This window comes from Nonomuraea montanisoli (genome assembly GCF_013363975.1).
GTDB classification, from domain to species: domain Bacteria; phylum Actinomycetota; class Actinomycetes; order Streptosporangiales; family Streptosporangiaceae; genus Nonomuraea; species Nonomuraea montanisoli.
In genome coordinates this window covers 389,057-443,533 of sequence record NZ_JABWGN010000006.1, presented here as the reverse complement: position 1 = coordinate 443,533, position 54,477 = coordinate 389,057, and the positions used below count along the sequence as shown (strand labels likewise).

The 54,477-nt window shown below is 72.2% G+C and carries 59 protein-coding genes and 1 pseudogene (2 of these 60 only partly in view); 33 read left to right on the top strand and 27 right to left on the bottom strand.

The features are described 5' to 3' along the window. Positions 1 to 315 carry the 5' portion of a hypothetical protein gene (locus tag HTZ77_RS17715; protein ID WP_205302755.1) on the bottom strand. The gene continues 45 nt to the left of window position 1, outside the view, so only the first 315 of its 360 coding nucleotides appear in the window; the start codon lies at positions 313 to 315; the stop codon falls past the left edge of the window. 399 nt (positions 316 to 714) lie between these two features. Here HTZ77_RS17715 and HTZ77_RS17710 point away from each other — a divergent pair, with 399 nt between their 5' ends. After that, positions 715 to 1,560, top strand: a complete 846-nt coding sequence (locus HTZ77_RS17710; RefSeq protein WP_175590688.1) for a hypothetical protein — start codon at positions 715 to 717, stop codon at positions 1,558 to 1,560. 89 nt (positions 1,561 to 1,649) lie between these two features. Next, on the top strand, positions 1,650 to 4,832 hold the full coding sequence (locus HTZ77_RS17705; protein ID WP_328808637.1) for a BTAD domain-containing putative transcriptional regulator: 3,183 nt from the start codon (positions 1,650 to 1,652) through the stop codon (positions 4,830 to 4,832). A 75-nt stretch (positions 4,833 to 4,907) separates the two neighbouring features. On the opposite strand, the gene HTZ77_RS17700 is transcribed toward HTZ77_RS17705, so the two are convergent. After that, positions 4,908 to 5,765 carry a helix-turn-helix transcriptional regulator gene (locus HTZ77_RS17700; RefSeq protein ID WP_175590686.1) on the bottom strand — a complete coding sequence of 286 codons (858 nt, stop codon included), beginning with the start codon at positions 5,763 to 5,765 and terminating at the stop codon, positions 4,908 to 4,910. A 168-nt stretch (positions 5,766 to 5,933) separates the two neighbouring features. On the opposite strand from HTZ77_RS17700, the gene HTZ77_RS17695 reads away from it, so the two are divergent. The 3 genes from HTZ77_RS17695 (at position 5,934) to HTZ77_RS48240 (ending at position 9,973) form a co-directional block, all read left to right on the top strand. Further along, positions 5,934 to 6,989, top strand: coding sequence for an aldo/keto reductase (locus tag HTZ77_RS17695; protein WP_328808636.1), 1,056 nt, complete (start codon positions 5,934 to 5,936; stop codon positions 6,987 to 6,989). A gap of 20 nt (positions 6,990 to 7,009) precedes the next feature. Continuing rightward, on the top strand, positions 7,010 to 7,306 hold the full coding sequence (locus HTZ77_RS17690; RefSeq protein ID WP_175590685.1) for a putative quinol monooxygenase: 297 nt from the start codon (positions 7,010 to 7,012) through the stop codon (positions 7,304 to 7,306). Between the two features lie 75 nt (positions 7,307 to 7,381). Continuing rightward, the gene (locus HTZ77_RS48240) at positions 7,382 to 9,973 is read left to right on the top strand and encodes an AAA family ATPase (protein WP_175590684.1); all 2,592 of its coding nucleotides are present in this window, start codon (positions 7,382 to 7,384) and stop codon (positions 9,971 to 9,973) included. A gap of 31 nt (positions 9,974 to 10,004) precedes the next feature. Here HTZ77_RS48240 and HTZ77_RS17680 read toward each other — a convergent pair whose 3' ends face one another. Then, positions 10,005 to 10,613: a M15 family metallopeptidase gene (locus HTZ77_RS17680; RefSeq protein ID WP_175590683.1), complete on the bottom strand. Its 609-nt coding sequence runs from the start codon at positions 10,611 to 10,613 to the stop codon at positions 10,005 to 10,007. An 87-nt stretch (positions 10,614 to 10,700) separates the two neighbouring features. On the opposite strand from HTZ77_RS17680, the gene HTZ77_RS17675 reads away from it, so the two are divergent. From HTZ77_RS17675 to HTZ77_RS17660, 4 genes are all read left to right on the top strand, one after another. Then, positions 10,701 to 11,390 (top strand): response regulator transcription factor, encoded by a 690-nt coding sequence (locus HTZ77_RS17675; RefSeq protein ID WP_175590682.1) that lies wholly within the window; start codon positions 10,701 to 10,703, stop codon positions 11,388 to 11,390. Continuing rightward, positions 11,383 to 12,465 (top strand): sensor histidine kinase, encoded by a 1,083-nt coding sequence (locus tag HTZ77_RS17670; RefSeq protein ID WP_175590681.1) that lies wholly within the window; start codon positions 11,383 to 11,385, stop codon positions 12,463 to 12,465. Before HTZ77_RS17675 ends, HTZ77_RS17670 begins: the two co-directional genes overlap by 8 nt. Before the next feature lie 117 nt (positions 12,466 to 12,582). Further along, positions 12,583 to 12,834 carry a DUF4242 domain-containing protein gene (locus HTZ77_RS17665; RefSeq protein ID WP_175590680.1) on the top strand — a complete coding sequence of 84 codons (252 nt, stop codon included), beginning with the start codon at positions 12,583 to 12,585 and terminating at the stop codon, positions 12,832 to 12,834. 61 nt (positions 12,835 to 12,895) lie between these two features. Next, entirely contained in the window at positions 12,896 to 13,540 is a 645-nt protein-coding gene (locus HTZ77_RS17660) for an RICIN domain-containing protein (RefSeq protein WP_175590679.1), read from the top strand. Positions 13,541 to 13,628: 88 nt separating this feature from the next. Here the strand turns inward: HTZ77_RS17660 and HTZ77_RS17655 are convergent, their stop codons facing one another. The 6 genes from HTZ77_RS17655 to HTZ77_RS17630 form a co-directional block, all read right to left on the bottom strand. Continuing rightward, positions 13,629 to 14,132 (bottom strand): GNAT family N-acetyltransferase, encoded by a 504-nt coding sequence (locus HTZ77_RS17655; RefSeq protein WP_328808635.1) that lies wholly within the window; start codon positions 14,130 to 14,132, stop codon positions 13,629 to 13,631. A gap of 5 nt (positions 14,133 to 14,137) precedes the next feature. After that, positions 14,138 to 14,872, bottom strand: coding sequence for a phytanoyl-CoA dioxygenase family protein (locus HTZ77_RS17650; protein ID WP_175590678.1), 735 nt, complete (start codon positions 14,870 to 14,872; stop codon positions 14,138 to 14,140). A 154-nt stretch (positions 14,873 to 15,026) separates the two neighbouring features. Further along, positions 15,027 to 16,388, bottom strand: coding sequence for a hypothetical protein (locus HTZ77_RS17645; protein ID WP_205302754.1), 1,362 nt, complete (start codon positions 16,386 to 16,388; stop codon positions 15,027 to 15,029). Between the two features lie 177 nt (positions 16,389 to 16,565). Further along, positions 16,566 to 17,543: a radical SAM protein gene (locus tag HTZ77_RS17640; RefSeq protein ID WP_205302753.1), complete on the bottom strand. Its 978-nt coding sequence runs from the start codon at positions 17,541 to 17,543 to the stop codon at positions 16,566 to 16,568. Positions 17,544 to 17,555: 12 nt separating this feature from the next. Next, on the bottom strand, positions 17,556 to 18,926 hold the full coding sequence (locus HTZ77_RS47500; RefSeq protein ID WP_175590677.1) for an FAD-binding oxidoreductase: 1,371 nt from the start codon (positions 18,924 to 18,926) through the stop codon (positions 17,556 to 17,558). Positions 18,927 to 18,957: 31 nt separating this feature from the next. Beyond that, positions 18,958 to 19,917 carry an antibiotic biosynthesis monooxygenase gene (locus HTZ77_RS17630; RefSeq protein ID WP_328808634.1) on the bottom strand — a complete coding sequence of 320 codons (960 nt, stop codon included), beginning with the start codon at positions 19,915 to 19,917 and terminating at the stop codon, positions 18,958 to 18,960. 128 nt (positions 19,918 to 20,045) lie between these two features. Here HTZ77_RS17630 and HTZ77_RS17625 point away from each other — a divergent pair, with 128 nt between their 5' ends. The 4 genes from HTZ77_RS17625 (at position 20,046) to HTZ77_RS17610 (ending at position 22,238) form a co-directional block, all read left to right on the top strand. Further along, positions 20,046 to 20,594 (top strand): nucleoside deaminase, encoded by a 549-nt coding sequence (locus HTZ77_RS17625; RefSeq protein WP_235994774.1) that lies wholly within the window; start codon positions 20,046 to 20,048, stop codon positions 20,592 to 20,594. A gap of 117 nt (positions 20,595 to 20,711) precedes the next feature. Next, the gene (locus HTZ77_RS17620) at positions 20,712 to 21,266 is read left to right on the top strand and encodes a GNAT family N-acetyltransferase (RefSeq protein WP_175590675.1); all 555 of its coding nucleotides are present in this window, start codon (positions 20,712 to 20,714) and stop codon (positions 21,264 to 21,266) included. Continuing rightward, positions 21,263 to 21,565 carry a DUF952 domain-containing protein gene (locus HTZ77_RS17615; RefSeq protein ID WP_175590674.1) on the top strand — a complete coding sequence of 101 codons (303 nt, stop codon included), beginning with the start codon at positions 21,263 to 21,265 and terminating at the stop codon, positions 21,563 to 21,565. The genes HTZ77_RS17620 and HTZ77_RS17615 overlap by 4 nt, the downstream gene beginning before the upstream one ends. A 13-nt stretch (positions 21,566 to 21,578) precedes the next feature. Next, complete coding sequence (locus HTZ77_RS17610; protein ID WP_205302752.1) at positions 21,579 to 22,238, top strand: nitroreductase; 660 nt, start codon at positions 21,579 to 21,581, stop codon at positions 22,236 to 22,238. 19 nt (positions 22,239 to 22,257) lie between these two features. Here HTZ77_RS17610 and HTZ77_RS17605 read toward each other — a convergent pair whose 3' ends face one another. Further along, positions 22,258 to 23,520 (bottom strand): MFS transporter, encoded by a 1,263-nt coding sequence (locus HTZ77_RS17605; protein WP_175590672.1) that lies wholly within the window; start codon positions 23,518 to 23,520, stop codon positions 22,258 to 22,260. Between the two features lie 40 nt (positions 23,521 to 23,560). After that, positions 23,561 to 24,346 carry an MBL fold metallo-hydrolase gene (locus tag HTZ77_RS17600; protein WP_175590671.1) on the bottom strand — a complete coding sequence of 262 codons (786 nt, stop codon included), beginning with the start codon at positions 24,344 to 24,346 and terminating at the stop codon, positions 23,561 to 23,563. Between the two features lie 86 nt (positions 24,347 to 24,432). Here HTZ77_RS17600 and HTZ77_RS17595 point away from each other — a divergent pair, with 86 nt between their 5' ends. After that, entirely contained in the window at positions 24,433 to 25,032 is a 600-nt protein-coding gene (locus HTZ77_RS17595; protein ID WP_205302751.1) for a CGNR zinc finger domain-containing protein, read from the top strand. 5 nt (positions 25,033 to 25,037) lie between these two features. On the opposite strand, the gene HTZ77_RS17590 is transcribed toward HTZ77_RS17595, so the two are convergent. Then, positions 25,038 to 26,315 carry an NAD(P)/FAD-dependent oxidoreductase gene (locus HTZ77_RS17590; RefSeq protein WP_175590669.1) on the bottom strand — a complete coding sequence of 426 codons (1,278 nt, stop codon included), beginning with the start codon at positions 26,313 to 26,315 and terminating at the stop codon, positions 25,038 to 25,040. A 156-nt stretch (positions 26,316 to 26,471) separates the two neighbouring features. Here HTZ77_RS17590 and HTZ77_RS17585 point away from each other — a divergent pair, with 156 nt between their 5' ends. Next, positions 26,472 to 27,071 carry a hypothetical protein gene (locus HTZ77_RS17585; protein WP_175590668.1) on the top strand — a complete coding sequence of 200 codons (600 nt, stop codon included), beginning with the start codon at positions 26,472 to 26,474 and terminating at the stop codon, positions 27,069 to 27,071. Between the two features lie 2 nt (positions 27,072 to 27,073). Further along, positions 27,074 to 27,967, top strand: a complete 894-nt coding sequence (locus tag HTZ77_RS17580) for a hypothetical protein (protein ID WP_175590667.1) — start codon at positions 27,074 to 27,076, stop codon at positions 27,965 to 27,967. An 87-nt stretch (positions 27,968 to 28,054) separates the two neighbouring features. Here HTZ77_RS17580 and HTZ77_RS17575 read toward each other — a convergent pair whose 3' ends face one another. After that, positions 28,055 to 29,254, bottom strand: a complete 1,200-nt coding sequence (locus HTZ77_RS17575) for an esterase-like activity of phytase family protein (RefSeq protein WP_235994773.1) — start codon at positions 29,252 to 29,254, stop codon at positions 28,055 to 28,057. An 88-nt stretch (positions 29,255 to 29,342) separates the two neighbouring features. Further along, the gene (locus HTZ77_RS17570) at positions 29,343 to 30,701 is read right to left on the bottom strand and encodes an MFS transporter (protein ID WP_328808633.1); all 1,359 of its coding nucleotides are present in this window, start codon (positions 30,699 to 30,701) and stop codon (positions 29,343 to 29,345) included. 213 nt (positions 30,702 to 30,914) lie between these two features. On the opposite strand from HTZ77_RS17570, the gene HTZ77_RS17565 reads away from it, so the two are divergent. After that, positions 30,915 to 31,520, top strand: a complete 606-nt coding sequence (locus tag HTZ77_RS17565) for a TetR/AcrR family transcriptional regulator (RefSeq protein ID WP_175590665.1) — start codon at positions 30,915 to 30,917, stop codon at positions 31,518 to 31,520. Between the two features lie 82 nt (positions 31,521 to 31,602). Beyond that, complete coding sequence (locus HTZ77_RS17560) at positions 31,603 to 31,977, top strand: nuclear transport factor 2 family protein (protein ID WP_175590664.1); 375 nt, start codon at positions 31,603 to 31,605, stop codon at positions 31,975 to 31,977. Between the two features lie 52 nt (positions 31,978 to 32,029). Here HTZ77_RS17560 and HTZ77_RS17555 read toward each other — a convergent pair whose 3' ends face one another. Beyond that, positions 32,030 to 32,416 carry a hypothetical protein gene (locus tag HTZ77_RS17555; protein WP_175590663.1) on the bottom strand — a complete coding sequence of 129 codons (387 nt, stop codon included), beginning with the start codon at positions 32,414 to 32,416 and terminating at the stop codon, positions 32,030 to 32,032. Positions 32,417 to 32,627: 211 nt separating this feature from the next. On the opposite strand from HTZ77_RS17555, the gene HTZ77_RS17550 reads away from it, so the two are divergent. Together HTZ77_RS17550 and HTZ77_RS17545 are read left to right on the top strand one after the other, a co-directional pair. Continuing rightward, positions 32,628 to 33,134, top strand: a complete 507-nt coding sequence (locus HTZ77_RS17550; RefSeq protein ID WP_205302750.1) for a ribosomal protein L7/L12 — start codon at positions 32,628 to 32,630, stop codon at positions 33,132 to 33,134. A gap of 82 nt (positions 33,135 to 33,216) precedes the next feature. Continuing rightward, positions 33,217 to 33,471, top strand: a complete 255-nt coding sequence (locus HTZ77_RS17545; RefSeq protein ID WP_175590661.1) for a hypothetical protein — start codon at positions 33,217 to 33,219, stop codon at positions 33,469 to 33,471. A 68-nt stretch (positions 33,472 to 33,539) separates the two neighbouring features. Here HTZ77_RS17545 and HTZ77_RS17540 read toward each other — a convergent pair whose 3' ends face one another. Beyond that, on the bottom strand, positions 33,540 to 33,962 hold the full coding sequence (locus tag HTZ77_RS17540; protein WP_328808632.1) for an RNA-binding S4 domain-containing protein: 423 nt from the start codon (positions 33,960 to 33,962) through the stop codon (positions 33,540 to 33,542). Between the two features lie 13 nt (positions 33,963 to 33,975). After that, entirely contained in the window at positions 33,976 to 34,629 is a 654-nt protein-coding gene (locus HTZ77_RS17535; protein ID WP_175590660.1) for a TetR/AcrR family transcriptional regulator, read from the bottom strand. An 88-nt stretch (positions 34,630 to 34,717) separates the two neighbouring features. Here HTZ77_RS17535 and HTZ77_RS17530 point away from each other — a divergent pair, with 88 nt between their 5' ends. Together HTZ77_RS17530 and HTZ77_RS17525 are read left to right on the top strand one after the other, a co-directional pair. After that, positions 34,718 to 35,164 carry a VOC family protein gene (locus HTZ77_RS17530; RefSeq protein ID WP_175590659.1) on the top strand — a complete coding sequence of 149 codons (447 nt, stop codon included), beginning with the start codon at positions 34,718 to 34,720 and terminating at the stop codon, positions 35,162 to 35,164. Continuing rightward, on the top strand, positions 35,161 to 36,171 hold the full coding sequence (locus HTZ77_RS17525) for an aldo/keto reductase (protein WP_175590658.1): 1,011 nt from the start codon (positions 35,161 to 35,163) through the stop codon (positions 36,169 to 36,171). The genes HTZ77_RS17530 and HTZ77_RS17525 overlap by 4 nt, the downstream gene beginning before the upstream one ends. Before the next feature lie 21 nt (positions 36,172 to 36,192). Here the strand turns inward: HTZ77_RS17525 and HTZ77_RS17520 are convergent, their stop codons facing one another. After that, entirely contained in the window at positions 36,193 to 36,732 is a 540-nt protein-coding gene (locus HTZ77_RS17520; protein WP_175590657.1) for an LOG family protein, read from the bottom strand. Positions 36,733 to 37,145: 413 nt separating this feature from the next. Between HTZ77_RS17520 and HTZ77_RS17515 the strand changes: the two genes are divergently transcribed. The 5 genes from HTZ77_RS17515 to HTZ77_RS17495 all read left to right on the top strand — a co-directional run bounded on the left by HTZ77_RS17515 (position 37,146) and on the right by HTZ77_RS17495 (position 42,697). Beyond that, a complete protein-coding gene (locus HTZ77_RS17515; RefSeq protein WP_175590656.1) occupies positions 37,146 to 38,849 on the top strand; it encodes an enoyl-CoA hydratase-related protein in 1,704 nt (567 codons plus the stop codon). A gap of 16 nt (positions 38,850 to 38,865) precedes the next feature. After that, positions 38,866 to 40,395: a helix-turn-helix domain-containing protein gene (locus HTZ77_RS17510; RefSeq protein ID WP_175590655.1), complete on the top strand. Its 1,530-nt coding sequence runs from the start codon at positions 38,866 to 38,868 to the stop codon at positions 40,393 to 40,395. Between the two features lie 105 nt (positions 40,396 to 40,500). Further along, positions 40,501 to 41,547 (top strand): tyrosine-type recombinase/integrase, encoded by a 1,047-nt coding sequence (locus HTZ77_RS17505; protein ID WP_175590654.1) that lies wholly within the window; start codon positions 40,501 to 40,503, stop codon positions 41,545 to 41,547. A 156-nt stretch (positions 41,548 to 41,703) separates the two neighbouring features. After that, positions 41,704 to 41,940, top strand: coding sequence for a DUF6289 family protein (locus HTZ77_RS17500; RefSeq protein WP_175590653.1), 237 nt, complete (start codon positions 41,704 to 41,706; stop codon positions 41,938 to 41,940). Positions 41,941 to 42,205: 265 nt separating this feature from the next. Next, the gene (locus HTZ77_RS17495; RefSeq protein WP_175590652.1) at positions 42,206 to 42,697 is read left to right on the top strand and encodes a hypothetical protein; all 492 of its coding nucleotides are present in this window, start codon (positions 42,206 to 42,208) and stop codon (positions 42,695 to 42,697) included. 58 nt (positions 42,698 to 42,755) lie between these two features. On the opposite strand, the gene HTZ77_RS17490 is transcribed toward HTZ77_RS17495, so the two are convergent. The 3 genes from HTZ77_RS17490 to HTZ77_RS17480 are packed head-to-tail and all read right to left on the bottom strand — an operon-like array spanning position 42,756 to position 45,274. Then, positions 42,756 to 43,595, bottom strand: coding sequence for an alpha/beta fold hydrolase (locus tag HTZ77_RS17490; RefSeq protein WP_175590651.1), 840 nt, complete (start codon positions 43,593 to 43,595; stop codon positions 42,756 to 42,758). Continuing rightward, the gene (locus tag HTZ77_RS17485) at positions 43,592 to 44,599 is read right to left on the bottom strand and encodes a HEAT repeat domain-containing protein (RefSeq protein WP_175590650.1); all 1,008 of its coding nucleotides are present in this window, start codon (positions 44,597 to 44,599) and stop codon (positions 43,592 to 43,594) included. Before HTZ77_RS17485 ends, HTZ77_RS17490 begins: the two co-directional genes overlap by 4 nt. A gap of 6 nt (positions 44,600 to 44,605) precedes the next feature. Then, positions 44,606 to 45,274 (bottom strand): HEAT repeat domain-containing protein, encoded by a 669-nt coding sequence (locus tag HTZ77_RS17480; RefSeq protein ID WP_175590649.1) that lies wholly within the window; start codon positions 45,272 to 45,274, stop codon positions 44,606 to 44,608. Positions 45,275 to 45,580: 306 nt separating this feature from the next. Here HTZ77_RS17480 and HTZ77_RS17475 point away from each other — a divergent pair, with 306 nt between their 5' ends. Next, entirely contained in the window at positions 45,581 to 46,777 is a 1,197-nt protein-coding gene (locus tag HTZ77_RS17475; RefSeq protein ID WP_175590648.1) for a hypothetical protein, read from the top strand. Between the two features lie 285 nt (positions 46,778 to 47,062). On the opposite strand, the gene HTZ77_RS17470 is transcribed toward HTZ77_RS17475, so the two are convergent. Further along, entirely contained in the window at positions 47,063 to 48,031 is a 969-nt protein-coding gene (locus HTZ77_RS17470) for a GlxA family transcriptional regulator (RefSeq protein WP_328808631.1), read from the bottom strand. 96 nt (positions 48,032 to 48,127) lie between these two features. Between HTZ77_RS17470 and HTZ77_RS17465 the strand changes: the two genes are divergently transcribed. Then, positions 48,128 to 48,958, top strand: coding sequence for a dienelactone hydrolase family protein (locus HTZ77_RS17465; protein WP_175590646.1), 831 nt, complete (start codon positions 48,128 to 48,130; stop codon positions 48,956 to 48,958). Positions 48,959 to 48,972: 14 nt separating this feature from the next. Here HTZ77_RS17465 and HTZ77_RS17460 read toward each other — a convergent pair whose 3' ends face one another. Then, positions 48,973 to 49,410, bottom strand: coding sequence for a MerR family transcriptional regulator (locus HTZ77_RS17460; RefSeq protein ID WP_175590645.1), 438 nt, complete (start codon positions 49,408 to 49,410; stop codon positions 48,973 to 48,975). Positions 49,411 to 49,603: 193 nt separating this feature from the next. Here HTZ77_RS17460 and HTZ77_RS17455 point away from each other — a divergent pair. Both HTZ77_RS17455 and HTZ77_RS17450 read left to right on the top strand, forming a co-directional pair. After that, positions 49,604 to 50,677 (top strand): annotated as a pseudogene (locus HTZ77_RS17455) (MFS transporter); the annotation flags it as partial. Positions 50,678 to 50,782: 105 nt separating this feature from the next. Next, on the top strand, positions 50,783 to 51,157 hold the full coding sequence (locus tag HTZ77_RS17450) for a DUF2255 family protein (protein ID WP_175590644.1): 375 nt from the start codon (positions 50,783 to 50,785) through the stop codon (positions 51,155 to 51,157). 33 nt (positions 51,158 to 51,190) lie between these two features. Here the strand turns inward: HTZ77_RS17450 and HTZ77_RS17445 are convergent, their stop codons facing one another. From HTZ77_RS17445 to HTZ77_RS47495, 4 genes are all read right to left on the bottom strand, one after another. Further along, a complete protein-coding gene (locus HTZ77_RS17445) occupies positions 51,191 to 51,571 on the bottom strand; it encodes a YunG family protein (RefSeq protein ID WP_205302748.1) in 381 nt (126 codons plus the stop codon). A gap of 254 nt (positions 51,572 to 51,825) precedes the next feature. Beyond that, positions 51,826 to 52,080, bottom strand: coding sequence for a helix-turn-helix domain-containing protein (locus HTZ77_RS17440; RefSeq protein ID WP_175590642.1), 255 nt, complete (start codon positions 52,078 to 52,080; stop codon positions 51,826 to 51,828). 46 nt (positions 52,081 to 52,126) lie between these two features. Continuing rightward, positions 52,127 to 52,639 (bottom strand): hypothetical protein, encoded by a 513-nt coding sequence (locus HTZ77_RS17435; protein ID WP_175590641.1) that lies wholly within the window; start codon positions 52,637 to 52,639, stop codon positions 52,127 to 52,129. Next, positions 52,630 to 53,493 carry a MerR family transcriptional regulator gene (locus tag HTZ77_RS47495; protein WP_175590640.1) on the bottom strand — a complete coding sequence of 288 codons (864 nt, stop codon included), beginning with the start codon at positions 53,491 to 53,493 and terminating at the stop codon, positions 52,630 to 52,632. Before HTZ77_RS47495 ends, HTZ77_RS17435 begins: the two co-directional genes overlap by 10 nt. Before the next feature lie 103 nt (positions 53,494 to 53,596). Here HTZ77_RS47495 and HTZ77_RS17425 point away from each other — a divergent pair, with 103 nt between their 5' ends. Both HTZ77_RS17425 and HTZ77_RS17420 read left to right on the top strand, forming a co-directional pair. Continuing rightward, positions 53,597 to 54,358, top strand: coding sequence for a MerR family transcriptional regulator (locus HTZ77_RS17425; protein ID WP_175590639.1), 762 nt, complete (start codon positions 53,597 to 53,599; stop codon positions 54,356 to 54,358). A gap of 55 nt (positions 54,359 to 54,413) precedes the next feature. Beyond that, positions 54,414 to 54,477: the 5' end (the start) of a pyridoxamine 5'-phosphate oxidase family protein gene (locus HTZ77_RS17420; protein WP_175590638.1), read on the top strand. It continues 431 nt past the right edge of the window; the window shows 64 of its 495 coding nt (coding positions 1-64); its start codon is at positions 54,414 to 54,416; its stop codon lies off the right edge, out of view.

The following is a 54,477-nucleotide window of genomic DNA, read 5'->3' as shown; positions in this document are numbered from 1 at the left end:
CGGGGAGGGCGGGGCGGTCCGGCGCAGGACGGTGAGGGCGATGAGGACGGCGGCGGCCAGGAGCGCGGCGCCGAGCGTCAGGCCGAGCGCGTAGCCGTCGTTGAGGGCCTCGGGCGTGACGGCCGGGCCGGTGCGCTCGTGCGCGGCGGTGCCGAGGGCGGCCAGCCCGAGCGAGGCGCCGATCTGACGCGAGCTGTTGAGCAGGCCCGACGCGGTGCCGCTCTCGTGGGGCGCGACGCCGCCGGTGGCGACGGAGACGACCGGTCCGAGGCACAGCCCGAAGCCGACGCTCGTGACGATCGAGGGCCCGAGCACGTCGGTGACGAACGCGCCGTCCGGGCTGATCAGGCCGAGCCAGGCCAGCCCGGACGCGGTCAGCAGCCCGCCGGCGACCAGGAGGGTCCGCGGCGCGAGACGGTAGCCGAGCCTGGGTTGTCATGACGGCCATCGTCGTGCGGCGACGGCTCGGGGGCGTCCTGCGAGCGGAGTCTTCTGCCGCTACCTCGCCGGGATCAGTGACCGGCCCGGCTACGACGCCGGGAGTAGGTTCACCACGAAATACTGGTCGCCACATGTTCAGGTCTGTCGAGCGGCCTTCTGCGAGACGTGGAAGACCAGCCGACCGCAGAACTCTGGTCGACGCGCTGTGGCTCGCGCAGGTGGCGCCACTGATCGAGGAACGAACCTCGCGGAGCGCCCGCACGTCTGAAGGTCATGCGCTCACTCGCATTCCTGGCCCTCATCGTGCTGACCGCCTGCGGCAGCGGAGTGGCGGCCGACAAGCCGATCACGTACGCGGCCGACGACGTCTCCGTCCTGGAGAGCCCCGGCCACGGGCCGCAGCTGTGCGCCGCGATGGCCACGTCGCTGCCACCCCAGTGTGGTGGGCCGGACATCGTCGGCTGGGACTGGTCCAAGGTTCAGCACGAGAACGTACAGGGAACGAAGTGGGGTCAGTATCGGGTGGTCGGCACCTGGGACGGCTCCCGGCTGACCCTGACCGAACCACCCGGGGCGGCGGTCCAGGGCACACCGCAGAAGCCCAGCTTCGCCAGCCCGTGCCCCGTCCCGGAGGGCGGCCGGCGGCCGGCCGATCCCGCCAGGACCACCCAGGAAGCGCTCGAGGCGACTGAGCAGCGCCTGGGGAACGAGGCGGCCGTGGGCGGGGTGTGGCTGGACCAGGGCTATCTGAACGCGATCCCCGGCTACGACGGCAGCAAGCGGGAGTGGTCGGAGAAGTATGCCAACGACCCGACCAAGCTGGTGCTGAATGTGAAGTTCACGGGCGACCTGACCGGCAGGGAGGCGTGGATTCGGGAGAGCTGGGGCGGCGCGCTCTGTGTCAGCCAGGCCCGGCGCAGCCTGGAAGCGCTGCGCCGGATCCAGGATTCCATCGGCGACGATCTCGGCCAGCCCATCGTCTCGACCTCCGTCGACATCATGAAGGAGCAGGTGGTCGTGGGCGTCTGGGTGGCCGGCGAGAAGCTCCGGCAACGGCTGGAGGACAAGTACGGCGAGGGCGTCGTGCTCCTGCAGGGAGTGCTGACGCCGGTGCGATAGCGAAGCCGCACCCCTCGCCCCGTGCCGCCCAGATCGCCCCGTGCCGCCCTGGTCGCCGCGCGGCGCGAAAGGCCGCTGAGGCGAGCCGCGTGTCTCGGGGGCGCCGGCGCCACGGCACAATTGCTGATGTGAGAGTCGGATTGCTGGGACCGTTCGAGGTCAGGAACCACGATGGGGCTCTGGTTGAGGTTCCCGGGATTCGGCTACGCGCACTGCTGGCTGCACTCGCCCTCGAGCCAGGCCGCATCGTCACGCGCGCGAGGCTGGTGGACTGGATCTGGGGGCAACAGCCGCCCGCCGACGAGGTGAACGCCCTGCAGGCGCTGGTGTCCAGGCTGCGCCGGGCCCTGCCGGACGGCGTGATCGAGGCGGAGGCCGGCGGGTACCGGCTGGCCGCCGCCTCCGACGACGTGGACGTGTCCCGCTTCGAGCAGCTCGTCGGCCAGGCCCGCAGCGCCGAGCCCGAGGCCAGGGCCGACCTGCTGCGCTCGGCCCTGGCCCTGTGGCGCGGCACGGCCATGGCCGACATCGCCCTGCACGGCAGCGACGCGTTCGACGCCGTCGTCACGCGTCTGGACGACCTCTACGTCGCCGCGCTCGGCGATCGGGTGGATGCCGACATCCGCCTCGGCCGCGGCTCGGAGATGGTCTCCGAGCTGACCGAGCTGGTCGCCGCCCACCCCCTGCGGGAGGGGTTCGTGGCGGCGTTGATGCGGGCGCTGGCCGAGGCGGGGCGCGGCAACGAGGCGTTGACCGTGTACCAGCGGACGCGCGAGCTGCTCGCCGAGGAGCTGGGCGCCGATCCGTCGGCCGAGCTGTCCGCGCTGCACACCGCGCTGCTGCGGGGCGAGCTGGGCGAACGGGCCGAGAACCGCAGGACGAACCTGCGCGCCGCGCTGACGAGTTTCGTCGGCAAGGACGACGACATCGCCGCGGTCGCCGTCCTGGCCGTCGGGCACCGGCTGGTCACCCTGACGGGGCCGGGCGGCTCCGGCAAGACGAGACTGGCCACCGAGACCGCCCGGACCATGCTCACCGAGCTGCCGGACGGGGCGTGGCTGGTCGAGCTCGCCTCGGTGCGGGCGGGCGGCGATCTGGCGCAGGCCGCCCTCACCGCGATCGGCCTGCGTGATCAGGCGCTGCTCGGCGGCTCGCGCGGCGGGGAGCCGATGGACCGGCTCATCGCCGCGCTCCGGGACCGCACGATGCTGCTGATCCTGGACAACTGCGAGCACGTGATCGAGGAGGCGGCGACCTTCGCGGACCGGCTGCTGGGGGAGTGCCGCAGGCTGCGGATCCTGGCCACCAGCAGGGAGCCGCTCGGCATCATCGGCGAGGTGCTGTGGGGAGTCGAGCCCCTCGCGCTGCCCGCCGAGGGGGCCGACCCCTCCCAGGCCGGCTCCTCGCCCGCGGTGCGGCTGCTGCGCGACCGCGCCGAGCTGGTGCGCAAGGACATCGGCTTCGACCCGCACACCCTGGCGGCCATGGCGCGGATCTGCCGGGCGCTCGACGGCATCCCGCTGGCGATCGAACTGGCCGCGGCACGGCTGCGCACCATGTCCGTCGATCAGCTGGCCCGCCGGCTCGACGACCGGTTCCGGCTGCTGACCAGCGGCAGCCGTACGGCGCTCGCCCATCACAAGACGCTGCGCGCGGTCGTGGACTGGAGCTGGGACCTGCTGAGCGAGGCCGAACGCGGCGTGCTGCGGCGGCTGTCGGTGTTCTCCGGCGGGGCGAGCCTGGAAGCGGCCGAACGGGTGTGCGGGGACGAGGCGCCCGCCGGTGAGCACGTCTTCGACGTGCTCACCGCGTTGATCGAGAAGTCGCTGCTGGTGGCCGACGGCGAGGGCGCCCCCCGCTACCGGATGCTCAACACCATCAGGGAGTACGCGGCGCACCGGCTCGCCGAAGCAGGGGAGAGCGAGGCGGCGCGCCGGGCGCACCTCGCCTACTTCACCGAGCTGGCCGAGGAGGCCGAGCCGCACCTGCGCCGGGCCGAGCAGCTCACCTGGCTGGCCACGATCGAGGCCGAGCACGACAACATCGCCGCGGCCCTGCGCGGAGCGATCGCCGAGGGATGGGCCCAGGAGGCGATGCGGCTGGTCGCGGCCGCGGGCTGGTTCTGGTACCTCAGCGGGCACCGGGCCGAGGGCGCCGAGCTGAGCATCGCGGCGTCCTCGCTGGACGGCGAGGTGCCCGATGACGTGCGGGCGATGGCGTACCTCATGGTGACGATCTTCCTGACCTCCGGGATCGGCGGCGATCAGTACCAGGCGCGCGAGTGGATCCAGGAGGCGCATCGGCTGGCCCAGCGCAGCCGGTCCCGCCGCCCGCTGCTCGGGTTCGCCGCGCTGCTGGAGCGGACGCTGCAGGGCCCGACGGACCTCCTGCCCGCCTTCGAGCCGCTCATCGCCGACGACGACCCGTGGGTGCGCGCGCAGGCCAGGCTCACGCGCGGCCGGCTGCGGCTCACGCTCGGCGGCGACGAGACCGACGTGGACCTCGACGCCGAGACCGCCCTCGCCGAGTTCCGCGCGCTGGGCGACCGGATGGGCATCTCCTACGCGTTGACCTTCCTGGCCGACCGGCTCGCCATGCGCGGCGAGTTCGCCCGCGCGTGCGAGCACTACGAAGAGGCCGCCGTGGCGATGACCGAGGTGGGCGCGACCGAGGACGTGGTCAGTGTGCGGGCGCGGCTGGCCCAGCTGTACTGGCTGGCGGGCGACGAGCGATCCAGCGCCTCGGCCATGGCGGAGGCGCAGCGGTGGGCGGGCGGGATCGTCTGGCCCGACTCGCTCGCCGAGCTGGCGCTGCGCAAGGCGGGGCTGGCGCGCTGGCGCGGCGAGCCGGACCAGGCGCACGAGCACCTGGCCACGGTGTGCGCGGTGCTGGACGACTCCCAGCGCATCGGCTCCGTCCGTTCCGAGACCTTGGACCTGTACGGCTACCTCACCGAGGATCTCGAACAGTCGCGCGCGTACCGGACCCAGGCGTTCCACGCGGCCGTGGAGCACGCCTTCCCGCCGGCGATCGCCAGTGCGCTGGTCGGGATCGCGGATCTGGCGCTGCGCCAGGGGCAGGACGAGCAGGCCGTACGCCTGCTGGCGGCCGGCGACACCGTGCGCGGCACGCCCGACCGGTCGCAGCCGGACGTCGCCAGGATCGCCGCGCGGGCGCGCGAAAGCCTCGGCGAGACCGCTTTCGCCGAGGCGACCCGCGACGGGCAGCGGCGGGACTGGCGGGAGCTGGCCGAGATCACCCTCGCTCCGTGAACGACCCGCGCGCCCGGCCGGACGCCGCCACCGGCCGACCCCGCCCCTGAGAGCCGCAACGTCCGGGCGGGCACGTCAGCCGGCGGGCGCGTCCTGCCCGGCCCAGGCCACCAGCAGCCGCAGCGCCGTGTCGCAGGGCGAGCCCTCCTCGGCGCTGTGCATGACCAGGGCCAGCCCGGGGTCGTCCGGCAGGCGCAGGGTCTCGTAGGCCAGCTCCAGCTCACCCACCACAGGATGCCGGTACACATACCGTCCGTGCCGTTTGTCCTTCACCTCGTGCTCCGCCCACAACGCCCGGAACTCCGCGCTGGCGGCCGACAGCTCCTCGACCAGGGCCGCCGTGGACGCATCGGCGGGCCGGCGACCGGAGTCCAGCCGCAGGAAGCCGACGATGTCGCGGGCCCGCTGCGGCCAGTCGGCGTACAGGCGGCGGATGCCCTCGTCCAGGAAGGTCAGCCGGGCCATGTTGCGCTGCGCCGCGGGCAGCGCGCCGAAGTCGGTGATCAGCGCCGCGGCCGGCCGGTTCCAGGCCAGCACGGTGGTGTTGCGGTCGACCAGGTAGGCCGGCACGTCATGGACCGACGACACCAGCCGCGCGATCCCCGCCCGCAGGGGCGGACGCACGGCGGGCTCCGGCGGGCCGGCCGGGGCGGGCCGCGCCAGCCGGTGCAGGTGCGCGCGTTCGGCGTCGTCCAGCCGCAGCGCCCGCGCGACCGCGTCCAGCACCTCCGCCGAGAACTGCAGGCTGCGCCCCTGCTCCAGCCGGATGTAGTGGTCGACGCTGACCCCGGCCAGCTGCGCCAGCTCCTCGCGCCGCAACCCGGGCACGCGGCGCCGCTGCCCGTACGACGACAGGCCGAACTCCTCCGGACGCAGCCGGGCCCGCCGCGAACGCAGGAACTCACCCAGCTCGGCACGCCGATCCACCACCATGCCCCCCAGTATCGCGGCCGGGCGCCGACCGTGCCTGGTCGCGGCGTGCCCAGGCACCGCCTGGCCCTGGCTGGGCCGCGGCCCGCGGCCCCACAGTGGACGGCGCCGGAACGGTTCCGGCACCGCCACGGGCGAGCGACGCCCTGGCCGCTCACCCAAGGAGCACACGTGACCTCTTCCCCTCTGCCCGGCCGGCGGCTCGGGCGCACCGACATGACGATCACCCGAGTGGGGTTCGGGTCGTGGGCGGTGGCGGGCTCGGGCTGGCGCTTCGGCTGGGGCGCCACCGACGACGCCGAGTCGATCGCCGCGATCCACCGCGCGCTGGAGGCGGGCGTCAACTGGATCGACACCGCAGCCGTGTACGGCCTGGGCCATTCCGAGGAACTGGTCGGCAAGGCCGTGGCCGCCCTGCCGCAGGCCGACCGCCCGTACCTGTTCACCAAGGCCGGCCTGGTCTGGGACCCGGGCAACCCGTCGGCCGCGCCTCGGCGGATCATGAAGCCGGCCAGCGTCCGCCGCGAGCTCGAAGACTCGCTGCGGCGGCTGGGGACCGACCACATCGACCTGTACCAGGTGCACTACCCCGACACCGGCGAGTCGCTGGAGTACGCCGGCGACGGATTCGGGACGGCATCGCCCAACGCCACGCCGCTGGAGGAGTACTGGCAGGTCATGGCCGAGCTGAAGGCCGAAGGCAAGGTGCGGGCGATCGGGCTGTCCAACCACACGCCCGACCTGCTCGAGGCGGCCGAGCGGATCGCCCACGTCGACGTGATCCAGCCGCCGTTCTCGGCGATCAACCGCTCCTGCGCCGCCGAGATCGCCTGGGCCCACGCCCACGACACCGGCGTGATCGCCTACTCACCGCTGCAGTCCGGGCTGCTGAGCGGCACCTTCTCCGCCGAGCGCGCCGCGGCCCTGCCCGCCGACGACTGGCGCCGCGCCCACCACGACTTCACCGCCGGCCTGGCCGCCAACCTCACGCTCGCCGAGGCGTTGCGTCCCGTCGCCGAACGCCATGACGCCAGCGTGGCCGAGGTGGCCATCGCCTGGGTCCTGGCCTGGCCCGGCATCACCGGCGCCATCGTGGGCGCCCGCCGGCCCGCCCAGGTCGACGGCTGGGTCGGCGCCGCCTCGGTGGAGCTGAGCGGCGCCGACCTCGACGAGATCGCCGCCGCGATCACCGGCTCCGGCGCCGGTACCGGCCCCGCCCGCCCCTGACACCCGCAGGAGAGCACGCCATGTCCGTCTGGGTCATCGCCGAATTCCTGGCCGCCCCCGGCCGGCACGACCGGCTGCGCACGGCCCTGGAAGCCATGATCGAACCGTCGCTGGAGGAGCCCGGCTGCCTGGCCTACCAGCCCTACGTCGATCCCAACGACGGCGCCCGCATGCTGCTCGTCGGGCAGTGGACGGGCCCGGACGCGCTGGCCGAGCATCTGGCCGGCGCGTACTTCCGGCACGCCGAGCAGGTCCTGCGGGGCGTCCTGGCCCGGCCCGCGAGCGTCCGCGAGCTGGTCGCGGCGCCCACCCCCTGAAAACCGGCTCCCGCCCGGACCGGGCGGGAGCCGAGATCCCTTACCAGCCGCCCGCCGGTGACGGATACTACGGGGGTGCGCTTGCTGGAGCGGGAGTCGTCGTTGGCGTCGCTGGGCGAGTACGCGGCCGAGGCCGCGCGCGGAGAGGGACGGCTGGTCCTGGTCGCGGGCGAGGCGGGGGTCGGCAAGTCGGCGCTGGTCGAGCACTTCCAGCAGGACCTGCCGGCGGCGCGCTGGTCGTGGGGGGCCTGCGACGGGCTGTTCACGCCGCGCCCGCTGGGGCCGCTGTTCGATCTGGCCGAGCAGCTCGGCGGCCCGCTGCTGGAGCTGTGCCGCGCCGGAGCCGGACGCGAGGAGCTGTTCCGGGGACTGCTGCGCGAGGTCGGCGACCCGGCGAGGCTGGACGTGGTCGTGGTGGAGGACGTCCACTGGGCCGACGAGGCCACCCTCGACCTGCTGCGCTTCCTCGGCCGGCGGCTGCGCGGCAGCGCGCTGCTGCTGCTGGCCACCTACCGCGACGACGGCCTTTCGGCCGCCGATCCGCTGCGCGTCACCCTGGGCGATCTGGCCTCGCAGCGCTCGACCAGGCGCATCGGCCTGGCGCCCCTGTCCACGCGCGCGGTGCGGGAGCTGGCCGGCGGCAGCGACGCCGACGCCGGCGCGCTGCACCGGCTGACCGGCGGCAACCCGTTCTACGTGACCGAGGTCCTCCAGGCCGGCATGCACGAGGTTCCCGGGTCGGCCCGGGACGCGGTGCTGGCGCGCGCCGCGCGCCTGAGCGGCGCGGCCCGCCAGGTGCTCGACGTCGCGGCGCTGATGGGCACCCGGGTGGAGTGGAGGCTGCTGGAGGCGGTGACCTCGTGCCCGGCCCCGGCCGTGGACGAGCTGCTGGCGTGCGGGCTGGTGACCGGCGACGGCGAATGGCTGCGTTTCCGCCACGAGATCGCCCGGCTGGCGGTGGAGGGCGCGCTGCCCGCCCGCCGCGGCCGCGCCACCCACGGCCTGGTCCTGGCGGCTCTTGCCGCGCTGGGCTGTGACGACGACGCCCGGATGGCCTTCCACGCCGAGGCGGCGGGGGACGCCGCCGCGGTCCTGCGCCACGCGCCCGCCGCCGCCCGCCGCGCGGCCTGGCTGGCCTCCCACCGCGAGGCCGCGGCGCAGTACCGGCGGGCCCTGCGCTTCGCCGTCGCGGCCGACGCCGCGACCGTGGCCGAGCTGTGCGAAGAGCTGGCCGACGAGGCGGCCCTGCTCGACCAGTGGCAGGACGCGGCCGAGGCGTGCGAGCGCGCGCTGACCCAGTGGCGCCAGGTCGGCGAGCGGCTGCGGGAGGGCACCGCGCTGCGCCGGCTGTCGCGCATCAAGTGGAACCTGTGCCGCGGCGAGGTCGCCGACGCCGAGGCCGCCGTGGCGGTCCTGGAGCCGCTCGGGCCCGGCATCGAGCTGGCCTGGGCGTACGCCACGCTGGCCAACCACCGGATACTGCGCTACGAGCACGACCTGGCCGAGCCCCTGGCGCTGCGCGCGCAGGAGCTGGCCGAGCCGCTCGGCGCCACCGACGTGCTCAGCGACGCCCTCAACACCCGGGCCGGGTGCGCCTGGATACGCGGCGGAGCCTGGGAGGAGCAGATGGAGCGCGCGCTCGAGGTCGCCCTGGCCGGACGGCACCAGGACCAGGCGGGCCGGGCGTACACGAACCTGGTCGCCATGCACGGCGGCCGGCGCGGCTTCGCCGAGGCGGAACGGTGGGCGGCCGAGGGCATCGCCTACTGCGACGAGCACGACCTGCCCACGTACGGCACCTGCGTGCGCGGCGAGCTGGCCAGCGTCATGGAACGCACCGGCCGCTGGCAGGAGTCGCTGGCCATCAGCGCCGCCATCCTGGCCACGGTGGGCCGCTCCCCGTCCAACCGCATGTGCACGGTGCGCAGGATCGGCTCGGTCCTGGCCCGCCGCGGCGAAAGCGGCCTCTGGCAGCACCTCGACGAGGCGGCCGAGCTGGCCGACCGCACCGGCGAGCCGCAGCAGATCGTCCCGGTACGGCTGACCCGCGCCGAGGCGTCCTGGCTGGAGGGCAGGACGGGCCAGGCGCGGCGCGAGGCGGAGCTGGCCCACGACGTGGCCGCCGTCTCCGACGCCTGGGACCGCGGCGCGGTCGCGGTCTGGCTGCTGCGCACCGGCTCCCCGCGCACGCCGCACGGGACGTTCGCGGAGCCGTACCGGCTGGAGCTCGACGGCGACCCGGCCGGGGCGGCGCGGGCCTGGAACGAGCTGGGCTGCCGCTACGACGCCGCGCTGGCCCTGGCCGGCGCGAGCGCGAGCGGGGAGCCGGAGCTGCGCGAAGCCCTGCGCGTCCTGACCGACCTCGGCGCCCTGCCGGCGGCGCGCATCGTCAGGCGGCGGCTGCGCGGGCTCGGCGTCCGCTCGCTGCCGGCCGGGCCGCGCGCGGCCACCCGGGAGCACCCCTCCGGGCTGACCCGGCGCGAGCGGGAGGTGCTCGCCCTGCTGTGCGCGCAGCACACCAACGCCGAGATCGCCGCGAAGCTGTTCATCTCCGTCAAGACGGCCGGTCACCACGTCTCGGCGATCCTGGCCAAGCTGGGCGCGCCCAGCCGTGCCGCGGCCGCCGAGCGGGCCGCCGGCCTCGGCCTGACCGAACCAACCGCCTGACCGGACCAAGCGCCTGAGCGGGGGGCGGTCATCACCGCATCCTCGGGTCGTGGGTGGGGTCGGCGTACATCGGCGGGCAGCCGCGGCGGGCCGCTTCGGGACGCAGTTCGTAGTGCCAGGACTCGTTGCCGTAGATCTGGCACAGCCCGTAGCCGGCGCCGTGCTGGGACAGCCACCCCGTCGCCTCGACGGGGCCGAGGTCGACGGCGTCCCCGGACACGTGGGCGGACTTGTCCGCCGGGGCGACCCACCGCGCGGCCTCCTGCGGCGAGCCGTACTCGAAGACGGCATGGCGAAGCAGCTGTTCCTGGTAGCGCGCGGAACGCCATCCGCTGTTGACGTGGAGCTCGACGCCCTGCGCGGCGGCGTCGGCCGCGGCCCGGCGCAGGGCCCCGAGCAGGTCCGGATCGAGCCTGGCCACAGCCGGGAACTCGTCGTCGAAGACCGTCACGCCGTCGGGGACGACGCCGTCGGCCTCGCCGGGCGCATCCAGGATCTCGCCGAGCACGTCGCCGAGCGAAGTGGCCGACGACGAGACCAACCGAATGCCGGCGGCTGCGACGATCGCAGCGATCACCACGGCGACGACGAGCCGGCGGGCGCGGGGGACCCCTGTTCGCGCTGGTGTGTGAGGGCTCATGCCGCCAGTCAAGGCAGCGCGTTGTTGCCGGCTCCTATGCGCATTCCGATACGCCGGCGATATGGCCGGGCTCGTAGCATGCGGGACATGCGCGTGCTCATCGTCGAGGACGAGCCCTACATGGCCGAAGCCATCCGTGACGGGCTACGCCTGGAAGCGATCGCGGCCGACATCGCCGGTGACGGCGAGACCGCTCTGGAGTTGCTGACCGTCAACCCGTACGACATCGCCGTCCTCGACCGGGACATTCCCGGACCGTCCGGGGACGAGGTCGCGGCACGCATCGTCGCCTCCGGCAGCGGCATGCCGATCCTCATGCTGACCGCCGCCGACCGGCTCGACGACAAGGCGTCGGGGTTCGAGCTCGGGGCCGACGACTACCTCACCAAGCCGTTCGCGCTCAAGGAGCTCGTGCTCCGGCTGCGGGCCCTGGACCGCCGGCGCGGCCACAGCAGGCCGCCGGTGCGCGAACTCGCCGGTCTGCGGGTGGACCCGTTCCGCCGGGAGGTCTACCGGGACGGGCGCTACGTCGCGCTGACCAGGAAGCAGTTCGCCGTGCTCGAGGTCCTGGTCGCCGCCGAGGGCGGTGTCGTCAGCGCCGAGGAGCTGCTGGAGCGGGCGTGGGACGAGAACGCCGACCCCTTCACCAACGCCGTGCGCATCACGGTCTCGGCCCTGCGCAAGCGGCTCGGCCAGCCCTGGGTCATCGCGACGGTGCCCGGCGTCGGGTACCGCATCGACACGGCGTCCGGCGCCGGGGGAGGGGAGCGTGCGTAGGGAGCCCGGCCTGAGCGTCCGCCTGAAGCTCACGCTCAGCTACGCCGGGTTCCTCATGGTCGCCGGCGCGTTGCTGCTCGCCGTCGTGTGGGTGTTCCTGCTGCGTTACGTACCCGACGGCGCGATCATGGCGCTCGGGCGTTTCGTGCCCAACCGGTCCGACCTGCTGCGCGCCTTCGCCCCCGCGGCGGTCGGCGTGCTGGGCTTCCTGCTGCTGTTCGGCCTCCTGGGCGGGTGGGTCCTCGCCGGCCGCATGCTGGCTCCCCTGGCGCGCATCACCGAGGCCACCCGCATGGCGGCCGACGGGTCGCTGTCGCACCGCATCCGGCTGCCGGGCCCCGAGGACGAGTTCCGCCGGCTCGCCGACGTGTTCGACGCCATGCTCGCCCGGCTGGAAGCGCACGTCGCCGAGCAGCAGCGGTTCGCCGCCAACGCCTCCCACGAGCTGCGCACCCCGCTGGCGATCACGCAGACCCTGCTCGACGTGGCCCGCAACGATCCGCGGCGGGAGGCCGACGAGCTCATCGAACGCCTGCACATCGTCAACGCCCGGGCGATCGACCTCGCCGAGGCCCTGCTCCTGCTCAGCCGCGCCGACCGGCGCTCCTTCACCCGGGAGAGCGTCGATCTGTCCCTGGTCGTGGAGGAGGCCACCGAGACGTTGCTCCCGCTGGCGGACAAGCGCGGCGTCACCATCGAGACGTCCGGCGAGGTCGGCCGGACCGTCGGCTCGCACGCGCTGCTGCTGCAGATGACCACGAACCTCGTGCACAACGCGATCGTGCACAACCTCTCCGAGCGCGGCGCCGTGTGGGTCACGACCGCGCTCCATCCCCGCTTCGTCACGCTCACGGTCGACAACACCGGCGCCGTCCTGTCACCGCGGCTGCTCTCGACGATCACCGAGCCCTTCCAGCGCGGCACGCAACGCATCCGCGACGACCACGCCGGCGTCGGTCTCGGCCTGGCGATCGTCAAGAGCATCGCCCACGCGCACGACGGCACCCTCACCATCGCCGCGCGGCCCGCCGGTGGGCTCCGCGTCACCGTGCACCTGCCCGCCGCGCACGCCTGAGCGCGCGGCCCGGAAATCTGGGGAACGCGCGGCGCAACATAGGGAACCGCTCCCGATCCGGCCCCCCGGCCTCCGTCCCTACGGTTGGCGGGACTCACCACGGAACGGGAGGCCGGCATGCCGCTCTACATGGACGTCCACACCATCGCCGAAGGCGTCGCGATGGCCGACGTCGTCCAGGCGCACAAGGCGGACCTGCAGCATCAGGGCCGCCACGACGTCAGCTACCTGCGCTACTGGGTCGACGAGAGCCAGGGCAGGATCTTCTGCCTGGTCGAGGCGCCTTCGGCGGAGGCGGCCACGGCGGTGCACCGCGAGGCTCACGGCCTGGTGGCCGACCAGATCTTCCAGGTGCAGGAAGGCAGCTGACACCCCGCAGCGCCATCACCACGACAGATCGAAACCCTCGACAGGAAGCGAGAAAGCACTCATGAACCAGACCCCTTCCGGCCGGACCCGACGCTCGACCACGCCATGGGCCGGCCGCCGCGCGGCGCCGCTGCTGCTGGCCGCAGCGATCTCCACGGCCGTCTGCCTCGTGCCGGCCGCCGCGAACGCCGCCGACCAGCCTGCCCCGGCGCCGCAGCCGACCGGGAGGCCGGTGGCGCCCCCGCCGGGCCCGGGACCGCTGGCTCTGGGCGGCTTCTTCCAGGTCCAGGAGGCCGAGCAGAGCAAGTGCCTGGACGTCAAGGACGCCTCCAGCGCCGAGAACGCCCTGCTGCAGCGCATCACCTGCAAGGGCAACGACGCCCAGCTGTGGCAGCCGACCCTGCTGTCGGTCGACGGCTCCGGCAACTTCGTCTACCAGTTGTCCAACCGGGGCAGCGGCAAGTGCGTCGAGGTCAGGAACGAGGTCGCCTCGTTCGGCGCGCAGGTGGTGCAGCACACCTGCGACCCGAGCCGTCTGACCGGGGAGCGCTGGCTGCACCAGGGGGAGATCCCGGCCACGGGAGTGGGCTTCGGCCAGCTGAAGTCGGCCCTGGACCCGTCCATGTGCCTGGACACCCTCGGCCAGCTCGCCAAGGTCTTCCCCTGCGCCAGCCCCAACGACGCCCAGCTGTGGCGTTTCCAGTGACCGTGACGTCGCGACGGATGAGCTGAGAGCCTGTCCGCCGTGACGCCGGCACCGCGAGGGCCTCCCCCGCCGGGGGAGGCCCTCGTCGTCACGGCCGCACGGCGCGGCGCAGCACCATCCCCGGCCATTCGCCGACCGTGAACGGCGCCTCCCGCTCGAATCCCCACTCCTCGTACCAGCGCACCAGCCGCCCGTCCCCGCCGGCGTAGCAGTCGACGCGCAGCACCTCGACTCCCCGCTCGCCGGCCTCGGCCAGCGCCCGGTCCAGCAGCGCGGCCCCCACGCCGAGCCCGGGGAAACGCCGGTCCACCACCAGCGCCTGCACATACAGCTCGGCGACCTCCGCCGGCTGCACGTAGGCGGCGGGGGAGCCGACGCTCACGCAGCCGGCCGGCTCGCCGTCCACCTCGGCGATCCGCAGCCCGCCGCCGCCCGCCCACCGCTCGACCTGCTCGGTGCGGCGGGCGTCGCCGGTGAAGGGCCGATCGCCCCACTGGCCCGTGATGCCCTTGCTCACCAGCCACGCCACGGCGCTGTCGAACATCGCCAGCACCGCCGCCACGTCGCCGCTGCCGCCGGTCCGTATCCGCACGCCGCTCACGCCGACCCCCACGCGGCCCGCGCGAGCACAGACCCTGCGGCGGGGGACAGGGGCTCGCGCAGCATCACCGGCGCCTGTGCCATGAACCGCGGCCGCGTGCCCCGGTGCTCCTGCGCCGCGTGCACCGTGAACGGATGCACCACGTACATATCCCCGGGCACTCCGGTCGCCGGCGCCTGCGGCCGGCCGCGGCTGGCCTCCTCCAGCAGCGGTCCGGCCACCATCGGATCCATCGGCTCGCCCTCGCCCAGCACCGCGGGCGTGTCCCGGTGCGAGCCCACCCGGATCCGCGTCGGCGCGTCGTCCGCGCCCACCTCCGACAGCAGCACCAGCAGCAGCAACGTGTGCGGCCGCCCGCTCACGTGCCAGGCGCCGTCGGCTCCCGGCGTGTTGGCGTCGATGTGCCAGCCGCGGTCGTCGGCGGGCGCCACGTCGGGGAAACGCACCGGGATGTTGCCCAGGCATCCGCGCGGCACCCATGCGCCCGGCCCGGCCACCGCGTCCAGCGCCTGCCGCAGCCGCTCACCGTTGATCAGCGTCCCGAACGGGCCCTCGCCCCGCAGGTCGGCCGTCCACACCACGGGCTGGGTCCAGCCCGAGCGGTCCTCGGGCGAGAGCCCGATCCGCTCCCACAGCAGGCCCCGCGCCTGGTCGCCCACCTCGCGCGGCGCCACGCCCTCCACCTTGACGAATCCGTCTTCGATGAAGCGCTCCACATCGATCACACTCATGCGCCGCACGCTAGCAGCGCCGTCCACCCATTTTTCCAGGCATGTCCCGTTTTATGGGGCGCGTCCTGTTGCCCGGGTGCGTCCCGCCCGTCCCCGCGACCATCCCCCCAGGGACCTTTCGCCGCGGGAACGGGCGGAACACCCGGTGGCGAGATCAGCCCGCGGCCACGTACTCGTACGCGCCGGCCTCGATCCGCCCGTCCTGACCGACCTGCACACCGTCCAGGTCGACGTCGTTGAACCTGCTCACGCCCAGCCTGATCGCCGGGCTGGTGCTCAGCAGGTGCAGCGGCCGGTTGGCGTCGAACTTCGGGTCCTTGCGCACGTTCGCCGTCCCCGCCGACATCTGGAACTGCCCGCCGTAGAAGACGTTGTGGTCGTGGGCGGTGAACGTCGCGTCGGCGTAGGCGCTCTTCTTGGCCGCCACCACGATGTTCTGCGACAGCGTCAGATGCTGGTTGGTGCAGCTCGCGTCACACACCACGCCCTCGGCGTCGGCGTTGGGCAGGTTCATGGAGTTGTTGCGGAACACCGTGCCGAGCACCGGCCCGTTGGTCTCGATCCGCCCGTCGCTGTGCACCGGGCCCCGCGTCACCAGCCCCGAGCGCGAGCGCGGCCCGTGGATGCCGTTGTACTCGAACACGTTGCCCGAGGTGCCGTCCGGGTCGTTGCTCGTGCCGTCGTCGTTGCGGCTCGTGCCCAGCTCGGTGAAGGTGTCCACGTCGAAGGCGAGGTTGTGGTGCACCCGGTTGCGCGACCCCATGAAGATCTCCACCGCCGCGCCGTCGAAGCCGTAGTCGTAGCTGAAGGCCACCGACCCGCTGATGGTGTTCCACCCGATGTTGGAGTCGTCGCCCTGCACGAGCATCGCGAACGCGCCCGAGTCGTCGTTGGAGTCCTCCTCCTTCGGCGTCAGCGTGCTCATGTGGTTGTTGTCGACGAAGTCGTTGCTCGTCACCGCCGTGTAGCGGGCCGTGGTCTCGATGTAGACCCCCGCCGCCGCGCCGGTGATGAGGTTCTTCTCCACGACGTTGTCGTCGCCGCCCACCTTGATCCCCGCCCACGAGCAGCGGCCCGCGTCCCGGTTCACCCCGACCTGCAGGTTGTAGACCTCGATGTGGTCGCCGGCCAGGTCCACGCACGCCTCGTCGTCGCCCATCACGATCGGCGCGGCGCCCGTGCCGTAGGCGTCGACGACGATCGGCGCGGCCGCCGTGCCCGAACGGCTGACCGCCAGCTGCCCCGACCACGAACCGCCCCTCTTCAGCAGCAGCTTCGACCCCGGCTCCAGCGCCGCCGCCGACGCCTTGGCCAGCGTCTTCCACGCCGTGGCCGCCGAGGTGCCCGCGGCCGCGTCGTTGCCGGCGACGCTGTCGAGGTAGTAGACGGCGGCCGCCGCGACCGGCGCGGTGGAGGCCGTCGCGGCCCCCGCTCCCGCGATCACGACCACGAGCGCCGCCGCCGCGGCGCCCAGGGCCTTGGAGGGGGTGCAGGTCTTCGAGGTTAAGCCAGACACGGGGATTCAGCCTCCTGAACGAAGATCATCCAGCTTGAGGCTGCCACCATAACGGCAAAAAGTGACCAATATCGAGACTAGCGGTCAACCTTTTCGTCCGCCCGGAAAACCGGCAGTGACACCGTCCCCCACCAGGCCCGGCCCGGCACGGGGAGAGGGAACCCCGGGCCCGCCCCGTCACACCAGCGCCAGCTGCTCACCACCCGGGCGACGCCTGCCGACCGGCTCGCCCGCACCGCACGCCATCCCGTACACCCGGCACAACTGCTCGATCTGCCCCGTGATGCGCCGCTCGTACTCCGGCGCCGGCAGCCCCGCCCCGTCGTACAGCTCCTCATAGCGCCCCACCAGCCCCGGATGCGCCTGCTCCAGCCACTCCAGATACCACGACCGTGTCCCGGGCGGCAGCCGCAGCACCACCGGTTCCACCGCCGCCGCACCCGCCGCCGCGATCCGCCGCACCGTCGCCGCGAGCTGGTCGGCCGCGTCGCTGAGCAGCGGCAGCACCGGACCCATCAGCACCCGGCACTCCACCCCCGCCTCCACCAGCGCCGAGACCAGCTCCAGCCGCGCCTGCGCCCCCACCGCGCCCGGCTCCACCGCCCGCCGGATCCGCTCGTCCACGAACGCGATCGACACCGCCACCCGGGCCCCCGCCCGCGCCAGCAGCGGCGCGTCACGCAGCACCAGCGGGCTCTTGGTGTAGACGGTGAACGGCACCCCCGCCTCGCCCAGCGCCCGCACCATCCCCGGCATCAACCGGTACGTCGCCTCCGCCTCCTGGTAGCAGTCGCCCCCGGCCCCGACCGCCAGCGGCTCGCCGTCCCAGCGCGACAGCTCGGCCCGCAGCCGCTCCACCACGTTCGGCCGCACCACGATCCGCGTGTCGAAGTCACGCCCCGCATCCAGCCCCAGCCGGCGATGCCCCCCGCGCGCCCCGCACCCCCGGCACGCGTGCGCGCACCCCCGGTAGGGGGAGACGCCCCACTGCTGGGACACCCCCGCCGTCGCGGGCAGCCGCTCGATCACCGTGCGGGCCTGCATCTCCCAGAACCCGCCGCGCAGCACCGCCCGCCGCTCGATCAGCGGACGATCGTCAACCGCGTCCACCAGCGAAAGCGCGTCCCAGCCCACACCACCCAGTGGAACACGCATTCGACTCCGTTTTCAACCCGACCGCCACGCGTCCCGGGGAAACGGCGCGAACACCCCGTCCGGATCCCACCGCGCCCGCACCGCCGCCAGCCGCTGCCACGCCTGCGGCGTGAACGAGCGCCGCACCCGCTCCGGGCCCGCCAGCAGGTCCGTCTCGGCGATGTAGTGCCCCGACCCCAGCGGAGCGACCCCGTCCATCGCCGCGCGCAGCCAGCCGGTGTTCGCCGCGTCGTCCGCCGGATCGTCCCAGATCGCGTACCCCACCACATAGCTGGAGCCCAGCACCGAGAACGCCATGTCCGGCAAGGCGAGCCCCGGCCCGGCGGGCGCCGGCGAGGCCAGCACCAGCGACCTGCCCGACGGCGCCCGCTCCACCTCCCGCGCCAGCGGCGGCAGCACCTCCGCCAGCTCCCGCCGCGACCACAGCGTGTCGGCCGCGCAGCGATCTCCCCGCCGCCACAGCCCGTCCGAGGCGTCCAGCAGCGCGTCGAACCCCACCGGCCCCTCCCGCGTGCGCTCCAGCGCCCGCCCCGCCCACGGGCACGCGCCGAACGCCTCCAGCGAGCCCTGCGCCTCCTCGCGCGAGCCGGCGAAGCACGTGGCCGTCACCGAGACCACCTTGCGTCCCGACCCGTCCTGCCGCGTGCCCAGCACCAGGCTCAGCTCCACCCGCGCGGGCAGCACCGCCGCGACCTCGTCCACCCACGACGCCACCCGCTCCACCTCCTGCAGCGCGAAGACGTACGTGCTGCGCACGATCACCGCCGGCAGCCGGCGCAGCGCCAGCCGGAACCGGGTCACCACGGCGAACATCCCGGCCCCCGCCCCCCGCGCCGCCCAGAACAGATCGGCGTCGTCGCGCTCGTCGCAGCGCACCAGCGCACCGTCCGCGCTCACCGCCTCGACCCCGATCACGCCGGTGCAGGCCGGCCCCCACACCCCGGGATTCCAGCCCAGGCCGCCGCTGGTCAGGTAGCCGCCCACCGCCACCGACCCGCAGTGCCCCACCGGGAAGGCCAGCCCCTGCCCGACCAGCGCCGCCGCCAGGTCGCGGCCGGTGACCGCAGGCCCCACCAGGGCCGTGGCCGAGGCCGCGTCCACCGCGCACCGGTCCAGCCGCGACAGGTCGATGAGCATGCCGCCCTCGCGCAGCGAGGAGCCGATCCAGTTGTGCCCGCCCGCCCGCACGGCCACCGGCATGCCGGCCGAGGCGGCCCACCGCACGGCGCGCGCCACGTCCCGCTCGTCGCCGGCCCGCACGATCACCTCGGGGGAGCGCGCCGGTTTGCGCGCGTTCCACACCATGCCCGCGCGGACCTCCTCGTAGCCGGGCTCCCCACGCCGTACCAGCTCCAGCTCCCCGGCCGGTCCACCTGCGGACATCGGAGTCCTTTCCGGCCGCGCGGCGGCCCTGCTAGCGGGCGATCAGCCCGAAGACGGCGACGCAGGCCGCATACCCCGCCACCAGCACCAGCGCACCCCCCGCGCCGGCCCGCGCCGACGCGCCGGGCCGCAGCCACCACGCCAGCGCCCGGTTGACCAGCGGCATCAGCACCCACGTCAGCGTCGCCACACTGGCCACATTGCCCACGAACAGCGCCAGGTACAGGGGCCAGCCCAGCGCCCCCAGCACGCGGCCCACCGTCAGGTTCAGGATCATCACCGTCGGATACAGGGCCAAGAGCACCGACATGGCCTGCTTCCAGTCGGGCGGCGCCTGCCCCGGGCCGTCGGCGGAGCGGAACCAGCCGTCGAAGGACGACCTGACCGTGCGCACGTCGAAGTCCAGCACGCAGCCGCGCCCCTCGCGCAGGAGCTCGCCGCGCTCGGCCGAGTCCATCCAGCCGTCCAGGTGCTCGCGGCTGTCGTAGCGCAGCAGCACGACCCAGTGCTCCTGGATGCCCGGCACGGGTTCGAACGTCTCGACCCCGAGGAAGCCGGGGAAACGCTCCTGGGCCTTGCGCATCGCCTCCTGCCAGCGCGCGAACTCGCGTTCGCGGCCGGGCCGTACCTGGTGGGAGATCACCGCCGTCACCACGTCGCCGGCCGGGCCGCGCCCGGCCAGGACCTCCAGCGCCGACGGCTCCTCCAGCAGCGGCCGGACCTCCTCCAGCAGCCGGGCCCGCACCTCCGAGTCCAGCCACCCGGTCAGCCGCCCGGCGCTGGAGAAACGGCACACCACCACCCACGAGCCCTGTTCGCCGGGAATAGGCGGATAAACATCCGCGCCCTCGAAACCCGCGAATCCGTGCATGGCCTCGGTCATTCTCCGCTGCCAGCGCCGATAATCCTCCTCGCCACCTTCGCGGACCTTCGAGGAGATCACGACAGTGGCGCCGTCACCCTCGCCGCCGGGAATGGCATGCCGTTTCACCTGGTCAAGTGTAGTGCAGAGCAACCAGGGAAGAAATACGGCGACAAACCAGGCAAATCATTGTATTCCATCAAAAATCCAGGCGAATTTTACGCACCGGAGGCCACACCATGGGACACAAAGAATTCATGGCAGAAGCCGCACGACTCGCCGCCGAATCCGTGGAAAACGGCTGGGGCGGCCCCTTCGGCACCGTCATCACCATGAACGGCGACATCCTCTGCCGTGGGCAGAACCGCGTCCTGCTCACCGGCGACCCCACCGCGCACGGCGAGATCGAAGCCATCCGCAAAGCCATCCAGATCCTCAACCCCAACGCGCCCTCCATCTCGGAGGCCAAGAACAACCAAGCCACCCTCGAACTCGTCCCACGCCCCGAAGGATCACCCGACCCCCTGCCCGAACGCGCCCGCATGCTCAGAGGCTGCACCCTCTACACCAGCGGCGCCCCGTGCCCCATGTGCATGAGCGCCATCTACTGGTCACGAATCGACGCCGTCTTCTTCGGCGCCGACCTCGAAGCCACCCGCAAGATCGGCTTCGACGACCTCTTCCAGTACGAGGACTTCCAAAAGCCCCTCGACCAGCGCCGCATCCGCATCGAACAGATCCACCCCGAACTCGGCGAAGAAGCCTACGACGCCTGGACCAACAAACCCGACAACCACCCCTACTGACCACCCGCAGCGGGGGAGTGGACCGCGCGGCCGTCCACTCCCCGCCCCCCCCTGCGCCGAAGACCCCTCGCCCGAAAACCGCTCGCCACCCCCGACCGCCGCCCCTACACTGCCCCCGTGCTCAAACCCGACTACCCCCTCGCCACCCCGCGCCTGGACCTGCGCCCCTTCACCCCCGACGACCTGGACGCCGTCCACGCCTTCGAGTCCCGCCCCGACGTCACCCGCTACCTCTACTGGGACGCCCGCGACCTCGACGCCGCCCGCGCCGGAATCGACACCAAGATGGGCCGCACCGCCATCGCGGCCGAGGGCGACTCCCTCAACCTCGCCGTCGTCCGCCGCGACACCGGCCACCTCATCGGTCTGGCCATGCTCGTCTGGACCAGCGAGCAGCACCGCCAGGGCGAGATCGGCTACGTCTTCAACCCCGACCACCACGGCCACGGCTTCGCCACCGAAGCCTCCCGCGAGATGCTGCGCCTCGGCTTCGAAGCGCTCGGTCTGCACCGCATCTGCGGCCGCCTCGACGGCCGCAACACCGCCTCGGCGCGCGTCCTGGAAAGACTCGGCATGCGCCGCGAGGCCCACCTCATCCAGAACGAGTACGTCAAGGGCGAATGGACCGACGAGGTCATCTACGCCATGCTCGCCGGCGAGTGGACGGCATGACCATCCTCCACCTCGCCCTGGCCACCGACTGGCAGGCCGCCCAGCACGCCGGCGACTACCGCGTCTCCACCCTCGGCCGCACCCTGGCCGAGGAAGGCTTCATCCACTGCAGCCGCGACGCCGCCCAGCTCCACGGCGTCCACGACGCCTTCTACGGCGCCGTCACCGAACCGCTGCTCGTCCTGGAGATCGACCCCGCCGGCCTCGACGTCCGCGTCGAGAACGGCTTCCCCCACCTGTACGGCCCGCTCCCGCTCACCGCCGTCACCGCCACCCGCCCCTACCAGCCGCCCGCCTGAACACTGAGTGGACGTGTATGAGGCGGTGAACACCCGCCGGGCCGTGCGGGCGTTCAGCGACGAGCCGGTGCCCCGGCAGATCCTCGAACGCGTGCTGGCGGCAGCGACGCGGGCCCCGTCGAGCGGGAACCTCCAGCCGTGGCACGTGTACGTGGTGACCGGCGAGCCCCTGGCCGAGCTCAAGCGGCGCGCCACGGCCAGGGCGCGGGCGGGAGATGCGGGCGATGAGCGGGAGTATCCGATGTACCCGGCCGAACTGACCTCGCCGTACCTGGACCGCTTCTCCGCCGCGGCCGCCCAGCGGTACCAAGCGCTGGGCATCGCGCGTGACGACCCCGACCGGCCCCAGAAGATCGCCACCTTGAACGCCGAGGCGTTCGGGGCGCCGGTCGTCCTGTTCTGCTACCTCGACCGGACGATGGGGCCCGGACAGTGGGGGGACGCGGGGATGTACCTGCAGACGGTCATGCTGTTGCTGAGAGCGGAAGGGCTGCACAGCTGCCCTCAGGTGATGTGGACGATGTATCGCACGACGGTCAGCAGGCTCGTCGGAGCCGACGACGGGCTCGTCCTGTTCTGCGGCCTCTCAGTCGGATTCGAGAGGGAAGGCGTGCCACGGCTGCGTACGGGGCGGGCCGACATCAGGGAGACCGTGAGCTTCATCGGGACGTGACCGCCAGGCGGTCGCCTGCTCACCGTCCGCGCGCCGCGGCGATGACCACCGCCACGATCGCCAGCGCCAGCACGCCGCCCCCGACCGCCAGGACGGCGTAGCCGGCGGCGGCCACGACGAGACCGGAGGCCAGACCTCCCGCGGCCCCGGCGACGGCGATGGACACGTCGACCAGGCCCTGACGCTTGGCCCGCACGGCCAGCGGGACGGCATCGGTGATGATCGCGGTGCCGGTGACGAGACCGAGGTTCCAGCCCACGCCCAGCAGCACCAGGGCCACCGCCAGCGCAGCGGCCGAGTCGTCAGGAGCGCCGGCGGCGACGACTCCGGCGACCAGCAGCGTCAGCGCGCAGGCGACGGCGATCGCGCGATGGCCGTACCGGTCGACGAGCCAGCCGCTCAGCGGCGAGGGCAGGTACATCGCGCCGATGTGGAGGGCTATGACGAGCCCGGAGGCGGCGGCGCCGTGGCCGTGGCCGTGCATGTGGACGGGCGTCATCGTCATGATCGACACCATGACGATCTGGGCGACCGCCATGACCAGCGCACCCACCAGCACCCCGAAGGACCGCCGCCCGGCCGCGGGCCGGCCGCCGGCATCACCGGGCGCGCCGTGCACCGGCCCGACGCCTTCGACCTGCAGCGCACGGACCAGCAGCAGCGGGTCGGGACGCAACCACAAGAGCAGGACCAGGACGGCGACCGCGTAGGCGGCGCCGGCCAGCAGGAACGGCCCGGCCAGGTACGGGATGCCCACGACGTCGGCGAGGTCGCCGGTCACGGTGGCGAGGTTGGGCCCGGCCACGCCGCCCAGGGTGGTGGCCACCAGCACCGTGGACACGGCACGGGCACGGCGCTCGGGAGCCGCCAGGTCGGCCCCCGCGTAGCGGGCCTGCAAGGTGGTGGCCATGCCGGCGCCGTAGACGAACATCGCGGCGAACAGCAGGAGGGGATCGCGGGCGACGGCCGCGGCGACGACACCCGCGCTCCCGGCGGCGCCGGCCAGATACCCGGCGGCGAGGCCCGGACGGCGCCCGCGCGCATGGGAGAGGCGCCCGACGACGACGGCCGCCAGCGCGGAACCGGCGGTCGACAGCGCGCTCACCAGCCCGGTAAGGCTGGTGGATCCGAGCATGTCCTGGGCGAGCAGGGCGCCGACGGTCACGCCGGCCGCCAGTCCGGCGCCGCTGAGGACCTGGGTGGCGACCAGGACGACCAGGATGCGGCGCTGCGCCCGAAGACGCGCAAGATCCTCGACCTGGGCAGGTGTTCGGGTCGTCACGGGGCGACCTCTTCCGGCCGGGCCGGAGACCGGCTGCGCCTCATGCCCGCTCACCCAGGTCCAGCCGCTCGCCCAGCCCCGCGTCGGCGAACGCGGCCACCAGCTCGTCGCGTCCCTCGGTGAAGTGCGCCCAGCTGTCGTAATGGACGGGAATCGCGCGGCGCACGCCGAGGATCCCGGCGGCCTCGGCGGTCTGCGCGCTGTCCAGGACGATCAGCGCGCCGTCGAACAGGACGGGGAAGCGGGGAGCTCCGGCGAAGAGGATGGCGGTGTCCACCGGGCCGAAGCGTCCGGCGATCTGCTCGACCGCGTCGAGGGAGGCGTTGTCGCCGCTGATGTAGACCGTGGGCAGGCCCTCCCCGGTCAGGACGAATCCGACGACCTGCCCGGTGATCGGCTCGACCTCCTCGCGCGCGCCGGGCCCGTGGACGGCCGGCACGCCCGTGACGGTGATCACGCCGCCCCCGGGACGGTCCAGCTCGATCGCCTCCCAGTCGGCCAGCCCCCTGGCCGCGCCGCCCACGCGCAGCGCGGCGTCGGGCGTGGTCAGGACGAGCGGGACGTCGCCGAGCAGGGCCCGGCCGGAGTCGTCGAGGTGGTCGGGGTGGTCGTGGGAGAGCAGGACCGCGTCGAGGCGGCCGAGGTCGGCAGGCGCGGCGGCGGAGGGCGCCGTCTTGATCAGCCGGCCGCCCGGCACGTGGTAGACGCCGGGAGCGTCGAAGGTCGGGTCGGTCAGCAGGCGCAGGCCGCCGTACTCGAAGAAGACGGTCGGGCCGCCGAGGACGCGCACGGGGATCTGGGCAGGGTTCGGGCAGGTGTCAGCCATCACAGACCTCACGGATGGGAAGCGATTTATCCGTGAAGGACGGTAGCGGGGTATCACGGATGAATGCAAGCCGTACCATGAGAGCTATGAGCGACCCCCTGACTGCCGAGCCCGTGCTGCCGCCCGCGCCAGGGGCGGAGGACTACCTCGCCATCGACTTCGTCAACAGCGCCATCGCGCTGCCCGGAGGCCACTTCATCGACCTCCTCGGCACCCCCGCGACGACGAACCAGTGGCTCACCGAACGCGGCCTCGCCCCGGCCGACGCCGGAGTGCAGGAGATGTGCGCCACACAGCTACGCTCCCTGCGCGAACACCTCAGAGCGCTGTTCGCCGCCCGCGTCGCCGGGCTGCCCCCCCTGCCCGCGGCCCTGTCCGCCGTCAACGACGCGCTGACCAAGGCCCCCACCGCCGCCCTGCTGCAGTGGGACGACACCAACGGCCCCTACCGCGCCGCACCGTGCCCCACCAACGAGATCCTCGACCGCGCCCTGGCCACCCTCGCCGCCAACGCCGCCGACCTCCTGACCGCCCCCGACGCCGACCGCCTCACCTCGTGCGGCTCCACCCCCTGCAACCGCTACCTGCTACGCCACGGCCGCCGCCATTGGTGCTCCACCCGCTGCGGCGACCGCGCCCGCGCCGCCCGCGCCTACGCCCGCCGCTCCCACACGACGACAAACTGACGGCGTCAGCGAGTCACCCGGTCAGCAGCCGGACGCCGGCCCGCAGAGCGGGGGAGAAGGTCGGCCAGCACAGCCTCGGCCGCACGCCGGCCGGACACCAGCGCCCCCTGCAGGGACCCGGTGTCGCGATGATCGCCACACACGTACAGCCCGGCACCCAACCGCACCGGCCTGCGCAACGGACACGGCGGCGGCATCGCCGGCAGCGCCGCCGGCACCGGATAGGTGGCCAGGTGCTCCCACCCGGACGTGGAGCCGTAGATCTCGCCCAGACGCCGCCGGACCGGACGCTCATCGGTGTCCAGCCCCAGAACCGACGTGGACACCAGCGCCCGCCCGTCCGCGGAGTAGCCCGGAGCCGCCTCCGTGAGCACCAGGGTGTCCGTGATCGCCCCGGTGGCGTCGATGATCTGGATCGGCTCACCCAGAGGCGAGCGAGGAGCGGCATGGTAGAAGGTGGTCACCGCCCGCATCACCGGCACCCCGATCCCGCCCAGCAGGCCACCCGCCGAGACGGGGTCCGCGGCCACCACCACCGCCCGGCCCTCCATCGCGGTGCCGTCGGTGAGCCGCACCCCGTCCGCCGCTACCTCACTCACGCGGGCCCCCAGCGTGACGGTCCCCGGCGGCAGCCGATCGGCCAACTGGCGCGGGATCTGCCCCATGCCCAGCGCCGGCACACCGATCGTGCCGCGCGCGAACGACCGCCACAACAGATGGAAGACCCGGCTGGAGGTCTCCAGATCGCGCTCCAGGACCACACCGGCCAGGAAGGGCCGCATCAGGCAGTCGATCATCTTGGGGGACATGCCCCACGCGCGCAGCTCCTCCCCGGTACGCCGTTCACGCCCGCCCCGCAACCGCGAACCGGGCCAGACGAGGTCACGCGCGGTGATCGCGGCGAGCACGGCGTTGTCACGCAGCGTCCCCAACCCGGCCAGCAACCCGCTCAACGCGTGCCGGGGATGCCGCCACGGCAGCATCACCCTGGCCCGGGCCGTGGACCCCTGGACGATCAGCCCCGAGGCGAAGGGCCGCACGTCGAGCGCGCCGATGTCGAGCACGCGACGAGCCTCGGGATAGCCGGTGTTGAACACCTGATACCCACGATCCAGCCGGAACCCGTCGACGACGTCCGTGCGCACCCGGCCGCCGACACCGTCGGCCGCCTCCAAGACCCGCACCGCCATGCCGGCCCCGTACAGCCGCACCGCGCACGCCAGCCCCGCCATCCCCGCTCCCACGACGATGACCGCATCGCGCGTCCCCCCGTTGCCGCCCATGCCCAGGCCCTACCCCCGGCCACCCTGCTCAGACGCATACCCGCAGGCGGGGGAGACCGTCAACGGCTCACGTCAACCCTCGTACATGCCCCGTTGGCACCGACTTCGCCTTTCTGATCTTTCAGCCACCCCAGCCCATGCCTACATTGATCAGCCATGCGCATGCCAGCACTCGCCCTGCTGTTCGCCATCGTGGCGTCCCTGTCCGCCGGGCTCACGGCCGCCACCCCCGTGCTCGCCAACACCTTCGGCTTCTTCGTCTACCACCCCACCTGGTGCTGCCCCAAGACCGACAACCGCGACGTCTACTGGAACGGCTCCACCCTCACCAGCAACATGATCACCGCGGCCGACTACGGCATGGCCAACCTCGACTACCAGACCGACCTGCGCATCGGCGGCTACGACGACACCGCCGGCACCCACACCGACCTCGTCATGTTCGACGCCCGCTACGTCGACTACTGGGGCAAGGACTGGGACGGCTCCAGCACCGGCGTCAACATCACCGGCGCCACCAAATGCGTCAGAGTCCTCGCCCAGATCGGCGGCGAATACACCTGCGACCGCGCCGAACTCCGCTTCGACCTGGCCGACATGACCACCACCACCATCCGCAAGAAGACGGCCTGCCACGAGATCGGACACGCCATCGGCCTCGGCCACACCAACCTGACCTCCTGCATGAAGCAAGGCACCTCCACCACCCAGACCTACAGCAGCCACGACCGCTCCCACATCAACGGGGAATGGTGAACGTGAACAAGCGCCTCCCGCTCATCCTCACCCTCCTGGCCGCCGTCCTCACCGGCACCTTCGCGGGCACCCTCCTCACCAGCAGCCCGCAACCCTCCTTCTGGGCCAAGCTCCGCTACGGCGCCAGCATGTCGGACGGCCAGTACCTGTTCGACTCGGTGGCCGACATCGTCCCCGGAGCATCCGACTCCGGCGCCTTCAAGGCCGCCGCAGCGCTCGTCCAGGGCACCGTCGTCGACATCGAACCCGGCATCGCCTACGCCTCCGACGACGGGGACAGCGGGGCACCCGTCGTGCCCTACGACAGCCAGGACGCCGCCATGCGCTACGCCGGCCTCGTCGTACGCGTCGACAAGGTCCTGGCCGGACGGCTCGGCCAGGGATACACCGACGGCAAGATCCGCATCCGGGTCGAGCAACCGGCCACCACCACCCTCGCCGAACTCAAGGAGTCCATCGGCACAGCGGGCACCGGCCTGATGTTCGTCCACAACCTCGCCGAACGCCAGCAGCTCCTCGGCCGCCCCGTCACCGACCCCGCCCAGCTCACCTACGCCCGAACCGTCTACACCCCGATCGGCGAAGGCCTGTTCGTCGAGGAGTCCGCGGGCGGCCCGGTGGTCGCCCCCCTCATGGACGCACGGCGCGCGGCACAGCTCCTCGGCTACACCTACCTCTCCGAGGACAGCGAGGCGGAGCCGTCTCCCACGCCCACCTGCGACGACCTCGACCCCTGCTTCACACCGACGAGCAAGCCCTCGGCCACGGCGACCTCGGTACCCGCGGGCGGCACCGAGCCGGCGAGCACCACCCCGCCCAGCCTGACGGCCCTGCGCTCGACACTCCTCGCCGCGGCCTGCGCCGAAGGGACGTCGGCGGACTCCACGTCCTGCTGACCGACGCCGCTCCAGGACACAGCGCCACCTCGACCGCGGGCCACCCGAGCCGGTACAGGCCCGCGGTCGAAGCGCACCGAGCAGCCACTACCGGTAGACGCGCGGATCGGCGCCGAGCCCCCTCGCCAGCCGCACGGTGATGAACTCGTTGTCGTCCGGCCGACCAGGCGTACGGCCGGAGGAGAACGGATAGTTGTTGTCATCCAGAACGCCCAGCGTACGGTCGTCCAGGACGACCACATCCTCGATCGTCTGGAACGGGAACCTGAACGTGCCCCCCGCACCGCCACCACCGAGACCACGCGGATCCGCCAGATCGAGCAGGTCGGCGACCAGCGTCTTGTCCACCGCCCCGTCACCGTCCCTGTCCCGCGTGTCCACCAGATACACCCGCTTGACCTCAGCCGCGTCGCCCTGCAGGTTGTCCCGCTCGATGACCAGGAACCTGTGCCGATCCACCGCCGTCATGTCACCGATCGCGTGCGACGGGTCATCCAGCCGATACGTCCAGCGCCGCCCGGTGTAGGCACTCCCGCGCAGGTCGAACTCGTACATGCGCAACTCGCCCGGCCGGTCGCCCGCCACCGTGCCCTCCAGCAACGGGTACAGACGGCGGCCGTCCACCGACCTCGCCATCCCCTCGAAACCCTTGCTGCGGCCCAGATTCGCCTCCGCCCCGTTCAGATACGGGTTCTCCGGCGCCTTCACACCGGGCAGCTCGATCGGCGCGTCCAGCAGCCGCCCCTCACCGTCCACGTGCAGCAGGAACGGGCCGAACTCGTCACCGATCCAGTAGCCGCCCTCCGCGGCCCGCACGATCGACTCGACGTCGAAGTCCGCCCCGGTCAGCAGCCGGTCGGCCCTGGTGAGCGGGAACGGCACCAGCTTGCGCGGGTCGGACAGCTGGAAACCGCCGAGCACCCGGACCGACTTCGCGGCGAAGTCCGGCCTGATCCGGTGAACACGCAGCAGGAAGTCCGCGCTGTTGGCCTTGGCGCCGTAGCCGTTGTCGGAAAGCACGTCGTACGAGCCGTCGGGACGACGCGCGACGCCACTGAAACCCTGCACCGGCTGGCCCGGGAACGGCGGGGTGACCCCGTTGATCGGGTCCGTGCCCAGCTGCGCGCCGGACGGCTCGCTGCCGGGCACGAACGTCTGGGCCGGCAGCACGGCCAAGCCCGTCAGCGTGGCCCTGCCGAACGCCTCCCGCCCGGGCTCGGCGGCGGCCGGCGCGGCGAGGCCGGCGACCAACGCGCCGGCGCACATCATGATGGCGATGCTCTTCATGCCCCGGCACGGTAGGCCCGCCGGATGACGGGACGGCGATCAGCCCATGAGCCGGGCGCGAACATCTGCCCCTCCCCGGTGCTCATCCTCATCGTGCACCCGCTCTCTTGACCACCAGAAGGGTGATCAAAAGAGCGGCGGCCGCGAACGTGAGACTGACGGTGAAGGCGGTCCCCATGCCCTCAGCGACGGCTTGGACCGTGGGCTGCGTCGCGGAGCCGCTGTCGTGCTTGATGCTTGAGGCGTACACGGCGGACAGCACGGCCACACCGAGTGAAGCGCCGGTGAGCATCGCGGTCTGGAGCACCCCGGCGGCGGACCCCGACTCGGCAGGCTCGACCGTGGACATGATCGCCATGTTGAACGGCACCACCACCAACCCCAGCCCCGCCCCCGCCAGCAGGAGGGGACCGGCGATGCCGGCCGCATAGCCGGTCGTCGCCGTGATCGGGACGAGCCACGCGACGCCCGCGGTGAGCAGGGCCACGCCGATGAGCGCGACGCTCTTGCCGCCGAACTTGGCGATCGCTCGTGAGGCGTTCTGCGCGGTCAGCAGCATCCCGACCGCCATGGGCAGGAACGCCAGGCCGGCCTGCAGGGGGCTGTAGCGCAGCACCTGCTGCAGGAACTGGACGATGAAGAACTGCATGCTCATCGTCACCATGGGGATCAGCAGCAGGACCGCGAAGGCGCCGGCACGGGTGCGATCGGCGAACAGCCGGAGCGGCATGATCGGCTGCCGCGTCCGTGACTCGATCAGCACGAACGCGGCCAGCAGCACGATCCCGGCCGTCAACCCTGCGAACGCGGCCGGGTCCCGCCAGCCGTGCTCGGCGGCGCGCACCAACGCGAAGGCGACGGCGACCAGCCCGGACATCGACGTCAGCGCCCCGGCCACGTCGAAGCGGCCGACCTGCCGCGGCGACTCGGCGAGATAGCGCGGTGCGATCAGGACGGCCAACAGCCCGATCGGGACGTTGATGAACAGCACCCAGCGCCACGACAGCGCGGTGGTGATGACGCCCCCGAGGACGAGGCCGAGGGTCATCGCCGAGGCCGTGACGGAGGAGTAGACGCCCAGCGCCTTGGCCTGCAAACCGCCCCGGAAGTTGGTGGTCAGCAGGGCCAGCGTGCTCGGCGCGGCCAGCGCCGCGCCGAGACCCTGCGCGGCGCGGGCGACGATGAGCACTTCAGGGCTGGGCGCCAGCCCGCCCAGCAGGGAAGCGGCGGTGAACAGCACCATCCCGGCAAGGAACACCCGGCGGTGGCCGAGAAGGTCGCCGGCGCGCCCGCCGAGCAGCATCAGGCCGGCGTAGGCGAGCAGGAAGGCGTTGGTGACCCAGGACAGTCCGGCGGGGGTGAACCCGAGGCCGCCGCGGATCTGGGGCAGGGCCACGTTCATGATCGTGGCATCGAGCATCAGGACCAGTTCGCAGGAAACGATCACCGCCAGGGTTATCGCGGAGACACCGGTCAGCTTCGCATCAGCGGCTCTCGGCGCCTTCTCGGGGGCGGCCGCCGGTGCTGCGGCAGCGGATCGTTCGGGTGGGCTCGACATCTGTCCTCCATCGGAACTGAAGCCTCAATAGGGAACTAGGTGGTTCACTATATGAGGCCGGTAGGGTGAGAGCGCAACCAGTCCCGCGTGAAGGAGGTGTCGATGACCACATCGGCGCAACAACCGGCGCGGCCGCAGCCGCCCCCCACGCGACGGCGCGGCGAGGCACTGCAGCGGATCATCTTCGACGCGGTCATCGAGCAGCTCGGCACCGTCGGCTACGCCAAGCTGAGCACCAACCGGGTCGCCGCCGCGGCCGGCACCGGCAAGGCGGCCCTCTACCGAAGGTGGCGCAACAAGGACGAACTCGTGCGCGACGCGCTGCGCGACCTGCTTGCCGCCCCACCGGAGATCCCGCCCAACACGCCACTCCGCGACGGCCTGTTGACCTTGCTCCGGTACCTCAACCAGACGCTGTACGACTCCAAGGGCACAGCCTTCCAGGCGGTGGCGGCCGCAGGAGACGAGCAGACGGCCCAGCTACGCGTGCTCTTCCACGAGTCGGTGACCGCGCCCTGCGAGAGAGGCATCATCGAGCTGATCAAGAGACACGGAGGCGCCGCACCGGGGGCGAGCGAGACGGCCATCGCCGCGGCCGGGCCCGCGATGCTCCTCTACCACTGCGTCAGCGGACAGCCCAAGAGCACCGAGCAGCAGATCGAGTCGGTCATCGACGACCTGCTGCTCCCGCTCATCGCAGGTCGCTGAAGTCCCCACGCCGGGGGAGGAGCACCCCACTCACCCCGCCGAACGAGACCCGCCGCCCCCCACCAACCGCCACAATGACCCCATGGACCCGCGAACCGCCGCACAACGCTTCGCCGACACCTGGCAACACGCCTGGACCCACCACGACGTCGACGCCCTCATCACCCTCTACGCCGACGACGCCGAACACACCTCGATGCCCTTCCGCCCACCCCACCGGGGGAGAGGAGCCATCGCCGACTACATCCGCTGGTCCTTCACCGGCGAAACCGACCCCCGCGTCACCTTCGCCACCCCCGTCGTCGACGGCGACCAGGCCGCCATCGAATTCCGCGTCCACGCCCACGACAACGGCACACCCGTCACCCTCGCTGGCTGCGTCTTCGCCCACTTCAACGAACACGGCCAAGCCGTACGAACCCGCGACTACTGGCACACCACCGAAGGCCACCACTGACACGGCACAACCCCCGCACCACCACGGGAGCACCCACTCACCAGCCGGAGAATCAGCCCGAGATCCGCACGACCGGAGCCAGCCGCGCCTCGGCCACCTGCTCATAAGGCTGCTCATAGGGCTGCTGCTCGTACTGCTGCTCATACGGCGCGCCCCGCACCGGACCACCGTGCCCCGGCACCGCCTGCGCCTGGGGGAGCGGCGTCACCCCGGCACCACCCGCGGCGACCGGACCCGCGACGGGCGCCACACCGGGCACCGCGGGAACCTGACGCGGCATCCGCCGGATCGGCTCCGTAGCGGCCCGCCGCTCCTCACACCCACCTGCGCAGTAACCGTTCGTCACGATCAACCGGCCTCGCAGCGCGGTGTACGATTCCCGGCCGGAGGCCGGCAGGACCCCCTGGCACACCGGACATAAAACAGACTCGGTCCCCACGTGCTGCTCCTCTCGCGGCGCGATAGCAGGCTTCCCACCCTAAACGCCACAGGCGCCGGGGGACAGGAAATTCACCGATGGTCAAGCGTTCCGTCATGGTCACGCACCGTCACAACCGGTCTTACTTGACATAATGTTCATTATCGAGCAATCCGACATGTCCTGATCACACCAGGAACGCACCAGCACCGCGCCGCCTACGATGAACACCATGAACCTCGGCGCGCCCGAAATCCTCATCCTGCTCAGCTTCGTCGTCCTGTTCGCCGCCGCCATCGCCGCCGTCGCCATCACCCGCGCCACCCGAGGCGGCACACCGTCCCGGCTCCCGCGCCCCGCGAGCCCGCAGGAGCTCGACGCCCGCGTACGCCACCTGGCGGCCACCGGACAGCCCATCCACGCCATCAAACTGCTGCGCCAGCACACCGGCATGGGCCTGAAGGAAGCCAAGGACGCCGTCGACGGCCTGGCCCACGGCCGCCCCATCCGCCACCCCGCCCTCCAACCGCACCCCACCCCACCCTCCGTCGCCGCCGTGCAGCCCGCCGGCCACACCGCCGACCTGGCCGCCCGCGTCCGCGCCCTCAAGCGCGACGGCCGCACCGAACAGGCCGTCTTCCTCGTACGCGGCGAGACCGGCATGGACCACGACGAGGCCACCGCCTTCGTCGACAGCGTCCGCGACGGGACCGCGACCACGCCCGCCGGCGACCGCTGAGGCCCCGCCGGGCCGGCCGGGCCGGCCGCCCTGAGGCCCCCGCGCCCTGACGCCCGCGGCGCCGACGGGTTACGATCAGTTCATGCTCAGCCTGGCGATCTCCACCCCGGGCCTCATCGCGCTCACGGCCGTCGTCACCATCGCGATCATCTACCTGATCATTCTGGCGGTCCGCCTGACCCAGCGGCCCCGTAACCGCCTCACCCCCAGCGACGACCTGGTCGACCAGGCTCGCGAGCTCAAGGCCATGGGTCAGCTCCAGGAAGCCGTCTTCCTCGTGCGCGGCGAGACCGGCATGAGCCATCGCGCGGCCACCCGCTTCGTGAACCGCCTCTGACCACCCCGGACCGGCATGAAATATCCCATACCGGACAGAAGGTGGGTTCTGTTCGGTATGAAAGAGGTTCACTCCGGGCGGGCCCGGCGGCTCCGCTCCTCGGCCGCCGGACGTCCGAGCAGCCTGTCGAGGTCGCGGCGCTCGCGCTTGGTCGGCCGGCCCGCGCCACGAGCCCGCACCGCCACCGTGACGACCTCCTCCCGCGCAGGAGGCGGAGGGCTCTTGTCGACGTAGCACTCGGCGGCCACGGCGGCGCCGACGCGCTTGGTGATGATCCGGGAGACGACCACGATGCGTTCGCGCCCGTCGTGCCGCAGCCGGACCTCGTCACCGGCCCGGACGACGTGCGCGGGCTTGACCCGCACCCCGTTGACGCGGACGTGCCCGCCCCGGCAGGCGTCGGCCGCGATCGAACGGGTCCTGGTCAGCCGCACCGCCCAGATCCAGCTGTCCACCCGCGCGCTCGCTCGCTCCGCCTGCTCCCCCGTCACTCCGACACTGTACTCAGGGGTGGCTGCCGGGCTGCGGGCGGTGGCCGTAGAGCGTCGAGGTCCACGCGTGGGTGAGGACGTCGATGAGGACCTGCTCGTCGTCGAAGGGCGGCACCCCGGAGGCGGCGAGGTAGTAGAGCCGCTCCCCCATCCAGGTCAGTGAGGCAGCCACGGCGCGGACGTCCGCGCCGCCGAGGTGTCGCAGGGCTTGTGGGTCGGATCGGATGCGGGCCGCGGCGGCCTCGGTGAACAGGTCCATCTGTTCGAGCCACAGGGTGCGCAGGCCGTCGTCGGAGCCCCAGCTCTCCGCGATCGCCCTGAGGACGCCGGCGTTGGCGCGCCACAGGCGGGCGCCGTCGCTCACGCCGGCCCGCAGTGCGTCGGCCGGGTCCTGCCGGCGGTCGATCCAGGGTTCGGCCGCCTGTTGTCCCTGTGTGACGGCGTCGCGGACGAGTTCGCCGAGGACGGCCTGCTTGCCGGCGAAGTAGAAGTAGAAGCTGGCGCGGGAGACGTCGGCGGCGGTGAGGATGTCGGCCACGCTGAGGGTGTCGAAGCGGTGGTCCCGTAGCAGGTCGCGGGTGGCCGTCAGGATGCGTTCGCGCAGCTCTGCGGGGGCTGGTGTGGTGCTGGATCGGCGGGCGGGCGGGGTGGTGCGCTTCGGGGCCATGGGGTCGAGTGTATGACGGCGTGTATGGACGTTTCGTACAGACAATTCGTATGGACTTGTTGTCCATACAGGTCGTATGGTCGTGGTCATGACGCATATCGCGATCCATCTGGTCGTCACCGATCCCGCCGAGGCCGCCGCCTGGTACGCCGAGGCGCTGGGGGCGCGGGAGACCAAGCGCATCACGTTGCCGGGCGGCCGTACGCTGACCGTCGATCTGCTGCTCGGCGACACTCTTCTCGCGGTGGCCGGGGAGATGCCCGAGCGGGGCATGCGGGCTCCGGTCGCGCTGGGCGGCACCTGCGCGGCGCTGCATGTGCCGGTCCCGGATGTCGATGCCGCCTGGGATCGGGCGGTGGAGGCGGGGGCCGTGGTCTTCGAGCCGGTGCACGACGCGTTCTGGGGCGAGCGGACCGGTCAGGTGCTCGATCCGTTCGGGCATCGCTGGGCGCTGGACGAGCGCGTCCGGGACGTGCCGCACGAGGAGGTCGTCGCGCGGGCCGGGGAGCTGTTCGGCGGGTCGGTGACGGCGTGAGGTACCGGACGCTGGGGGCGAGCGGGCTGCGGGTGTCGGAGCTGATCCTGGGGGCCATGACCTTCGGTGAGCAGGGCGGTGTGGGTGCGCCGTTGCCGGAGTGCCGGCGGATGCTGGATGTGTATGCCGAGGCGGGCGGCAACATGATCGACACGGCGGTCAATTACCGTGACGGGGCCAGCGAGGAGATTGTCGGGCGGGTGCTGGAGGGGCGGCGTGAGTCGTTCGTGCTGGGCACGAAGTACACCGTGTCGCGTGATCGGGCCGATCCGAACGCGGCGGGTAACCATCGCAAGAATCTGCGGGCGTCTTTGGAGTTGAGTCTGCGGCGGCTGCGTACGGACTACGTGGACGTCTATTGGGTGCATCTGTGGGATCGCGACACTCCCGTCGAGGAGACGATGCGGGCGTTGGACGACGCGGTGCGGGCCGGGAAGGTGCTGTACGTGGGGATCTCCGACTGTCCCGCGTGGGTGGTGTCGCGGGCCAACACGCTGGCGCAGTGGCATGGGTGGAGCCCGTTCGTGGGTCTTCAGGTGCCGTACAGCCTGCTTCAGCGGGACGTCGAGCGTGAGTTGCTGCCGATGGCCGAGTCGCTGGGGTTGGGGGTGGCGGCGTGGGGTCCGTTGGGCGGCGGTGTGCTGTCCGGTAAGTACAGCCGTCCCGGTGGTCGCGTGGCGGGTGGCCGGTTGGATGGCGGGTCGTTGTCGGCGCGTGAGCATGCGATGGCGCGGGTGGTGTGGGAGGTCGCCGGGGAGCTGGGGGTGACGCCTGCGCAGGTGGCCATCGCCTGGGCGGCGGGCCGCTCCGAGGTGATCCATCCGATCGTGGGGGCGCGCAGCGTGGAGCAGCTTGGTGACGATCTGGCGGCCGTCGATGTGGTTCTGCCGGCGGCGAGTGTCGCGCGTTTGGAGGAGGCCACGGGGTTCGTGCTGGGGTTCCCGGCGGACTTCATCGCTCAGACGTCTTCGTGGGTGTTCGGCTCGGCTCTCGTCGCCGGGCGTTGAGGCTCGGGCGGTGGGTGGGGGTCAGCGGTCGGTGAGGTGCTGCTGCAGGTAGGTCATGGCCTCGGCGGGTTCCTCGGCGAAGTAGATGAGTTCGGACAGGGGGCGGGGCAGGAAGCCTTCGTCCTCCATGCGCTGGAACTGCTGCTTGAGGCCGTCGTAGAAGCCGGCGGTGTTGAGCAGGACGACGGGTTTGTCGGTGTGGCCGTGCTTCTTGAGTTCGAGGATGTCGGTGGCTTCGTCGAGGGTTCCGGTGCCGCCGACCATGATGAGGACGGCGTCGGCCTTGTCGAGCAGGAGGCGTTTGCGTTCGGCGAGGTCGCGGGCGATGACCATGTCGTCGACGCCGGTCCTGACCTTGTCGACGAGGAAGTGCACGGACACGCCCATGAGGCGGCCGCCGTTTTCGTGGACGCCGTCGGCGACGACTTTCATGAGGCCGACGTCGGAGCCGCCCCATACGAGGGTGTGGCCGCCTTTGCCGATGAGTTCGGCGAGGGTGCGGGCGGGGCGGGTGTAGGTGTCGGCGAGGTCGGCGGCTGACAGGAAGACGCAGATGTTCATGGGGTCAACCTACGGGGGGTGGCCGGGGGGCGGGTGCGGGTGGGGTGTGGTGACGCGTTGGAGGCGGGTGGGGTACGGATCGTGGGGGGTTTCGGACGCGGGGCTGGTGGGTCGTGTGGGGGTGGGGATGGCTGCGCCGTGGCTGCACCCCCTCCGAAAATTCCGGCATTCGTGGACGATTGGTGCGGCACAGGGCGGCTTTTTGCGGGGTTATGTCAGCAGTACTTGCCCCGGCATGTAAGCATCAATGCATGTACGGGACATATGTGGCTGTCTTAAACGCGCGGGGCCGATGGGACGGCGTCTCCCGCCGGCCCCGCTGAGACCGCCGCCGCTCCCCTGCCTCACCGCGGGCCCGCCCCCGGCCGGCCCCTCCCCCTAGCTTGCGACGAAGATCCGAAGGAAGTCCCCCGTTGCGTATCCTGCTGCTCTGCTCCTCGTTCAACGGCCTGACCCAGCGCGCCTGGCTGGAGCTGCGCCGGGCCGGCCACGACGTCACCGTCGAGCTGGCCCTGTCGGAGCAGGTGATGCTGGAGGCCGCCCAGCTGGCCAAACCCGACCTGGTCATCTGCCCGTTCCTGAAGGAGAAGGTGCCCACGCGGCTGTGGCAGACTCAGCGCACGGTCATCATCCACCCCGGCCCGCCCGGCGACCGCGGCCCGTCCTCGCTCGACTGGGCCATCCTCGACGGCGAACCCACCTGGGGTGTCACGGCGCTGCAGGCCGTGGAGGAGATGGACGCCGGCCCCATCTGGGGCTACCGCACCTTCCCCATGCCGGCCGAACCCCCGCGCAAGTCCGCCCTCTACAACGGGCCGGTCGCCGACGCCGCCGTCGAGCTGGTGGCCGAGGTGGCCGCCAAGGCCGCCGATCCCTCCTTCACCCCGGCCCCGCTGGACTACCGGCGCCCGGAGGTCGTGGGGCGGCTGCGCCCGGCCATGCGCCACGCCGACCGCGAGTTCTCCTGGGAGGAGCCCACCGACGCGGTGCTGCGCCGCGTACGGGCCGCCGACGGCGCGCCCGGCGGCCGCGCCCTGCTGGCCGGCACCTCGGTGCGGGTCTTCGACGTCTACCGGGGGCCCGCCCTGTCCGGCCGGCCCGGCACCGTGGCCGGCCGGCGCGAGGGCGCCCTGCTCGTCCACACCGGCGACGGGTCGGTCTGGGTGGGACACCTGCGCCGTGACGAGCCCGGCGCCGTCAAGCTGCCCGCCGTCACCGTGCTCGGCGAGCAGGCCGCGCTGGCCGAGGAGCGCACCGGCTACAGCGAGATCACCTACGACCGCAGTGACAGCGTCGGCGTGGTCAGCTTCGACTTCTACAACGGCGCCATGTCCGGCGAGCAGTGCCGCCGCCTGGCCTCGGCCCTGCGCTACGCCGTCGCGCAGGACACCCGCGTGCTGGTGGTGCGCGGCGGCGAGGTCTTCTCCAACGGCATCCACCTCAACGTCATCGACTCGGCCCGCCACCCCCAGATGGAGGCGTGGGTCAACATCAACGCCATCAACCAGGTGTGCCGGGAGATCGTCTCCTGTACCGGGCAGCTCGTGGTCACCTCGATCGGCGGCAACGCCGGCGCCGGCGGCGTCATGATGGGCCTGGGCGCCGACCGGGTGCTGGTGCGCCAGTCCGTGGTGCTCAACCCCCATTACCGCACCATGGGGCTGTTCGGCTCGGAGCTGTGGACCTACACGCTGCCCCGGCGGGTCGGCGCCGACGCCGCGCACCGGCTGACCCAGGACGCCCTGCCCGTGGGGGCGGCCGAGGCCGCCGCGCTGGGCCTGGCCGACGAGGTGCTGCCCGGGTCGCGGCTGGAGTTCGAGCGGGCGGTGCTCGACTACGCCGAGCGCCTGGCCCACGACGCCGGGTACGGGCGGCTGCTGGCCGCGCGGCGCGCGCAGCGTGAGGAGGACGAGCGGCGCAAGCCGCTGGAGGCCTACCGGGTGGAGGAGCTGGCCGAGATGAGCCGCGACATGTTCGACGACCGGCACGGCTTCGCCGCGGCCCGGGCCGCGTTCGTCGGCAAGCGTAAGCCCGAGGTCACGCCGGCCCATCTGGCGGCGCATCGGGAGTTGTCCGGCGCGTCGGCAGGGGCAGGCGTGGCCCGATCTCATATGTGAGATATTCTCGGCTCTTGTGACAGATGACTACCTTGTGCGGATCGGCCGGTTGATTCGGGACGCGCGCCAGCACCGTGGTTGGACCCAGCTTCAACTGGCCGACGCCCTGGCCACCAGCCAGAGCGCCGTCAACCGCATCGAGCGCGGCAACCAGAACATCAGCCTTGAGATGATCGCCCGCATCGGCGAAGCCCTCGACAGCGAGATCGTCTCACTCGGCTACGCCGGCCCCATGCACCTGCGCGTGGTCGGCGGGCGCCGCCTGTCGGGCAGCATCGACGTCAAGACCTCCAAGAACGCGTGCGTGGCCCTGCTGTGCGCCTCCCTGCTCAACTCCGGCCGCACCATCCTGCGCAAGGTCGCCCGCATCGAGGAGGTCTACCGCATCCTGGAGGTCCTGGCCTCCATCGGCGTACGCGCCCGGTGGATCAACGAGGGCAACGACCTGGAGATCGTCCCTCCGGCCCGCCTCGAACTGGAGGCCATGGACACCGAGGCGGCGCGCCGCACCCGCAGCGTCATCATGTTCCTCGGCCCTCTCATGCACCGCACCGACCAGTTCAACATCCCCTACGCCGGCGGCTGCGACCTCGGCACCCGCACCGTCCAGCCGCACATGTCCGCCCTCAAGCACTTCGGCCTGGACATCACCGCGACCGGCGGCTTCTACCACGCCCGCGTCGACCGCGGCGCCGCCCCGAACCGCCCCATCGTGCTCACCGAACGCGGCGACACCGTCACCGAGAACGCGCTGCTGGCCGCCGCCCGCCACGACGGCGTCACCGTCATCCGCAACGCCTCCTCCAACTACATGGTCCAGGACCTGTGCTTCTTCCTGGAGCAGCTCGGCGTGCGGGTGGACGGCATCGGCACCACCACGCTGACCGTCCACGGCCTGGCCACCATCGAACGCGACGTCGACTACTCCCCCTCCGAGGACCCCGTCGAGGCGATGAGCCTGCTGGCCGCCGCCGTCGTCACCTCCTCGGAGCTGACGATCTGCCGCGTCCCCGTCGAGTTCCTGGAGATCGAGCTCGCGGTGCTGGAGGAGATGGGCCTCGACCACGACCGCGGCGCCGAATACGCCGCCGCCAACGGCCGCACCCGCCTGGTCGACCTGACCGTGCGTCCCTCCAAGCTCGTCTCCCCCATCGACAAGATCCACCCGATGCCGTTCCCCGGCCTCAACATCGACAACGTCCCGTTCTTCGCCGCCATCGCCGCCACCGCCCAGGGCTCCACCCTCATCCACGACTGGGTCTACGACAACCGCGCCATCTACCTGACCGAACTGACCCGCCTGGGCGCCTCGGTCAAACTCCTCGACCCGCACCGCGTGCTCGTCGAGGGCCCCACCCGCTGGCGCAGCGCCGAGATGATGTGCCCGCCCGCGCTGCGGCCCGCCGTGGTCGTCCTGCTGGCCATGATGGCCGCCGAGGGCACCTCGGTCCTGCGCAACGTGTATGTGATCAACCGCGGCTACGAGGACCTCGCCGAACGGCTCAACGCGCTCGGCGCGCGCATCGAGACCTTCCGCGACATCTGAGTTTCTGTCGGTGGCGGCCGCTACCGTCTCCCTCGTGGATCTTGAGTTCGGCCGTACGACCTCGCCGGTCGTACGGACCGGCCACACGAGACGAGGAGGGGGACGGTGCGGCCTGCGCAGCTCGAACGGGTCACGGTGGCCGAGGCGGCGGACCGCTACGTGGAACTGGTGCGGGCACGGACGCTGACGGGGGCCCTGTCCCCCGCCACCGCCGAGGTCTACGCCCGCGACGTGGCGACGCTCGTTGACCTGGCCGGAGGCGAGCGCGTGCTCGACGACCTGACCGGCCAGGACATCGACGCCATTCTGCTGGCCTTCGCCCGCAAACCCGACGGGCGGCGCACCCACGCCGCCGACGGCACCACGCCGGGCCAGTCGCCCTCCTCCCAGGCCCGCTTCCGCCGCTCGGTCTCGGCCCTGTTCAAGCACGCCCTGCTGGCCGGCTGGGTCCAGCTCGACCCGATGACCGTCTCCACCGTCACCGCCCGCCAGCGCGGCGGCCTGCGCCCCGAACGGCGCGCCCTGACCCGCGAGCAGGCCCAGGGCCTCATCGGGGCCGCCCGCACCCTGGAGGAGGCCCCTCAGCAGGGCCGCCGCGACCAGCGCATGGAATCGCGCGACGCGCTCATCGTGCTGCTGCTGTCCACCATGGGCCCGCGCGTCTCGGAGCTCGTGCGCGCCAACGTCGAGGACTTCTACACCAACGACGGTGTCCGCTACTGGCGCATCTTCGGCAAGGGCGGCCGCACCCGCGACGTCCCGCTGCCCCAGGCCGTGGCCGAAGCCCTGGACGCCTACCTCGACCGCGGCCGCCCCCTGGTCGCCGACCGGGCCGCCGGCGGCCCCGACGGCAAGGCGCTGCTGCTGTCCTGGCGCGGCCGGCGCCTGGCCCGCGGCGCCGTCCAGGGAGTGATCGACCGGGTGCAGGCGCGCGTCGAGCCGGCCCAGCGCCGCTCGGTGACCCCTCACGGTTTACGGCACACCACGGCCACCCATCTGCTGGCCGACGCCGTCGACATGGACGCCGTGCGCCGGGTCCTCGGCCACAGCGACCTGTCCACCCTCGGCCGCTACCGCGACGAGCTGCCGGGGGAGCTGGAGGTGGCGATGCGCATCCACCCGCTGCTGCGCGAACCCAAGCGCGGCGGCTGACCCCGCCGCGCCGGTGGCCTCCGCCGGGCCGCCGGGGCGGTTGGGGTGGTTGGGGCGCGGCCGAAGATGAGCCGCTCTTGCGTTCCGTTCCCGCGGGACGGATCATGTCGATCAACGTGATCTTCGTGCTGTTCCCCGCTCGAGGAAGGACCATCCATGATCCGTCGCGTCCTGGTCGCCGCGGCCCTGACCACCGCCGCGCTGGCCACCGTACCGGCCGGCGCGCAGGCCGCCCCCGCCTGCCCGGCCGGCTACATGTGCAACACCCAGTACTACTCCGACGCCGCCCGCACCAACCTCGTCGGCGTCAAGACGCAGTTCTGCGACGGCGAGGTCTCCAGCTGGGGCCGGCTGTCCGGCTACATCGTCTGGTCCAGCAGCCCCTGCAACTGACGCACCCCGCACCCGGCAGGGCACGGCCCCGGCCCGCCCTGCCGGCCCCTCACCGGGCCGCAGGCTTGATCATCGGTCGTCAGACTTCTGGGGGTCGCGCTGCTAGGGACGGTTTCGGTGGTCGGGAGTCCTGGGAGAGCCGGGCGCTGTCGAAGCGGTTCTTGACGTTCTTGTATGGGCGGGCGTGGACGCATGCGGAAGGACCGACGGCGTTGTTCGATCAGTCGGTGGCGTGGCTACGCCGGCATCGGATGCTGCTGCCGGGGTGACGGGGCTGGAGCGGCTGGTCGGCTCGGTGCGGGCGCGGGCGGATGAGCGTCTGTATGCGACGGTGGCGCGTCAGGTGGAGCGCGCCGATGCGGGGTTGCCGCAGGCGTGGTCGGGGCTGCTGGTGGTTCCCGAGGGGGCGCGGATCTCGGAGTTGGAGCGGCTGCGGCAGGCGCCCAAGCGGCAGTCGGGCACGGAGATGGCCAAGGCAAGTGATGGGGATCGGACAGGTGGTCGTGCCGGGCAGCCCCCGATCTTTCCGAAGGATGTGGGGATGAGCGAGGACAGGCACCCGGCCTTCGACGACGACGTCGACGACCTGGACGAGGAGGAGGCGGGGTCGTCATCATCGAAGAGCGCGCGGGCCGCCCCGGCGGCGGTGGGTGCGCTGCGTCATGCCGGTGATGGCGGAGGTCGACCCGACACCGACCGGATCACCCGGATGGTGACGCTGCCGGAGGCCATACTGGCTCGGACACAGACCACTTGATCAACGACTTCTACCAGTCAACCCCGGAGCCCGAGGGGGAGATCCCCTCGGGCGACCCTCAGGCCCGGAGGAACGCGGCGATCGGCTCGGCCTGGCCGAAGACAGCGTGACCCACCTCGGGCAGCAGATGCACGGTCGCGTGCGGGATGCACTCACGCACGCGCCGCGCGGTCTGGTGGGAGTCGAACATCACGTCACGGCCGCCGACGATGACGAGGACGTGCATGGTGAGAGCGCGCAACGCCACGTCGGGGAACACCGGGAGCCTCTCTCTGCGCGGGTTGAAGTGTGTGAACGTCAGGACGACGGCGTCGAGCGCCTGGCGGTCCCTGTCCCCGTCCAGTCCTGCGACCTCCATCGCCGACTCACGCAGTCCGCCGCGCTGAAACAGGCGGGTCAGCAGGGCCTTGAACATCCAGCCGACCTTCTGCCGTCCCACGCCGCCTGGGCACATCAACGCCAGGCGGGTCACCCGTTCTGGACGGCGGATGGCGTAGTCCAGGGCCGTCCAGCCGCCGAGGGACGTGCCGACGAACGCGGCCTCGATGATCCTGAGCCCTTCCAGCACGTCGTCCAGCCAGAGTGCCACGGCGTCGGAGTCCAGGGCGGGGCGCGAGGGCGCGCTCAGACCCGGCTCGCCGACGAGGTCGACGGCGTAGGTGCGGAAGTTCTGAGACCAGGTGGCGACATCTTCTCGCCACATCGACGCGTTCGCGCCCGAACCGTGCAGCAGCACCAGGGGCGGCGCGTCGTGCGGGCCGGAGGCGAGGACGAAGGTCTCGCCCTGACGGGTCGGCACCCGTAGCCGCTCGGCGGGAACCGGCCATGCCTCCAGCGCCTGCCGGTAGTGCTCGAGGAGCTCGCGTCCACCGGCTTCTGACTTGTAGATCATGGTCATGACGCCTGCTCGCGTATCCCGAGGATGTATGCCGCGGTAAGCGCAACGGCACGGTCTTCGTCATGTGACAGATCCGCGAGAGCTCGTGACGCTGTGGTTCCAGGGATGTCCGCGAGCGCCTGTGTCAGCCGTCGGCGTGCCGACGATTCGACGGTGTCATGGTCGAGGCGATCGACGAGCATGGAAGCGATCCGATCCGCCGAGGCGGGACGACTCGCCAGCGCGCTCAGGGCATCGGCCGCATCGACGTCATTCGTCCCCTCGACAACCATGTCGATGAGCGTCGGAACGGCTTCGGCTCCGCCACGGGCCCCCAGTGCCAGAGCCGCGTACCTGCGGACCACGATGTCGGGGCTGGTGAGGGCCTCCTGCAGCAGCGCGGTCGCCGTACCGTCCGAGATCTCGGCGATGGACTGGACGGCACGTTTGCGCACCTCGGCCACCGGTGAGCCGAGCCCTTCCGCAAGCAGCGCCAATCCGTCGTCGCCCGATTGCGCCAGCGCCCATCGAAGGGCTCCGGCGACGTTCGGGTCCGTCTCGCTCAGCACTGCCTCGACCAGCGCTTCCACCGGCACCGGGCCCTCTTCGACAGAGGACAGGGCCGCGCGTTGGCGCCTACCGGCGCTCTTCGACCCCAGCGCTTGCAGGAGCGCGACGGCCTGGAGGACGTCCTGCCAACTCGTGGGTTCGGCAGCGCCGATCCGGTGCAGTCGCGTGAGCAGCCGTGTCTCAGCCGCGATGCGTTCTCGCGTCTGGCGGATGAGGTCGTCGACGAGCTCCGCGGGCCTGAAGTCAGGATCATCCAGTGCGCGCCCGACTTCCCGTAGCGACAGCCCCAACGACCGCAGGCTCTCGATATGAAAGATCCGCCGGATGTCCTCGCTGGAGTACTCGCGATAGCCGCCATCGCTGCGACCCGTCGGCCGCACCAGGCCGAGCGAGTCGTAATGCCGGAGCATGCGGGCGCTGACCCCGGACCGCCGTGCCACATCACCGATCAACACGGCCCGTCACTCGCCCTCGCCGGCGCCGCCGAGGGCCACCACACGCTTGGCCTCCTCGATCGCGAACGCCACCCCGGCATCCGGGTCGCGCAACAGCTTCTCCGTGGCGATCGCGTGCGCGCGTACCTGTGGGTCGGGATCCGTCATCGCGGCGCGCAGCGTTGGCACGATCACCTCACCGAGCGCGACCAGCGCCCTGCTGAGGCTCAGCCGCATCTCCCGCCCGCCGCGCCCGAGCTGCGTCGACAACACCGCGGCCAACTCGGGCACTTCACCATCGGGCACGAGCACGACCGCCGCCCGCCAAGCGCTCCGCGCCACCTCATCGTCGGCGTCGCGCAGGAGCGCCCGTGTGATCGCCGGCCACGCATGCCGATCCCCGATCTTGGACAGCGTGTGCAACGCCTGGCTTCGTGCCTGCGCATGCTCCGAGCGAACTTCTTCGACAAGCGCCGGGACCGTCATTGACGCCGGGTGGCGCGTGAGCGCCCACGTCAGCATGTCACGCACAGAGAATTCGGGCTCGATCGCGCAGCGTTCGATGAGCTTGTCGATGAACCGCGGGTCAGGGCTCGTGCCGAGCGCCAGCGCCGCCCGCAGCCGCACTGACGAGTCGTCGGCCTCCAGTCCCTGCAAAGCTGGGAACAGATCCGTGTCCTGTTTCGGCATAGCCATGGGGACCACCTCCTTGGCATCAGTGAAGACCTTGTCACAGTGTCAAGGTCAAGCGAGGCCACGCCGCGAGGTCGCCCGGCACCCGCCTGATCCGTCGGTTGGGCAACTGGATCCTCAACCTCACCCCGCCGGCCGCCGCGCCCTCCACGCACCTCCAGCTCGAATCCCGTGTCCTGTCCGCCCCTTGATGGCCGCCTCCTCGCACGGGGGCGTGCCCAGGGACCTCTACGGTGCCTGATGCCGAAGGTCAGCAATATTTCTGGAGAAATCGGACGACACCAAGGCGGGCGGGAAGAATGGCCGAGTGTGACGATCATGTGGCGAATGGCGGCGATGGTTGCCTTCCTCGGCGTGCCGGCGGCATGTTCGGGTGAGACGCCCGGGGCCGTGCGGTCCCCCACTCCTCCCGTTTCTCCGGCGGCCACCGCTTCTGCCCCGCCCACCACATCGCCAACACCGAGTGACCCGATCAAGCAGTCCAGGCGGTGGAAGGACATCAAGGTCCCGAAGCTCACGTCGGCCTCGGGGATGATCGAGGTGAAGGCGCCTGGACCGCGTGACGCGTGGGCCATCGGGTTCGAAGACAGCGCGGACGACGAGTTGGGCTGGGGCGTTCTCCTGCGGTGGGACGGCTCGACCTGGGCCCGCGTTCCGTTGCCGTGGAATAGGTTGGAACACCTCAGCGCGCTCGACGTGGACGGGCAGGATGACGTCTGGATTTCCGCTGGTTCCAAGCTCGCCCGACGAAGCGGCGGCCGCTGGAGGACCTTCAAGCCGTTCGGAATCGCCGAGAACTTCTTCTTCCGCGACATCGCCGTGGACAAAGGCCGTGCGGTGCTGCTCGGTGACGGCCCCCAACTCCCCTTCGTCGTCCGCTGGGACGGCAGGAAGTTCACGATGCAGGACTACTACGACGGCGCCAGGCTGAACGCAATCTCCTTCAAGAGCGGTCACGAGTGGATCGTCGGCGCCACAGACCACTTGAAATGCGAGGGGGTCACCCCCGAGATCTGGCACAGGGGCCCGGCGCACACGAACTGGAACGGGCAGGTCCCCCACGTACGCGGCGGGGTGCTGAAGAGCGTCTGGCAGACCGACCCCGACGACGTGTGGGCCGTGGGAGAGATCTCCTCAAGCGAACAAGAGCGGGACTACCAGTCGGGCGAATGCATCGACAAGAGAAGTGATGTCCCTCCTGTCCCGCTCGTCATGCACTGGGACGGCGCCGCTTGGAAGTCCGTGAAGCTGCCCGCCTGGAACGTCTCCCTGACCAGCGTCACAGCCGCGGGCAAGAACCATGTGTGGGCAAGCGGCGTCGGCCCGGCCGATGAGATCGTCTTCCTCCACTACGACGGCGAGAAGTGGACGCGGGAGGACCGCCGCGGCGCTGCTGAAAGCAGCGTCAACACCACGACGATCCCGGGAACGTCTGACCTGTGGTCGGTGGGCACCATCAACGGAACGACAGACGATGCGCAGGCGTTCGTCCTCAGGCGGCGTTAGCCCGGCCGATCGCGTGAAAGAGCCGCACCGCCACCGGGGGCACCCGGCGAGGAGGCGACCTTGATCCAACGGGCGTCTGCCTCAGACGCGCGGCCAGAACCCGCAGCCCCAGCTCGACGCCCTGGAGGCCGACGGTGAGGACGAGCTGGTGATGGAAGAAGGGAGTCCGGCAAGCGCGGCACCGCACGGCCGGAGTGGGAGGAGTTGCTCACCGAGCCGGTCACCGGCGACACGCTGGAGTTCCGGAAGCCCGACCGATAGGGCCGCTTCATGTTCGCCGCCGTGTCAGCCGGCACGGCGGAAGGCCGCCCGGTAGTCCCTCGGGCGTCGTCCGGTGTGCCGGGCGAACAGGGCGGCGAACGTGCCGGGGTCGCGGTATCCGACCGCGGCCGAGATGCCGGCGACGGTCCGGTCCGTGGTCTCCAGCAGGTGGCGGGCGCGACGGACCCGCGAGGACTGCAGGTACTCCAGCGGGCTCTGCCCCGTCTCCTCGGCGAAGCGCCGCAGCAGCGTCCGCGTGCTGACCCTGAACGCCTGCGACAACGCGACCAGGTCGTAGCGGGCGGCGAGATTCTGGTCCAGCCGTCGCATGACCTGCTGGGAGAACGCGTTTCCGGCCCGCGGCAGGAGGCGCGCCTCGACGTAGGGGGCCTGCGACGATCGCGCATCGTCCAGCAGCGCCACCCGCGCGGTCGCCCGCGCCACGCCGGCGCCGCTGTGCCGGCGGATCAGGTCCAGCGCGAAGTCGTACATGGCGCTGAAGGCCGCCGTCGTCGTCACCCCCGTGTCGGTGACGACCAGACACTCGGGCCGGATGTCGGCGTCCGGGCAGCGCCGAGCCAGCTCCCCGGCCAGGAGCCAGGCCGTCGTGGCGCGGCGCCGCTGGAGCAGCCCGGCCTCGGCCAGCAGGAACGCGCCGACGCAGATCGACACGACGACCGTGCCCGCCGCGGCCTGTGCCCGGATCGCCGCGATCTCAGGGGCCAGGGGCGCGAGCTCGGCGTCCACGTCCAGGCCCGGCACCAGCGCGAACCCCGGCACGACGAGGAGGTCCACCTCGCGCAGCGGTGCGACCTCCAGCGCCGCGCCGCCCGACGCGGTGACCCGGCGACGCGGCGAGACGATCGCCACCTCATACCCGCAGCCGTCCGGCCCGGCGACGTGCGCGGCCATCGTCAGCAGGTCGGGCACGCCGAACACCTCGGACGCGAAGCAGCCCGGATAGGCCAGGACACCGACCCGCAACGCGCTCACGCCCGCCTCCCCCCTCTCAGCCTGTGGCGAGATTACCCGCATACCTGGCGATCCCGCCTCTCACGCGGTACGGGGGGATCGGGCCACGCTGTCACCATGAACGCTGCCGGCCGCCCCCTCGACGAGGCCATCACCGACTTCTCCCGCCGACTCGTGGACGTGGACGGGGTGGTGAAGACCGTGTACGCCGCCGGCTCCGGGCCGGCCGTCGTCCTGATGCCGGAGATGCCGGGCATCAGCCCTGACGTCCTTCGGCTGGCGCGGTGGGTGCGGGACGCCGGCTTCACCGTCCATGTCCCCTCACTGTTCGGCGTCGACGGCGCCTACCCCACGGCCGAGGCCGGCAGGCAGGTCGTGCGCCGCGCGTGCGTCAGCGCCGAGTTCCGCGCGTTCGCCGGCGGCGGCACCAGCCCGGTCACGGCCTGGCTGCGCGGGCTCGCGCGCCAGGCCCACGCCGAATGCGGCGGTCCGGGCGTCGGCGCGATCGGACTGTGCTTCACCGGCAACTTCGCGCTGACCATGGCACTGGAGCCGGCCGTCATCGCGCCGGTGGTCAACCACCCGTCGCTGCCGCTGGACGACCCCGCCGGACTCGAGATCAGCGACGAGGACGCGCGCGCGGTCCGCGACCGCCTCACCCGCGACGGACTGACGGTCCTCGCCTACCGCTTCGACGACGACCGCTGGTGCACCGGGCAGCGCTTCGCCGCCTACCGGGCGCTGCTCGGCGACGCCTTCGACGGCCGCGTCCTTTCGGGTGGCGCGGCCGGCACCAGCCCGCCGCCGTTCTTCGCCGACGTCGTCGAGACCCCCCACAGCGTCGTCACCGCCCACCTCGTCGACGAGGAGGGACATCCCACGCTCCAGGCCAGGGACGAGATCATCGCCTTCCTGACCGGGCGGTTGAGCCCGCCCGCCCGGCCCTAGCCGGGATCCGCGCTTCAGCCGTTGGCCGGGACCGGAGCGGTCGTCTCGCCATCGCGCGGCACAGCCCCGTCGAGCGTGGCCAGCGCCCGGCGCGTGACGTCGGGCGGGGCCGCCGCGATGACTTGGTCCAGCGCGCCCAGGGACGTGCGCAGGTCGGTGATGGACCGCGTGATCCTGGCCCGTTCCCGGTGCAGGTCGGCGAGCAGGTCCGAGCACGTCGGGACCAGCCGGTCGCCGTCGTCGCGCAGGCACGGCAGGATCGTGGCGATGGTGGAGGTGTTCAGACCGGCGGCCAGGAGGCTGCGGATACGACGCACGGTGTCGACGTCCGCGTCGCCGTAGTCCCGGTAGCCGCTGGAGCGCCGCTCGGGGTGGAGCAGGCCCTGCTCCTCGTAATAGCGCAACAGGCGCTCGTGGACGCCCGTCCGCCGTGACAGTTCGCCGATCCGCACGCGCCTCTCCCCGATCCCGCCGCGAAGGCGTCACCGACACGACTTGACTCTCACATCCATGTGAGACTCTAGCGTCCTCGCCATGACAAGGACTCACCTGACGCTCGCCGCCCTGTGCGCGAACGTCTTCGTCGTCGGCACCTCGGAATACCTGATCTCCGGCCTGCTGCCCTAGGTCGGAGCCGACCTCAACGTATCCGTCGGCACAGCAGGACAAGCGGTCACCGTCTACGCCCTCGGAGTGGTGGCCGGCGGCCCCGCGGTGGCCCTGCTGACCGCCAGGACACCCCGCAAGGGGCTGGCGCTCGCGCTGATGCTGCTGTTCGCGGCGGGCAGCGCGATCAGCGCCCTGGCCCCCTCCTACGAACTGCTGCTGGCCGGACGCCTGGTCTCCTCCTTCAGCCACGCCGCCTTCCTCGCCCTGGCGCTGGTGACGGCGACCAGCGTGGTGCCGCCGCACAAGAGCGGCACGGCGATCGCCACGGTCGCCTCCGGCTTCACCGTGGCGACCCTGCTCGGCGTGCCCCTGGGAGCGCTGCTGGGAAGCAGCGCCGGATGGCGCACCCCGTTCGCCGTCCTGACCGCCCTGGCACTGGCAGGTCTCGCGCTGCTGGCAGCCGTCCTGCCCAAGCAGCCCGCCCCGGCCACGCGGCTGCGAGAGGAGATCCGGCTGGTGACCCGCCGCCCGGTCCTGCTCGCCATCGCCACCACCGCGGTCGGGTTCTCCGGCGTCGCGGTGGTGTTCACCTACATCGCGCCGCTGCTGACCCGCGAGTCGGGCTTCTCCTCCACGGCGGTCTCGGCGCTCCTGCTCACCTACGGGGCGGGCAGCTTCCTGGGCAACCTCATCGCCGGCCGGCTCACCGACAGGTCCATGAGCGCCACCGTACGCGGGGTCTTCGGCGGGCTGACCGGCGTGCTCGTCCTCATGCCGTTCGCCGCCGCCTGGCGGCCCTCCGCCGTGGCGGCGGTCCTGGTGCTCGGCCTGCTCGCCACCGCCACCATCGCCCCGCTGCAGGGACTGATCCTGCGCCACGCGGGCGGCGCCCCCACCCTGGCCGTCGCCGCCAACGTCGGCGCCTTCAACCTCGGCGCGGCCGCCGGATCGGCCCTCGGCGGCGTCATCGTCTCGGCGGGCGCCCTGCGCTGGACCGGCCTGGCCGGCGCCGCGCTGAGCCTGGCGGGCCTGGCCCTGACCTGCCTCGCCCTGCCCCGCACCCGCACGGCCGCACAGCCGGCCGGCGACGACGTCGCGGCCGCCGCCTGACTCCCGCCCAGAGAGGGGTACTGGCAGGGACCCCCCTGACCTCGCCTTTCGCGGCTACGGTGGAGCCATCCCCGCCGGCCCGCACACCCGCGAAGGAGACCCGCCATGACCGCCTGGACCACCGACGAACTGGAGCGCATCGCCGCCGCCGACGAACTCGACGTCGCGCCCCGGCGCGGCGACGGCACCCTGCGCGAGCCGACCACCATCTGGGTGGTCCGCGACGGCGACGACCTGTTCGTCCGCTCCTACCGGGGCGATGGCGGAGCCTGGTACCGCACCGCCCGCGCCAGCCACACGGGCCGGGTCAGCGCCGGCGGCGTGACCAAGGACGTCACCTTCGCCGAAGAGGCCGACCCGGCCGTCAACGACCGCCTCGACGCCGCCTACCACGGCAAGTACGGCCGCTACAGCGACTACGTCGCCCCGATGGTCGCCGCGCCCGCCCGCGCCAGCACGCTCAGACTCCTGCCGCGCTGACGCACAAGCGCAGGCCCGCGACGAACGAGATCGTCAGCGGCCGGCCGCTTCAGGGAGGGCGGAAAGCACCCGCTGCCGGAGCCGTTCGTACTCCTCGCGGCACCGGCGAGGCGGACCCGGTGGCCGCTGCTGCACCCGACCACCGACCACGACCTCGCCGGGGTGGAACTGATCGGAGGCGAGGTCCACCTCGGTGCCGTCAGGCAGCCGGTTCCAGTAGTGGTTGCCGACCTTGGCCCCATCGACCTGGACCTCGGCGAGGATCAGGTCACCTCCGAGCAGGTCCTGCACCACCAGCGCCGTCGTCCCGCACTGGCCCCTGGCCGGGTTGTCGGGCCGCCACTGCTCACGGCCCGCCGGATCGCAGGTGTCGGGCCCCCAGGCGGCCCGCAGCAACGGCCGCAGAAGTTCCACGTTCAGCATCCTGGGAGTGTCGCAGACAGGTGTGACAATCCGCGGCGTGAGCGCTGTGCGCGCGTGTGTGCCGGTGGAGGAGACCGGCCGGCCGATCTCGGTTCGCCACCGCGTGGTGTCGGCGGTGTCACGGCGGCCGACGAGGCAGGAGGCCGGCCCGGACGGGGCCGTCGACCGCGACCTGCGTGGCGGGCAGGGAAGGTCGCGAGGGCCGGGTAGGTGCGATCGACGTCCGCCGCTGGTCCGCGGCCGGGTCAGCCCCGTACGGCGGGTGTGACACGGCCCGCCAGACGATCCATGGAGACCCCGAGCACGTCAGCCAGCGCAGCGATCGTGAAGAACGCCGGCGTGGCGATACGCCCCGTCTCGATCTTGCGGAGCGTCTCGGCCGACATGCCCGCCGCCGCGGCGACCTCCACGATGCTGCGCTCGCCCCGCGCCAGGCGCAGCGTCATGCCCAACTGCTCGCCCCGCAGCCGCTCCTGGGGTGTCAGCGGTGGCCGTACCATGCTCCCAGTCTACCGTTCGGTATAGAAATACCGGGTAGATCGAGCGTCACCCCTGCCGCACCGGCTGACGCAACACCGTACGCGGCTCCGGATCGTCCAACGGCGTCAGATACACCTCATGATGCGGCCCGTTGACCACCAGACCACGCTCCGCCATGAACTCCTCCATCGCCTTCAACGTCACATACTCCTCGCTGAACGGCCCCAGATGCAGCGCCTCCACACACAACCCCTCCGTGTACGTCACCACCCGCACCCGATCCACCGCCGAACCCGGCGAACGCACCAGCTCCCGCGCCGACTCCAGCGCCCCCGGCTCCAGCGCCCCCGCCGCCGGCAGCATCAGATGCCAGCGCCACAGCTCCCGCTCCACCTCCAGACCCGGCCGCGGATCCTCCACCCACCACAGCCCCTCCAACGGACCCGCCGGCCCGCCCATCCCACCGGCCACCGCGAACAGCGCCCCGATCGCCGCCACATGCTCCGCGCCGCCCGGCGCCCCCATCCCCGTGACGCTCAGACACGTCGCCGGACCGTACGTCTTCAGCTCTACCAGCATGGCTCCTCCTCCAGAGGGATCATCAGATGAGTCACGAGCTCCTCAGGCGCCGTGACGGACGGATCCGACACGTACACCTCACGAATCGGCCCCCTGACCGCGTGGCGCCGCTCCGCGCACCACGCCAGCACCGCATGAACGGTCAGGCCGATCTGGTCATAAGGCCCCACATGCGTCGCGCACGCGAACGCGCCCCCCGCCAGCACCTCCACCCGGCCACCGGCCGGCAACACCCCCGACGGCGCCCGCTCCACCACCAGAGCGACCCCCACCTCCATCGGCTCCTGCATGTCCAGCGGGAACAACCCCACCAGCCGCACCGCCACCCCCGGCCCGGCCACCGGCGCCACCCCCTCCGCACCGGCCCCCGGCCCGGCCGCCCCGACGAACTCCAGCAGCCGCCCCACCCCCGCCGACGTCGCCCGCGCCACATCCGCCTCCCCCGACGCCCGCTCCCGCACCACCACCCCCAGACACGCCGGCTCCACCACCACCCGCACCTCAGCCGACGGCAACCCCCGCGCCATCACCCGCTCCAGCGACGCCAGCGCACGACGCCGCCGCGCCAGCTCCGCCTCCAAGCCCTCCCGCACCGACTCCAACGCCTGCGCCGACCCACCCAGCACCTGCGCGATCACCGCCAGCGGCACATCCATCGACCGCAACAACCCGATCGACAACGCCGCCCGCACCTGCGACGCCCGGTAATACCGGTAACCCGTCGCCTCATCCACCCACGCCGGCACGAGCAGCCCCAGCTCCCCGTAATGCCGCACCTGCTTGACACTCAACCGGCCCAGCCGCGCGAACGCCCCGATCGGCAACAATTCCTCATCGTCCACGCCCCACAGCATGGCCCCTCCCCCCATAGGAGAGTCCACCCGCCGCCCCGGCCACCCACCGCCCCGGCCACGACCGGCTTGAACCTCACGCCACGTCAGGATGCAAGGTGAACCCATGAGCCTCTCCGTCGGACAGGTCGCCACACTCGCCGGCATCACCGTCCGCACCCTGCACCACTACGACGAGATCGCCCTGCTCACCCCCGGCGAACGCACCCACACCGGCCACCGCCGCTACACCGACGCCGACCTCATCCGCCTCCAGCAGATCCTCCTCTACCGCGAACTCGGCTTCCCCCTCGACGAGATCGCCGTCATCCTCGACGCCCCCCACACCGACGAACTCACCCACCTGCGCCGCCAGCACGAACTCCTCACCCGCCAAGCCCGACGACTCAACGAGGTGATCAACGCCGTGGAACGCGCCCTCGACGCCCACACCCTGCAGATCCCCCTCACCCCCGACGAACGCTTCGAGATCTTCGGCACCTTCCGCCCCGAAGACCACACCCCCGAAGTCGAACGCCGCTGGGGCGCCACCCCCCAGTACGCCGAAAGCCGCCGCCGCGTCGCCACCCACACCCCGGCCGACTGGCTCCAGCTCAAAGCCGAAGCCGCCGCCCTCGTCGACGACCTCACCGCCGCCCTCAAAGCCGGCCTGCCCGCCGACAGCGACCACACCATGGACCTCGCCGAACGCCACCGCGGCCACATCAGCCGCTGGTTCTACCCCTGCACCCCCGACCTCCACCAGGGCCTCGGCGACCTGTACGTCACCGACCCCCGCTTCACCGCCACCTTCGACCGCCACGCCCCCGGCCTGGCCGCCTACCTCCGCCTGGCCATCCACGCCAACGCCACCCGCCGCCCCGCCTGACCCGCGCCTTCTATACGATCGGCTCGATCTTCCGACCAGCCCAGGAGCCGACCCGATGACGCCGCCGCCCGCCCGAACCCCCGACCAGCGCCAACACGACACCCTCCACCGGCTGCGGC

What these genes read in the sequence shown, in the direction of transcription:
- HTZ77_RS47495 (WP_175590640.1), bottom strand. Translation starts at nt 53,493, where the DNA reads ATGCTGTGGGGCGTGGACGATGAGGAATTGTTGCCGATCGGGGCGTTC.
- HTZ77_RS17675 (WP_175590682.1), top strand. Translation starts at nt 10,701, where the DNA reads ATGCGCGTGCTCATCGTCGAGGACGAGCCCTACATGGCCGAAGCCATC.
- HTZ77_RS17585 (WP_175590668.1), top strand. Translation starts at nt 26,472, where the DNA reads ATGCGCATGCCAGCACTCGCCCTGCTGTTCGCCATCGTGGCGTCCCTG.
- HTZ77_RS17565 (WP_175590665.1), top strand. Translation starts at nt 30,915, where the DNA reads ATGACCACATCGGCGCAACAACCGGCGCGGCCGCAGCCGCCCCCCACG.
- HTZ77_RS17625 (WP_235994774.1), top strand. Translation starts at nt 20,046, where the DNA reads ATGGCAGAAGCCGCACGACTCGCCGCCGAATCCGTGGAAAACGGCTGG.
- HTZ77_RS17545 (WP_175590661.1), top strand. Translation starts at nt 33,217, where the DNA reads ATGCTCAGCCTGGCGATCTCCACCCCGGGCCTCATCGCGCTCACGGCC.
- HTZ77_RS17700 (WP_175590686.1), bottom strand. Translation starts at nt 5,765, where the DNA reads ATGGTGGTGGATCGGCGTGCCGAGCTGGGTGAGTTCCTGCGTTCGCGG.
- HTZ77_RS17450 (WP_175590644.1), top strand. Translation starts at nt 50,783, where the DNA reads ATGACCGCCTGGACCACCGACGAACTGGAGCGCATCGCCGCCGCCGAC.
- HTZ77_RS17500 (WP_175590653.1), top strand. Translation starts at nt 41,704, where the DNA reads ATGATCCGTCGCGTCCTGGTCGCCGCGGCCCTGACCACCGCCGCGCTG.
- HTZ77_RS17425 (WP_175590639.1), top strand. Translation starts at nt 53,597, where the DNA reads ATGAGCCTCTCCGTCGGACAGGTCGCCACACTCGCCGGCATCACCGTC.
- HTZ77_RS17690 (WP_175590685.1), top strand. Translation starts at nt 7,010, where the DNA reads ATGTCCGTCTGGGTCATCGCCGAATTCCTGGCCGCCCCCGGCCGGCAC.
- HTZ77_RS17440 (WP_175590642.1), bottom strand. Translation starts at nt 52,080, where the DNA reads ATGGTACGGCCACCGCTGACACCCCAGGAGCGGCTGCGGGGCGAGCAG.
- HTZ77_RS17665 (WP_175590680.1), top strand. Translation starts at nt 12,583, where the DNA reads ATGCCGCTCTACATGGACGTCCACACCATCGCCGAAGGCGTCGCGATG.
- HTZ77_RS17595 (WP_205302751.1), top strand. Translation starts at nt 24,433, where the DNA reads ATGAGCGACCCCCTGACTGCCGAGCCCGTGCTGCCGCCCGCGCCAGGG.
- HTZ77_RS17435 (WP_175590641.1), bottom strand. Translation starts at nt 52,639, where the DNA reads ATGCTGGTAGAGCTGAAGACGTACGGTCCGGCGACGTGTCTGAGCGTC.
- HTZ77_RS17535 (WP_175590660.1), bottom strand. Translation starts at nt 34,629, where the DNA reads ATGGCCCCGAAGCGCACCACCCCGCCCGCCCGCCGATCCAGCACCACA.
- HTZ77_RS17650 (WP_175590678.1), bottom strand. Translation starts at nt 14,872, where the DNA reads ATGAGTGTGATCGATGTGGAGCGCTTCATCGAAGACGGATTCGTCAAG.
- HTZ77_RS17710 (WP_175590688.1), top strand. Translation starts at nt 715, where the DNA reads ATGCGCTCACTCGCATTCCTGGCCCTCATCGTGCTGACCGCCTGCGGC.
- HTZ77_RS17575 (WP_235994773.1), bottom strand. Translation starts at nt 29,254, where the DNA reads ATGAAGAGCATCGCCATCATGATGTGCGCCGGCGCGTTGGTCGCCGGC.
- HTZ77_RS17590 (WP_175590669.1), bottom strand. Translation starts at nt 26,315, where the DNA reads ATGGGCGGCAACGGGGGGACGCGCGATGCGGTCATCGTCGTGGGAGCG.
- HTZ77_RS17615 (WP_175590674.1), top strand. Translation starts at nt 21,263, where the DNA reads ATGACCATCCTCCACCTCGCCCTGGCCACCGACTGGCAGGCCGCCCAG.
- HTZ77_RS17465 (WP_175590646.1), top strand. Translation starts at nt 48,128, where the DNA reads ATGAACGCTGCCGGCCGCCCCCTCGACGAGGCCATCACCGACTTCTCC.
- HTZ77_RS17520 (WP_175590657.1), bottom strand. Translation starts at nt 36,732, where the DNA reads ATGAACATCTGCGTCTTCCTGTCAGCCGCCGACCTCGCCGACACCTAC.
- HTZ77_RS17560 (WP_175590664.1), top strand. Translation starts at nt 31,603, where the DNA reads ATGGACCCGCGAACCGCCGCACAACGCTTCGCCGACACCTGGCAACAC.
- HTZ77_RS17550 (WP_205302750.1), top strand. Translation starts at nt 32,628, where the DNA reads ATGAACCTCGGCGCGCCCGAAATCCTCATCCTGCTCAGCTTCGTCGTC.
- HTZ77_RS17490 (WP_175590651.1), bottom strand. Translation starts at nt 43,595, where the DNA reads ATGACCATGATCTACAAGTCAGAAGCCGGTGGACGCGAGCTCCTCGAG.
- HTZ77_RS47500 (WP_175590677.1), bottom strand. Translation starts at nt 18,926, where the DNA reads ATGTCCGCAGGTGGACCGGCCGGGGAGCTGGAGCTGGTACGGCGTGGG.
- HTZ77_RS17660 (WP_175590679.1), top strand. Translation starts at nt 12,896, where the DNA reads ATGAACCAGACCCCTTCCGGCCGGACCCGACGCTCGACCACGCCATGG.
- HTZ77_RS17530 (WP_175590659.1), top strand. Translation starts at nt 34,718, where the DNA reads ATGACGCATATCGCGATCCATCTGGTCGTCACCGATCCCGCCGAGGCC.
- HTZ77_RS17640 (WP_205302753.1), bottom strand. Translation starts at nt 17,543, where the DNA reads ATGCGTGTTCCACTGGGTGGTGTGGGCTGGGACGCGCTTTCGCTGGTG.
- HTZ77_RS17600 (WP_175590671.1), bottom strand. Translation starts at nt 24,346, where the DNA reads ATGGCTGACACCTGCCCGAACCCTGCCCAGATCCCCGTGCGCGTCCTC.
- HTZ77_RS17680 (WP_175590683.1), bottom strand. Translation starts at nt 10,613, where the DNA reads ATGAGCCCTCACACACCAGCGCGAACAGGGGTCCCCCGCGCCCGCCGG.
- HTZ77_RS17480 (WP_175590649.1), bottom strand. Translation starts at nt 45,274, where the DNA reads ATGGCTATGCCGAAACAGGACACGGATCTGTTCCCAGCTTTGCAGGGA.